Genomic DNA, 55,952 nt, shown 5'->3' on the forward strand with positions numbered 1-55,952 from the left:
GGCAAGCCGCTGGCCTCCACACCGAACCCGTTCACCACGTTGACCACACCGGCAGGCAGCAGATCACCGATCAGCGACATCAGGAACAGCACCGAAACCGGGGTCTGCTCAGCAGGTTTGAGCACCACGGCGTTGCCCGCGGCCAGCGCCGGGGCCAGCTTCCACACCGCCATCAGGATCGGGAAGTTCCACGGGATGATCTGGCCGACCACGCCGAGCGGCTCGTGGAAGTGGTAGGCGACGGTGTCCTCGTCGATCTGCGAGAGCGAGCCCTCCTGGGCGCGAAGCACACCGGCGAAGTACCGGAAATGGTCGATCGCCAGCGGGATGTCGGCATTCAGCGTCTCGCGGATCGGCTTGCCGTTGTCCCACGACTCGGCCAGCGCGACGGCCTCGAGGTTCTCCTCGATGCGGTCGGCGATCTTGTTGAGGATCACGGCGCGCTCGGCGGGCGAGGTCTTGCCCCACGCCGGCGCGGCCGCGTGCGCGGCATCGAGGGCCTTTTCGACGTCGGCCTCGGTGGAGCGGGCCACCTCGCAGAACACCTGGCCCGTGACCGGCGTCGGATTCTCGAAGTAGCGGCCCTCGGCCGGCGCGACCCACTGTCCGCCGATGAAGTTGTCGTAGCGGGATTCGAACGACATCACGGCGCCGTCGGCACCCGGACGTGCATAAACAGTCATGGCAATCTCCTGCATTCGGACACCGAAATGTGTCGGTAGTCACTAAAGGTAGTCAGCAGTAGGTTGCAGCACAGTTGCACACGTTGTAGGGCTTTCGAGGCCCCTGGATCAGCCCAGTTCGGAGTCGATACCGGCCAGGTGACCGCGCGCCTGCGCCCTGGCCAAGGGGTCGGCGTCGGCATGGTCGTGCAACACCCGCCAGCCCTGTCGATCGTCTCGGCCGTCGGGCAGTGCCAACCACCGCCGCAGCAGGCCCAGATCGCTCCCGGTCAGCACCGCTTCGCGCAGGCCGGCGCTCAGCTCGGTGCGCAGCCGCGCGATCGCCGGTGAGACCGACTGCGGCAGCAACGCGCCCGAGTACGCATCCAGGGCGGCCGAGACGTTCCCGGCCTGCAACGCGTCGTACACGTCACCCATGTCGCTGGCCACCGGCGCCAACAGCCGGTACGGCCGCGACTCGATGTAGCTGCTGCCGATGACCCGCCGCAGCCGCGACACCTCGGCGCGGACCGTGACCACGTCGAGGTCCTTGTCGTCGAGCAGCATGGCCAGATGATCGGCACTCAACCCCTCGGGGTGCCGGATCAGCAGGACCAGGATGTCGGCATGGCGGCCGGTGAGAACGCTGGACTGGGGCCGGCCCTCGGCGTCGGCCATCCGCCAGCGCGGGCGGTCGGCGCCCAGCACCGTCAGCCGCGCCGTCTCGGTTTCGGCCGGCTCGGCCGGTCCGGTGAGCCGCAGCAGGGCCAGCTGGTTCTCGACCGCCACAGCAGTGGCCCTGACCAGGGCCAATGTCTGAGGTGTGGCGACCGCGGACCCGCCGGTCAGGTCGATGGCGCCCAGCAGCACCCCGGTGGCCGGGTCGTGCACGGGCACGGCGGTGCAACTCCACGAGTGCACGGTTCGGGAGAAGTGCTCGGAGCCCAGGATCTGCAGTTCCCGGTCCAGCGCCAGAGCGGTGCCGGGCGCGTTCGTGCCCGCCGCCCGCTCACTCCAGTCCGACCCCGGGACGAAGTTCATCCCTTCGGCCTTGCGGCGCGCGCCGTGGTCTCCCTCGACCCACAGCAGCGTGCCGTCGGCCGCGGTGATCGCCACCAACACGCCGGCGCCGACGGCGTCGTCGACCAGCAACCGACGGATCAGCGGCAGGGTGGGCGCGAGCGGGTGCGTGTTGCGCAACTCGGTCAGCGAAGCGGCCGCGGCAGCCGCCCGGGCGCCCATGTCGGGGTCCACCCCGGTGGCCAGACTGCGTTGCCAGCTCTCCACGATGACGCGACGAACCGGGGTGGTGTCCAGAGAATCGGCGTCCACCCGGCCCGCGATGAAAAGGTCATGGATCGCACGCACCTTCGCGGGAAGTGCCCGGGGCGACATCCGGCCTCCCACGCTTCTCGATGCGGCCACCGCTATCACGCTCCCGGCGTCGGGCCATTGACATGGCATTCACGCGTGTCCGCCAGGATAGTTGACCTGCCCGGGCTGTGATGGATCCCACCCGCTGGTCAGGCGCCCGGAAATCGGGAAATCCGTCGATGACCGGTATAGTTGGGCCACGGCGGCTTGTCTGTTCTGCCTTTGCCGCCTTCTCGATCGTCAACCGAGCGCCGCGAGATGTCACTCGCGCCGGGCAGGACGACCGCCCTCTATTTTCGGAGCTTTCATTTTGTCTGTCCAAGAAACCCCTGGCACCGCCGTGCCTACTTTCGCCGAGCTCGGCCTGCCCGCCGAGATCGTCGCCACCCTCGCCGGTAACGGCGTGGAGTCTCCCTTCCCGATCCAGGCCGCGACGCTGCCTGATTCGCTCAAGGGCCGCGATGTCCTCGGCCGCGGCCGGACCGGGTCCGGCAAGACCTACGCGTTCCTGTTGCCCCTGGTGGCGCGCTTGGCGACCAGCGGCACCCGCCGCGCGCCGAACCGGCCCCGCGCACTGATCCTGGCGCCGACCCGTGAACTCGTCACCCAGATCGAGGCCTCGCTGGCGCCGCTGGCCAAGGCGACCGGCCTGCGGTCGGTCAACATTTTCGGTGGCGTGGGCCCCAACCCGCAGATCTCCGCCCTCAGAGGGGGCGTGGACATCGTGATCGCCTGCCCGGGCCGGCTCGAAGACCACATGCGGTCGGGTCACGCCGACCTGTCCGCGGTCGAGGTCACCGTGCTCGACGAAGCCGACCACATGGCCGACCTCGGCTTCCTGCCCGGCGTGAAGCGCCTGCTGGACCGCACGCCGAAAGACTGCCAGCGCCTGCTGTTCTCGGCCACGCTCGATGCCGGGGTCGACGTGCTGGTCAAGCGCTACCTGCACGACCCGGTGGTGCACAGTGTCGATTCGGCGCAGTCCCCGGTGACCGCGATGGTGCACCACGTGCTGCACGTGGACAACGCCTCCCGGGTCAACGTGGTTGCCGATCTGGCCGCCGCCCCCGGGCGCACCATCGTGTTCGCCCGCACCAAGCACGGTGCGAAAAACCTGACCCGTCAGCTCAATTCGCGTGGCGTCTCGGCAGTTGAGCTGCACGGCAACCTGTCCCAGAATGCCCGCACCCGCAACCTGACGGCGTTCTCCGACGGATCGGCCGGAGTGCTGGTGGCCACCGACATCGCCGCCCGCGGTATCCACGTCGACGACGTCAGCCTCGTCGTGCACGCCGACCCGCCCGTCGAGCACAAGGCCTACCTGCACCGGTCCGGCCGTACGGCACGCGCAGGCAACGAGGGCACCGTCGTGACGCTCATGCATGACGCACAGGTCTCCGATGTGCGCACCCTGACCAAGAAGGCCGGGGTCAAGCCCACGATCACCCGGGTGAACGGCATCGACCATCCGGTGCTTCGTGAGATCGCCCCCGGCGACCGGGTTTTCGGTGACCCGATTCGTCCCGAGCCGGCCACCCAGGCCGCTCCGGCACCGCGGCGCCAGGGCAACCGGTCCGGGCAGCCGGGCAAGTCGGGCCAGCAGCAGGGCCGCAACCGCCCGAACGGCTCCTCCCGCAACGGCGGCGGACCGTCGGCCCGCTCCGGGGCCGGTGCAGGCGGACAACAGCGCGGTGGCGGACACCGCCGTCCCCGCCGCGACTCCGGCTCTGCTCGCTAGCCCGAACCAGACGAAAGTGTGCGGTCCCGCCCGGTCCTCTCCACCGGACGGGACCGCACATGTCTTTCTGGGCTGAGCGGCCTCAGGCTCCCCACGCGTTGGCCGCACTGCGGTCGGTTGCGGCCACCTCGTCGGCGCCGTCGCGCACCGCATTGCCCAGGGAGAACAGGATCTCGTTGAGGGCCGCCGCGGCCTGGTTCCAGCGGGCCTGTTCGACGGCATAGGCCTGCGCGGCCTCACGGGTCCAGACCTGCTGCAAAGGCGCGATCTGCGAACGCAATTCATCGAGAGCAGCGTTGAACCGGCTCGACGTCGTGTGGATCTCCTGGCGAACCGAGTACTCGATCTCGCCGAAGTCGTAGGACAGCACATGATCCATGGCCGGCGCCGATCAGATGCCGTCGCCGACGGCGCCGAGCCGCTGCGCGTGAGTGTCGGTAGCAGCGCGCAGCGTGCGCTCGTTGGTCCGGATGGTCTCCGCGATACGGCCCAACGTGGTGTGCAGTGTCAGCGATTCACTGTTCCACCGGTCCACCACGTCACGGAATCGCGCCGCCGCCGCGCCGCCCCAAACCGACGATGGCACACTGCTCATCTTTCCGATGAAGCTCTGCAGCATGGCCCGGACGTCGTCGTTCAGCACGTCGATCCGGCCCGCCACACTCGTCATTACCTCGAAGTCGGTGCCCAACGGCCCCGTCGGCGCTCGTGACATGTCCTCTGGTCCTCCGGTCTTGTGTTGCGGGATATAACAATTCGACGCAGCGCGGCGCTGTTTGGTTCCACCCGATTTCAGAACACCGCGTGCGCGGACCGGGTGGCCGCCTCACACGCCCAGCGCACGGCCTCACCGTGTCCCGGTGCGCTCTGGCATCCGACCGCGATCCGCACCACACCGTCGACGAACACCGCCCAACGGATCTCCCGCCCGGTTCGGACTTCCCGGTAGCTGACCACCTGTCGGGCCGCGACGACCGCAGACGGATCGAAGTCCACGAACACCCCCGCGGGTTGCTCCCGCAGGGCGGCCTGCAGAGTGTCAGCGACTGTGCCGTCGCCGACACCGGACTGGGTCAGATGAATCATCAACTCTGGGTCGCTTGGCGAAACCACCTCGACCCGAGCCGATCCCGGCCCCTCGGTGATTCTTCGTACCGTCCAGCCCGCCGGAATCTGCACACCCACCCGGCCCTCGACCAGGACCGTCATCGACGGGTGGTCGGTGGGCGGACCGTGAGCGGCGACGGCGATCCCACCGAGTACCGCAGCCAAAGCCGCTGCGGCGCACATCGCGAACCTCCCGGTCCGGCTCCGCCTGCCAAGTTGCTCATCGGCCTCGGTATCCGGTGCCACGAGCGTGTTCCGCCAGGTCCGGGCGTCGGCCACGGTTGCCACCATGTCACGACGGCGCAGTCCTTCCACCACCTCGTTACCCAACGTCACAGCTCCCGACACCTCGACCGGAGCGTCGACAACCACCCCTGCCGATCTGCCGGCGATCGCCAGCACTGCGAGCACGACCGCTTCGGCATCCGGATCGTCCAGAGCATGGCGCGCCAGCGCGATGCCACCGGCATGGACGCCGGACACCATCACGACCTCGTCGGCGATCTCGACCACCACCGGGGACCCCGCGGATAGCGACGCACTCAGGGCCTGAACCCGCTGCATCACAACCACTTCAGAGCCCATCGCGGCATCCCGCACACGGTCGCACCGGTCGGCTGTCCACCACGTGGGACACACCAGGGTGAGCGTCCCTGCCCCGGCACCGGCCGCACCGAGTACCTCGACCCACAGATCTGACACTGCGACCGGCTCGTCCTCGATCAGCGCGATCTCGTCGTCGATGCCGGCCACCGCGACTGCGGCGAGGTCCGCCGCAACAGGGCCTGGTCCGCGCACGGTCACCGGACCCACCTCGATGACGGCTGACGTCACCGCGCCTCGCCTCCTCCAGGCAGGGCGATCTGAACCAGCTGATCGGGTGCCGTGCGGGTGATCAGCGTGCCGCGCCCCGGCGGAAGGCGAACCGGCCGTACCGTTCCCAGCAATACGCCGTCGTCGGGGCCGGCGCTCATCATCAGGCCCATACAGCCGAGGTCCCTGACCGCAGACAGCACCGGATCGAACATCGCACGCGCCGCACCGCCGGAACGGCGGGCCAGCAGCAGGTGCAGTCCGAGGTCACGGGCATGCGGCAGGTAACTCAACAGCGGTGACAGCGGATTCGGTCCGCCTCCGGCCACCAGATCGTAATCGTCGACCACGACGTAGAGTTCGGGTCCGGTCCACCACGTGCGGTCGCGAAGCTCCCGCTGGGTGACCTCGGGACCCGGCAACCGGTTCTTAAGTGTCTCAAGCAATCTCGGAAGTGCGGCGTCCAACGCCGCGACCGAAGTGGCGTATCCGGCCAGATGTCCCGATTCCACCGCGCCCAGCAAGGCGCGGCGGAAATCCACGATGAGCAGTTGCACGCTCGCCGGGTCGTTGCCCGCCGCCAGGTCGCAGCACAGGGCGCGCAGTGCGGTGGACTTGCCGCATCCGGTGTCACCGAAGATCACCAGATCGGGCTGAGCGCTGAAATCGACCAGCACCGGCATGAGTTCGCGTTCACCGAGTCCCAGCAGCACCTCGGCGGCGGGTCGGATCCGAGACACCGGGCGCAGCTCGTCTGCGTGCACACACGGCGGCAGGAGCCGGATCTCCGGCGCGCGAGCCTCCCCGCACTGCACCTGCAGTATGTCCCCGATCCGCCTTAGCGCCGCACCGATGCCGGCGTCAGACGGTGTGCCATCCAGCCGGGGCAACGCGATCAACAACTCACGACCGTCCTGCGTGAGCCCACGCCCCGGCGCGCACTGGGTCAACTGACGGGCGCGTTTGCGGTCCATCTCGGACTCGGCTGGATCACCCAGCCGCAACTCGATGCGGGTACCCAGCTGGTCCTTGAACGCGGGACGGAACTCGCCCCACCGCGACGCGGTCGCGACCACATGGATGCCGACCGAAAGCCCCTGCACGGCAAGCGCGGTGACCATCGGCTCAAGCGAGTCGAATTCGGCGCGGAACGTCGACCAGCCGTCGATGACAAGGAACACGTCACCTGAGGGATCAGCGATCTCCCCGGCATCACGACGGCTCCGGTATTCGGCCATGGAGCCGATGCCGAGCGCGGTGAACCGCGCCTCACGGGCGCTGACCAGGGCCTGCATCTCGGCGACGGTGCGCCGGACGAGGTCAGCGTCGGCGCGTCCGGCCACGGCGCCGACGTGCGGCAGGGCTTGCAGTGCACTCAGCGTTCCGCCACCGAAGTCCAGGCAGTAGATCGTCACGTCCCGGGGATGGTGGGTCGCGGCCAGTGCCACCGCCAGAGTCTTGGCCGCCGTCGATTTTCCGGATTGAGGACCGCCGACGATCGCCACGTTGCCCCGACCGCCGCCCAGCGACAGCATCAGCCGGTCCCGGCGCTGTTCGAACGGTCGGTCGACCAACCCGATCGCGACGTCGAGCGGGTCGGGATCCGACAGCAGGACGTCGCTGAGCGGCACGGCACCCGGCAGCGGGGGCAACCAAACCTGATGTGCCGGTGTGCCGTACCCGGCCAACCGATCGACGACCTGCTGCAGCACGGTCGTCGTGGCGGCAGCGGAGGCCCCGGGGCCGGCCGACATCCACGGTGCGGTGAACCGCCTAGGGCCCGGAGCCTCCAGGGGCCGTTGTTCGCGCACCGAACCGGCAGCGGAGACGAATGCGGTCTGAAACCTGAGGATCTCGCCAGCCGGTGTTTTCAGGTAAGCCGCTCCGGGTGTGTTCGGCAGCTCGTACGCATCGGCGATGCCGAGCACCGATCGGGACTCGTTGGGCGAGAATGTCTTCAGGCACACCCGGTACGAAAGATGGCTTTCCAGCCCACGCAGCCGGCCCTCGTCGAGGCGTTGGCTGGCCAACAGCAGATGCATGCCCAGCGACCGCCCGAGTCGACCGATCGCCACGAACAACTCGGCGAAATCGGGATGCTGCTGCAGCAGCTCGGAGAACTCGTCGACCACGATCAGCAGCGCCGGTAAGGCGGGCAGCTCGGTGCGGCGCCGGTATTCCGCGATATTGGCCAGGTCCCCGGCCGCCCGAAGCAGCTCCTGACGCCGGGTCATCTCTCCGGCGAGCGCGTCGGCCATCCGGGCCACGAGCTGCGCCTCCGCAGCCAGGTTGGTGATCAACGCGCTGACGTGGCGTGCCCGGTGCAAACCGAGAAAGGTTGCTCCGCCTTTGAAATCGATGAGGACGAGGTTGAGCGCCTCGGGGGAATGTGTGGTGATCAACCCCAGCACCAGCGTGCGCAGGAACTCCGATTTCCCCGAGCCGGTGGCACCGACACAGAGCCCGTGGGGGCCCATGCCGTCGTGCGCGGCCTCCTTGAGGTCGAGGTGCAGCGGGGCGCCGTCGGCCAACCGGCCAACGGGGACCCGGAGGAACCGCCGCGGATCCGATGTCGTCCACACACTCGGCGGATCGATGTCGGTCGGGTCGTCGACACCGATCAGCTCCGGCCAGTCGGCGGCCGCGGGCATCGGAGCACGACGCCATCGCGCCAGCCACCGGGCACAGGTCACGGCCTGCTCGCGGGTCATCCGGTCCGGGCGCGCCGAGACCGCGCCGAATCGCACCAGGTCAGCCTCGAGGTCCAGATGCAGGTCCGCCGTGGCGTTTCCGGCACGAGCCGCGACGGTCAGTACGGTGACGCCCGCACCGGGGCGCGACACCACAGGTCCGGTTGTGGCGGAATCGACGATGACGACGGTGTGTGCCGGCGGATCTGTGGCGGGCAGGTCGGTCAGTGTGCGCAGCCGCAGCGCGACCGGTCCACGGTGATCATCGGGATACCAGTGGTGACCAAGCCATTTCAACCATTCCCATTCGTCTGCTGTCGCTACGTCGACGACCCCGGCGATGCGCACGTACCGCGGACTGTGTGCCGTGGCCAGTTGGCAGATCACCGCGCGCAGCAAGGCCCGGGCCGCGTCGATCGGCCCCTCCACCGACACGTGCCCGAGGCCGCGCAGCTTCACCGTCACAGGGACGCCTGCCACCGTCGACCGATGCCGGATCAGTTGGGCGAGAGCCGATGCCGTCACCGGGTCGGCTTCACGCCCGGGGTCATCGCCACCGGCGACCAGCCTGGTGGACGACGGCGTGTCCCCCACGCCCACGCGCACCTCACAGAAACCAGGGTCATCGGGGACGCGTCGCCACATCTGTTCGCCACCGGCCAGCGTCCACAAGCACCCCGGATCGGGATGTGCGGCATGCAGGCCCAACCATTGCGCGCGGGCGGATTCACCGGCCACGGTGTCGATCCCGTCCAGGTAACGCAGGTACTCACCGCGGTCCCGGTGGAGCTGCGATCCGCGACCGCCGTTCTTCATGCTGTAGGCGGCCGTGCCGATCGTCGACATGGCCATCATGATCGGGAACATCATGGCGGCCGGACCACGTGTCGCGGGCGCGCCAGAGGTGACGTACACCGCGACCATGCCGCCCATCGCGACGACGACCAGCAGCGGCAGCAACCTGGTGAGCGGGCTGATCGGGTTGTGGCGCGGCAGCGCAGGCGGTGCATCGATCACAACCTCCGTCACCTGCGACTCCGGTACGGGGAGCTCGCGGGCGGCGTGCGGTGCGCGGATCGGTTCCATCGACATTTGGACGCACGCGGGGCCCGCCGGGTTCCCGCTGCGCACCGGAAAAATTGGTGTACGACGGGGTTCCTCGAGTCGGTTAGCGTGGCAGATGTCGGCGTCAACCGGGGGGTGATGCGATGCCGGATTCCTTGTGTCACGTATCGATTCACTTTGGCGCTGCTGACGCGGCCGGGCACGGCGCCACGGTCGACCTGTCCTTGCCGGGCGCGATGACAGTAGGCGAACTCCTGCCGTGGATCGTCGACGCGCTCGGCGCCGCCGACGGCACCGCGCTGCGCTGGCGGTTGGCACACCTGGGCGGAAACGATCTGAACGAGTCGGCGACCCTGTCGCAGAACGATGTTCGCGACGGCGATCTGCTGGTGCTTGCCGGAGCCCGCGAAGAGCCCACGCCAGAACGGTCGCTGACTGCCGTGTTGACCGGCGACTCCACGGAGGACGCCGTGTCCGACGGACTGCGGGTGGCCGCCTGCTTGTGGGCCTGCGCGCTTGGCGTCGTGGCGCTGGCGTGGACCGGGCTCGCCGGCAGCGGATTGGACCGCATTGCCGTGGCCGCGGTGGCGGCAGTGGCTGTCACTGTCGTGGCGCTGGCTGCCCGGCGTTTCGATCTGAGTTCGGCAAAGGTCGCGGCGCTCGACGTCGCAGCGCTCGCGCACGCGGCGGTCCTCGGTTTCCTCGTCGTTCCGGCCGGGCCGGCTCCGGCGAACTTCTTTCTGGCTGCGATCGCTGCGGGATCACTGGGCGCGATACTGATGCGGGTATCCGGTGGCGGCTCGGAGACTCTGCTCGCGGTCGTCACGGTCACCGGGGTGGTCGCCGCAGCGACCGGTTTCGTCTCGTGGTGGCCCTCGGCCACCCCGATACTGGGTTCGTTGGTGAGCGCACTCGGGGTGGGCCTGCTGCCGCTGACACCGCGGTTGTCCATTGCGTTGGCCGGCCTGACGCCGCCGGTACCCGGGTATGCCGGCGACGAGACGCCAGAGCCGGACGGATTCGACGTCGATGCACGAGCTCTCGTCGGGCACCGGTACCTGGCGAGCCTGGTGGCCGGTTGTTCGACCGCTGCCGCGCTGGGGACGGCAATCCTCACATTCGCCGGTCCGCAGCGGGTCACAGCCGTCGAGGTCACGTTCGCCGCGGCCGTCGGCGTGGCGCTACTGCTGCGCTCACGCAGCTACGTGTCGGGCCGTTGCCGCACCGTAGCCGGCGTCTGCGGATTCCTCTCGCTCACTGCAGCTTTCGTTCTTGTAGCGGCCTGGAATCCAGTACATGGCAGTTGGACCGGAGTGCTCGCCGTCGGCACTGGGATCGCCCTGATCTGGCCGGTCACGATCCACAGTCCGGCCGCAGCTCGGTTCGCAGATGCCCTGGAGTACGCCGCGCTGGCCGCGGTGGTGCCGCTGGCATGCTGGCTGGCCGGCGCTTTCGACATCGTTCGCGACCTGGCACTGAGGTGAACAGGCCGGTCCGGTTGGCTGCGGCGCTGATCGTCGGGGTTCCACTGCTGCCCATCGCACCGGCGGCAGCCGTCGTACCACCCGCAATCGATGCGACCTTGCTCCCTCGGCCTGCGCCACCGGGACCCGTCGAGCGCACCGAACAACGCCAACCCTGCTATCAGTCTCCGGCCGACGCCACCGCCGATGTGGCGGGGACTCCACCGGGCCTGGAGTCGGTGTGGCCGCTCACTCGCGGTGCGGGGCAGAAGATCGCGGTGATCGACACCGGGGTCGCCCGGCACCGTCTGTTGCCGCACCTTGTCGGCGGCGGTGACTATGTGTCACACGGCGACGGTACCGCCGATTGCGACGGCCACGGCACGATCGTTGCCGGAATCGCCGGTGCTGCACCTAGTCCCGGATTCAGCGGGGTCGCACCCGACTCCGTCATCTTGGCCATCCGTCAGTCGAGCAACAAGTTCAGCGCGGACGGCGGACCTACCGGTGTCGGCGACGTCACCACCCTCGCCATGGCGGTGCGTACCGCAGCCGACCTCGGCGCCACCGTCATCAACATCTCGTCGCCCGCGTGCGTAGCCGCCACCGCAGCACCCGACGACCGAGCCCTCGGCGCCGCACTGAGCTACGCCGTCGACGTCCGTAACGTCGTGGTGGTGGCCGCAGCCGGCAACGTCGGCGCGGGCTGTACGCAGCAGGAAGGTCCCACCGGTCCGGCCGGCGTACCCGACTGGGACAGTCTCCGCACGGTATCCAGCCCGGGCTGGTACGACGACCTGGTGTTGTGCGTGGGTTCGGTCGGATCCGACGGCACAGCATCGGTTTTCAGTCTGGCCGGTCCCTGGGTAGATGTGGCCGCGCCCGGCGAGAATCGCGTCTCGCTACACCCCGACGGCGAACGGTTGATCGACACGATCGGACGGGACGCCCCGATTTCGGGAACCAACTATGCCGCGCCCGTGGTGGCCGGGGTGGCTGCGCTGGTGCGTGCCCGGTTCCCGCAACTCAGCGCGCGAGAGGTGATGCGCCGCATCGAGGACACCGCGCGTACTCCGGCCGACGGCTGGAATCCGTTGGTCGGGCACGGGGTGGTCGACGCCCTGGCCGCCGTCAGCGGCGGCACTCCGTCGACTGTGTCCGCGCCGGCCGTCCCGGCCCTAGTAGTGCCGGGTACCCCGGCTTCGATCGACGCCCGACCCCAGCGCATCGCCTTCGGCGGCGCCGCCGTGTGCGTCGGCGCGACGCTCCTGATCGCACTGATGATGGCAGCCAAGCGGTTACGCCGGCACCGCCCGGGCGCCGGTCGTCACGTCCCGGCTGACTGAGGCGGCTTCGCGGTTCAGTTCGGGCCCCCGTGGCAGCATCGCGAGCATCGGCCACGGCGCGGGAACAGGGTCGGTACCCAGACCGAGCATTTCTGCGGTGGCCCCGTCGCGGATCCCGAACAGCACGCCCCGATCGTTCAACAGGTACAGCGGCCCACCGTCGATGCCGTCGCGGGTCACACCCGCGGCCTGCAGCAGCACGCTGCGGCCACCCGGAATCACCACCCGATCGACATTCGGGCCCATACCGTCTGCCTGCGCCAGTTGCACACTGTGATCGGGCAGCGAATCTGCCATGACCACACTGGTATTCGTTGCCGATCCGCGCTGCCGCGGATCCCAGTTGGCGCACACCACCGCAGGTGCCCGCGGCACAACCCGCTCCGGGAACCGGGCCACGGCGAGGTTGTCGGCCACCGGCACATCGGCCACCACGTCGGCCGGAACGACCGGCGGTTCGTCATGCGACTGTGCCACGCTGAATCGGATGACGTCGGCCGCCACCCGGCCGACGCGTTGGAGGCCGTCGGTCAGCACCACATAGAACTCGGCGGGGCCGGCGCGTACCACGCGCACCACGGTGCCCACCGCGAGTCCGCCCAGCGCGGCCGGTCCAGGGTTGCCCACGCCCGCGATCGGCGGTGCCCGTAACGCCGGCGCCTCGGGCACCGAGTCCAGCAGGGCTTGCGAAACCGCTTGTACCGGCAAACCTTCCAGATGAAGTGCTCGTACCACGGCGATGTCGCGGAGATCGACCCGCGCCCGCCACCCGTCGGCCAGCAGGTACGTCGCCCCTCCCATCGTGCGCGCCGACACGAGCAACGCCTGACCGCTACCCAACGCCACCATCCCGCGGTCGCCCCGCCCCGCCAGCAGCACTGTCTCGGCCGGCTCTGTGCCGTCGCAGACAGCCCAGTCCGATTCGTCGAGGCTCAGCGGTCGACCGAGCTCGGCCGGGGCGCCCGGGATGCCCACCAGTGGGCCGCGCCGGAACCTAGCGATGGCAGCGGCGTCGACCACCAGCGGATTCACCGGTGTACCGACGATGAGCCGGGCCGAAGCCAGATCAGACACCGGGTGCACGGTGTCATCGACGCGGACGTACAGGGCTCCGGTATCGCGCGCCAGCAGGATTGGCGCATCACCTGGCACCGATCCTGGACGGACCAGCGCCAGCACCGCACACACCGCGATCGCGACAGCCGTCAGGGCGCAGCCCGCGCCGTAGGCGACCGCCTGCGCGCGCAGCGGATCATCGAGCATCCGCGCGTCACCGCGAACCAACGCGTGTGCCATGCGCCGCAACAGGAATCGATGCCCGCTGAGCTGTAGCCGAGTAGCAGATCGCCGTGCCATATGTCCCCCGCGGGTCACCCTAACCCGGCCGGGGACAGCGTGATTACGCCAATTTACGCAGCGCGCTAGTCTTCGCGCTGACGCTGCCGGTAGGCCGCGACATGCTGGCGATTACCGCAGTTGCCGGTGTCGCAGAAGATGCGGGAGCGGTTTCGCGACAGGTCGGTCAGCACGGCCTCACAGTCCGGGGCGGCGCAGATCTTGAGCCGACGCAGTTCGCCGCCACGGATCAGGTCGGCCAGCGCCATCGCCATCTCGGCGCCCATCCGCTGCGCGAGCGGATCGTCGACCGACGCCAGGTGCAGGTGCCACTCCGGCATCTCCTTGTGCCGCGTCAGCCACGGCGCCGCCTTGGTGTCACTCAGCAGGGCGTTGACCCGACTGACCGCCTCCTCCTCGTCGTCGGCCACCGCCCAGACCTCCCCGATGCGCCCGCGCAGTGCGCGCACCGCGGCCAGCTCGGCCTCGTCTCGGTCGCGTCGTCCGGTCCAGCCGAAGTCATCGAGATAGGCACTCAGGTCGGCCTGGTCAGACAGTTGTTCGCCTTCTACCCGATCGGTGTTCACCAACACCATCGCAGCCCGAAGCGTGAGCTCCGTGTCATAGGTAAAAAGCATTTGACTCATGACCCCCTGTCGCCGTACCGTCAACCCTACTGTCATTACCAAAATCGATTTTACTCATGACACGTCCCAGGGGGGTGTACCGATGACTGCCGAAGCCCAGCTCGACCGCACGACCGCAGACAACCACTTCCGGCTCGGCCTGCTGTTCGCCGTCAGCTCCGCGCTGGCGTTCGGCTCATCGGGCCCGTTCGCCAAAGCCCTGATGGAGTCCGGCTGGAGCCCCACCGCCGCCGTCACGGCCCGGCTGGCCGGTGGTGCGCTGATGATGGCCGCGTTCGCCGGCGTCGTCCGGCCCGGCTGGATCCGCGAAGTGCTCGGGCACGCCAAGACAGTCATCGGCTACGGCCTGATCCCGATCGCCGGCGCGCAGCTCTGCTACTACAACGCCGTCGCACACCTGTCCGTCGGTGTGGCGCTGCTGCTGGAGTACACCGCCCCGATCCTGGTCGTCGGCTGGGTCTGGGCCACCACCCGGCACCGCCCCAGCGCGCTGACCTTCGGCGGCGTGGCCGTCGCCATCGCCGGCATCGTCCTGGTGCTCGACGTGTTCAGCGGCGCCCAGATCAACCTCGCCGGCGTGAGCTGGGGCCTGGCCGCTGCAGTGTGCGCCGCCTGCTACTTCATGATGTCCAACAAGGCCAGTACCGACGGCGACGGGCTCAGCCCGATCAGCCTGGCTGCCGGTGGTCTGATCATCGGGACCACGGCCGTGGCGCTCCTCGGCGTCGCCGGCGTCATGCCACTGATCTTCACCACCAACCCCGTCACCCTTGCCGGACACACCACTTCGTGGCTGGTGCCGGTGATCGCACTCGGCCTGATCCCCACCGCCCTGGCCTACACGCTCGGCATCGTCGGGATCGCCAAACTCAAGCCGCGCTTTGCCTCCCTGGTCGGGCTCTCCGAGGTGCTGTTCGCGGTCCTCATCGCCTGGGTCATGCTCGGCGAGGCGATGTCGGTGAGCCAGGCGATCGGCGGCGCCGTCGTACTGGTCGGTCTCGCAGTGGCCCGCCAGGGTGACCGCGGCGAGCAGGCGGACCCGGAAGCGCCCACCCAGGTCGAGCGGGCGACCTGGCCCGATATGGCCATGCAGGAGACGTCCGACGGGGCAAACGATTAGCCGCGGCTAACCATTTTGTGTGACTATGTTGCCCGTGAGTCTCCTCCGGAAGTCGGCCCGGGTGGCCGCGATCGTCTCAACCCTGGTCAGCGCAGCTTTTCCGCTGGTATTCGCCGCGCCCGCCACGGCCGAACCATGCTCCGACGTAGAGGTCATCTTCGCCCGCGGGACCAATGACTTGCCCGGACTGGGCCGGCCGGGCCAGGCATTCGCCGACGGGCTGAGCTCCCGACTCGGCGGCCGTACGGTCTCCACCTACGCGGTCAACTACCCGGCCAGCTACGACTTCCTGGCCGCCGCCGACGGCGCCAACGACGCTGCCAACCGTATTGCCACGCTGGCGTCCTCCTGCCCGTCCACCAAGGTCGTACTCGGCGGCTACTCGCAGGGCGCCGCGGTCGTGGACATGCTGGCCGGCATCCCCCCGCTCGGCAACAGGGTCGGAGAGATCGGATCTGCACCGCCGCTCGCAGGCGATCTTGTGCCCCAGGTCGCTGCCGTTGCCGTATTCGGCAACCCGTCGGCGAAATTCGGCATTCCGATCACCTCGTCGGTGTTCGGAGGCAAGGCGATCGACATCTGCAAGGACGGGGATCCCATCTGTTCGCGCGGCCGGAACCCGTTCGCGCACAGCGACTACGTCGGCATGGCAGATCAGGCCGTCAACTTCGTCGCAGGAATCGTCTAGTCAAAACAGACGTTAGGATTTGGTGTGGCCATTGATCTTGTTCGTCGCTGCGCCGTGTTTGCGGCAGCAGCGCTCACCGCTGCTGCTGCCGTCGCCGCACCGGTTCTGGTGCCGTCCTCCACACCCGGGCTCGGCGTAGGTCTGCCTTCGGCCAAAGCCGCGGACTGTCCCGACATCGAGGTGGTATTTGCCCGCGGCACCAACGACACCCCGGGTCTCGGGCGGATCGGCAACGCGTTCGTCAGTTCGCTGCGCAACAAGGTCGGCGGCCGTTCGGTCGGCGCCTACGCGGTGAGTTATCCGGCCAGCTTCGACTTCCTGGCCGCAGCCGGCGGCGCCAACGATGCCTCCGGCCACATCCAGTGGATGGTGGACAACTGCCCCAATACCCGGCTGGTGCTGGGGGGCTACTCCCAGGGCGCCGCGGTGATCGACGTGATCGCTGCCGTTCCGTTCCCGGCCGTCGGCTTCAACGCACCGCTGCCGCCGAACGTCCCGGAGCACGTCGCCGCGGTCGCCGTCTTCGGTAACCCGTCGGCGAAACTCGGTCTGCCGCTGACCTCCAGCCCGGTGTACGGGGGCCGCGCCATCGACCTGTGCAACCCCGGCGATCCGATCTGCGGTGACGGCGACAGCGTTCAGGCACACCGGGCGTATGAAGGCCCGGCCAACGATGCCGCCAACTTCGTCGCCGGACTGTTGTAGGCCGCGTCCGCTACCATCGCTGAGGTGGTCGAACTCCCTGCGACCAGCCACGTAGCCCGACGGCTTCGGCGCTGGATCGGTGTAGCTGTCATTTTCGCGGCGGCCGTTGTCGTCCTGCCCGCCACCGCGGCTGTCGTGCCTGGCTCCGTCGCCGTGGCCAACGCCGCCCCATGCCCTCCGGTCGAGGTCGTCTTCGCCCGTGGCCGTACCGAACCCGCCGGGGTCGGCACTCTCGGGAACGCGTTCGTGAGTGCCCTGCGGTCCAAGTCGAACAAGAACATCGGCGTCTATGCGGTCAAGTATCCGGCCGACAGCGAGGTCGACATCGGCGCCAACGACATGAGCCAGCACATCCAGTACATGATGAACAACTGCCCGGACACCCGATTGGTGATCGGCGGGTATTCGTTGGGCGCCGCAGTCGCCGACGTGGTGCTGGCCGTTCCGTTCACCGGCTTCGGCTTCAAGACTCCGCTGCCCGCAGGTGCCGACGGGCACATCGCCGCGGTCGCTCTGTTCGGCAACGGCGCCGCGTGGGTCGGTCCCATCACGCGCTTCAGCCCGGTCTATGCCGACCGGACCATCGAGTTGTGCCACGGTGCCGACCCGATCTGTAACCCGGCCGATCCCGACACCTGGAAGAACAACTGGCCCGATCACCTGGCGGGCGCCTACATCGACGGCGGGATGGTCAACCAGGCCGCGGATTTCGTGACCGGTCGCATCTGACCGACGTCGACCGTCGCCGGATCGTTGCCTGACTGGCACCTATTCTCGACGTCGTCGTCAATACCATCGAATGCGTGATTGTCCGCCGGATGTTCACCGCGCTCATCACCACCCTGGCCGCCGTCATGACGCCGATGACGGTAGCTCCCAGCATGATTGGCGTTGCCAATGGTGCCGTGTGTCCACCGGCGGAAGTGGTGTTCGCCCGCGGCCGGATGGAACCCCCGGGCCCCGGTCAGGTCGGCACCGCATTCATCAAGACTCTCCGAGCCCTCCGAGGCCCGAACATCAGCTTCTATCCGGTGAATTACCCGGCGGACACCCAGGTTGACGTGGGCGCCAACGACATGAGCCGGCACGTGCAGTGGATGACGCGCAATTGTCCGAGGACCAAGCTCGTGCTGGGCGGTTACTCGTTGGGCGCCGCCGCCACCGACCTGGTTCTGGCCATGCCGGTTTCGGCGTTCACCTTCAACAGTCCGCTGCCGCGTGGCACCGACCGGCACATCGCCGCAGTGGCGCTGTTCGGCAACGGTGCCAACTGGGCAGGCCCGATCACGTTGTTGAACCCCACATATCAGAGTCGGACCATCGACCTGTGCCACAGTGACGACCCGGTCTGCAATCCGAGCAGCCCGTACAACTGGCGGGCCGGCTGGCAGGACCATCTGGCACCCGGCTACATCCGCTCGGGAATGGTGGCGCAGGCAGCCAAGTTTGTCGCCGCCCGGCTCTGAGGCGCCTGAGGTTCTCAGAGCGTACGCAGGTCCCGGGTGACCGTGTTCCGGCCGGCCAGTTCATCATCGGGCGGATAGTCGACCTGAACGAGCGTGAGCCCACGCGCAGGTGCGGCGGCGAAATCGCTGGAGCGGCTCGACTCACCCAGGAGGCCGGCGGTCCAGCCAGCTGAACGCCTGCCCTCCCCGACCGCCAGAATCGCGCCGACCAACGAGCGAACCATGTTCCAGCAGAAGGCATCCGCGGTGACATACGCCGTCACATAGTGCCCGTCACGCATCCACTCCAGCCGCTGCAGGTCACGAATCGTGGTGGCTCCCGGGCGGGGACGGCAGAACGCCGCGAAATCGTTGAGCCCCAACAACTCCCGCGACGCGGCGGCCATCGCGTCTAGATCCAGGGACTTCGACCACGGGGTGACGAACCGCGCCTCGGAAGGCTCAACCCCGTAGGGGGCGAGACTCAACCGGTAGGTGTAGTGCCGGCGCAGTGCCGAGAATCTGGCATCGAAACCCGCAGGCGCCCGGACGATGTCGCGGATCCGGACATCGGTCGGCAACAATCGCGCCAATCGACGCACCAGCGGGGTGAATTCGGCGTCACCCAGGCGGGTGGTGCGCGGATAGGCATGCGCGACGGCATCGACGGGGATGTCGACATGGGCGACCTGACCGGTGGCATGCACCCCGGTGTCGGTACGGCCCGCGGTACGCGTCACCACCGGCGTGCGGAACACCGTCGAGAGTGCCTCGTCGATCACCCCGGCCACGGTGCGCTGACCGATCTGCACCGCCCAGCCCGCGAAATCGGTGCCGTCGTATGCGATATCGAGCCGCAGGCGGACAGAAGCGACATGCCCGCCACCGGAATCGATGGCGGGCATGTCGTTCAATGCCTGGTTAGGACTTGGCTTCATCCTCAGTGACTGCCTCATCGGCGGACGCCTCGTCGGCCGGAGCCTCCTCAGCGACAGTCTCTTCGGTCGCCTCTTCGGTCGCCTCTTCGGTCGCGGCCTCTTCGACAGCGTCCTCAGCGGGAGCCTCAGCCTCGGCAGCCTTGGCCTGCGCGGCGGCCGCACGACGAGCGCGGTCGGCCTCGGAGGTCACGGTCTTCTCCCGCACCAGCTCGATGACAGCCATGGGGGCGTTGTCGCCCTTGCGGTTCTCGACCTTGATGATGCGGGTGTAGCCACCCTCGCGATCGGCGAAGAAGGGGCCGATCTCGGCGAACAGAACGTGCACGACGTCCTTGTCGCGGATCTTCTTCATCACCTCGCGGCGGTTGTGCAGTTCACCCTTGCGGGCGTGGGTGATCAGCTTCTCGGCGTACGGACGCAGCGCCCGGGCCTTCGGTTCGGTCGTCTTGATGCGACCGTGCTCGAACAACGACGTAGCCAGGTTGGCCAGGATCGCCTTCTGGTGTGAGGACGACCCGCCGAGGCGAGCACCCTTGGTGGGCTTGGGCATTGCGACTATCTCCTAAATGGGGCCGGTCCCCGTATCAGGTAGGACCGGGACGGTAATTCTTTAGAGCTGCTCGGTCTCGGCGTAGTCCTGGGTGTCGTCCAGGTCGTAACCGCCGGCATCCGCGGTCCAGGTGCCGGTGGCGGCGTCGTAACCGGCGACCTCGGACGGATCGAACGTAGCCGGGCTGTCCTTGAGCGAGAGACCCAGCTGGTGCAGCTTGATCTTCACCTCGTCGATGGACTTCTGGCCGAAGTTACGGATGTCCAGCAGGTCGGACTCCGTGCGGGCGACGAGCTCGCCCACCGTGTGCACACCCTCGCGCTTGAGGCAGTTGTACGAACGGACGGTCAGGTCCAGATCGTCGATCGGCAGCGCGAAGCTGGCGATGTGGTCTGCCTCGGCCGGCGACGGGCCGATCTCGATGCCCTCGGCCTCGACGTTGAGTTCCCGTGCCAGACCGAACAGCTCGACCAGGGTCTTGCCGGCCGACGCCAGGGCGTCACGCGGGCTGATCGAGTTCTTGGTCTCGACATCGAGAATCAGCTTGTCGAAGTCGGTGCGCTGCTCGACACGCGTGGCCTCCACCTTGTAGGTGACCTTGAGGACCGGCGAGTAGATCGAATCGACCGGGATACGGCCGATCTCAGCGCCCGAGGCCTTGTTCTGCACGGCCGGGACGTAGCCGCGACCGCGCTCGACGACGAGCTCGACCTCCAGCTTGCCCTTGTCGTTGAGTGTGGCGATGTGCATGTCCGGGTTGTGAACCGTCACACCGGCCGGGGGCACGATGTCACCGGCGGTGACGGCACCCGGGCCCTGCTTGCGCAGGTACATGGTGACCGGCTCGTCCTCCTCGGAGGACACGACCAGGCCCTTGAGGTTCAGGATGATGTCGGTGACGTCTTCCTTGACCCCGGGGACGGTGGTGAACTCGTGCAGCACACCGTCGATGCGGATGCTCGTGACCGCTGCGCCCGGAATGGACGACAGCAGCGTGCGCCGCAGCGAGTTACCCAACGTGTAACCGAAACCGGGCTCCAGGGGCTCGATGACGAACTTGGAGCGGTTGTCGGCGAGGGTTTCCTCGGACAGTGTGGGTCGCTGAGAGATCAGCATGGTGTTTCTTCTCCTTCTCGGCACCCGCTATTTGATGCCGTCTGAGATTGACAGTCAGGTGACTGTCAACATTTCGCGGCCTCCGGCCGCGGAAAGGTCATTACTTCGAGTAGAACTCGACGATGAGCTGTTCGGCGAGCGGCACCTGGATCTGCGCGCGCTCGGGCAGCTGGTGGACGAGGATGCGCTGACGCTCCCCGACGACCTGCAGCCACGACGGGATCGGACGCTCACCCGCGGTCTGCCGAGAAAGCTCGAACGGCAGGGTGTTGAGCGACTTCTCCTTGATGTCGATGATGTCGTACTGCGACACCCGGTAGCTCGGGATGTTCACCTTGACACCGTTGACGGTGAAGTGGCCGTGGCTGACCAGCTGACGGGCCATCCGGCGGGTGCGCGCCAGGCCGGCGCGGTACACCACGTTGTCCAGGCGGCTCTCCAGGATCTGGAGCAGGTTCTCGCCGGTCTTACCCGACTGGCGGTTGGCCTCTTCGTAGTACTTGCGGAACTGCTTCTCCAGCACGCCGTAGGTGAAGCGAGCCTTCTGCTTCTCCTGCAGCTGGGTGCGGTATTCGCTCTCCTTGATCCGCGCGCGGCCGTGCTGGCCGGGCGGGTAGGGGCGCTTCTCGAACGACTGGTCTCCACCGATCAGGTCGACGCCGAGGCGGCGCGACTTGCGGGTGGCGGGTCCGGTATAACGAGCCATTTTTCAGATCCTCCCTAGACCCGGCGCCGCTTGGGCGGACGGCAGCCGTTGTGCGGCTGCGGAGTGACGTCGGAAATCGCACCCACCTCGAGGCCGGCGGCCTGCAGCGAGCGGATGGCGGTCTCACGGCCCGAACCCGGACCCTTGACGAACACGTCGACCTTCTTCACGCCGTGCTCCTGCGCCTTGCGGGCAGCGTTCTCGGCGGCCAGCTGTGCGGCGAACGGGGTCGACTTACGCGAACCCTTGAAGCCGACGTGACCCGACGACGCCCAGGCGATGACGTTGCCCTGGGGATCGGTGATCGAGACGATCGTGTTGTTGAACGTGCTCTTGATGTGAGCGGCGCCGTGCGGGACGTTCTTCTTTTCCCGGCGACGGGTGGTCTTACCGCGCTTGGCGCCGGCAGCCTTCTTCGGTGGTGCCATCGGGGTTACCTAGCCTTCTTCTTGCCGGCGATGGTGCGCTTGGGGCCCTTGCGGGTACGCGCGTTGGTCTTGGTGCGCTGCCCACGCACGGGCAGACCACGGCGGTGCCGCAGGCCCTGGTAGCAGCCGATCTCGATCTTGCGGCGAATGTCGGCCTGCACCTCGCGGCGCAGGTCACCCTCAACCTTGAGGTTGCCTTCGATGTAGTCACGCAGAACGGTCACCTGATCGTCGGTCAGGTCCTTCGTGCGCATGTTCTTGTCAATGCCCGTCGCGGCGAGGATCTCGTTCGAACGGGTACGGCCGATGCCGAAAATGTAGGTCAGCGCGATCTCCATGCGCTTGTCGCGCGGAAGATCGACGCCCACGAGGCGTGCCATGTGGCGGTGTTCCTTCTTTTCTGCGGAGGTCTGGTCCCAGCCCGTTCCCTTCAGCCCCTAAGGGCTCTCCGGGGTCCGGCCTCCGTACCGGACGTGGATGAGTGCTCATCTCGTATGAGCGGCGTATCCGCTCAGTGGTGCTGGGAGTTCATCATTCAGTTGTGTTGTGATCCAACGTGGTCGATCAAGGCTCCCGAAGGGAGTCCTGACTAACCCTGCCGCTGCTTGTGGCGGGGATCGCTGCAGATCACCATGACCCGCCCATGCCGGCGGATCACCCTGCACTTATCGCAGATGGGCTTGACGCTCGGGTTCACCTTCACGGCTGTTTCGATCCTTCTGGCTTGTTGGTGTCATGCGCATGCGCACGTCACCGTTCTCGTCGTTACTGGTCGGGCTTCTATCGGGTCACTTGTACCGGTACACGATGCGGCCCCGGGACAGGTCGTAGGGCGAGAGCTCCACCACTACGCGGTCCTCGGGCAGGATGCGGATGTAGTGCTGCCGCATCTTGCCGCTGATGTGGGCCAAGACCTTGTGTCCGTTCTCCAGCTCAATGCGGAACATCGCATTGGGCAGAGGCTCGACCACGCGACCCTCGACCTCGATGGCACCGTCTTTCTTGGCCATACTTTTCGGCGATCCTTGCTTTCGTTTCGTAGCTTCATCAGTCTCAATGCAGCCCGTCATGGTGCTGCAACCGACCAACTTCAAAACGTGAGCCGGATCGAGGCGAAGTTGCAGAAATTCAGCAGTTCCAAGACGGGGCACGCAAAAAGTCGGCGCGATAGTCGCACCGTTGGTCCACAATACCCGCTCGGCGGCCAGTACCAAAATCACGGCTGATCAGCTCCGGCGACCTCGATCTGCCCCGAATATTGGTGCGCCGAGAAGCCACGAATCAAGCGAGAATGGTACGGACTGATCCGCGCACCCGGCGAATGGAGACACGAGCACGTGATGGCTGTGTACCTGGCCGCGTTCGTCGTCGGCGGCATCGCCGTACTGGCCGCCCTGCTGCTCGCCGATGTCGGACACGGCGACGGCATGCCCTTCCTGAGCCTGACCGGCCTGTCGGTCGCCCTACTCGGCGCCGGCACCGGCGGCCTGATCGGCACCTGGCTGGGCCTGGGCACCATCTGGTCCGCGGCCCTGGCCGCGGCCTGCGCGGTCGTGCTGGTGTTCACCCTCAACGGCCTGCTGTTGCCCTACATGCGCCGCCAGCAGTCCAACTCGCACAAGGGCCGGTCCTCTTATGTCGGCCTGCTCGGCACGGTCACCCTCGAAGTCCCGCCGGGCGGCTGGGGCGAGATCTCCTTCGTCGACGCCGACGGCAACCGGGTGTTCTCCCGCGCCAAGAGCGACGAGGCCGACGCCCTGCCCAAGGCGACGCGCGTCTACATCGCGGACATCGATCCGGATTTCGTCCACATCGTCGCAGTTCCAGAAACCTGAGCAGTTCCAGAAACCTGAGCTGCACCCGAGCGCTGCCCCACCGAGAAAGGCACCACAGTGTCCCTGCTGCTCATCGTCGTCCTCGCCGCCATCGCCGCGATCCTCATCCTGGTGGTGCTGCCGTTGATCTACGTCAAGAACTACATCAAGGTGCCGCCCAACGAGGTGGCCGTGTTCACCGGACGCGGCACCCCCAAGGTGGTCCGCGGTGGTGCCCGGTTCCGGATGCCCGGCATCGAGCGGGTGGACATCATGAGCCTCGAACCGTTCAACGTCAGCATCAACCTGCAGAACGCGCTGTCCAACAACGGTGTGCCGGTCAACGTCGAAGCCGTCGGGCTGGTGCGTATCGGCTCGGCCGACGAGGCCGTGCAGACCGCCGTGCAACGCTTCCTGACCTCCGACCTCAACGAGCTGCAGCGCCAGATCAACGAGATCCTGGCCGGCAGCCTGCGCGGCATCACCGCGACCATGACCGTCGAGGACCTCAACTCCAACCGCGACACCCTGGCTCGCAGCGTGGTCGAGGAGGCCGGCGGCGACCTGGCGCGCATCGGCATGGAGGTCGACGTCCTCAAGATCGCCGGCATCTCCGACGCCAACGACTACCTCAAGTCACTGGGCCAGCGGCGGATCGCCGAGGTCAAGCGTGACGCCACCGTCGGTACCGCGGAGGCCGAGCGCGACGCGCAGATCCAGTCGGCAAAGGCCCGCCAAGAGGGCGCCGTCGCCCAGGCCGAGGCCGACACCGCAATCGCGACGGCGACGCAGAAGCGCGACGTCGAGCTGGCCCGGCTGCGCGCGTTGACCGAAGCCGAGAACGCCCAGGCGGACCAGGCGGGCCCGCTGGCGAACGCCCGCGCGCAGAAGGACGTCGGCATCGCGACCGAGCAGGCCGAGGCGGCCCGGGTCCAGGCCCGCATCGAGGTGGAGCAGCGTCGTGCCGAGCAGGCCCAGGCTGCGCTGCAGGCCGACGTGATCGCACCTGCCGAGGCGAAGCGACAGGCCGACATCGCGATCGCCGAAGGCCAGCGCCAGTCCACGATCCTGGCCGCCGAGGCCGCAGCCGAGACCGAGCGGCGCAAGGGTCAGGCCGAGGCCGACGCCCGCAAGGCGGCCGCCGACGCCCTTCGGGTGGAGAAGCAGGCCGAGGCCGACAGCCTGCAGGCCAAGCTCGTCGCCGAGGCCGCCGGTAAGAAGGAGCTGGCCGACGCCCTTCGGGTCGAGCAACAGGCCGAGGCCGCCGGTATCGAAGCCAAATTGCTGGCCGAGGCCAACGGTAAGAAGGAAATCGCCGCGGCGCTCAACGGCTACTCGGCCGAGGCCGCGCGCCTGCTGATGCTTCCCGACGTGCTCGCCTCGGTGGTCAAGGCGACCGAGGCGGCGGCCGCACCCCTGGCCGAGATCGACCGGCTGTCGATCATCGGCGGGTCTGGCGACACCCAGGGCGCGGTCGGGAGCCTGCTCGGCATCAGCCCGCTCGCGGTGGCCAACATCCTGGAGTCGCTCAAGGCCTCGGGCATCGACGTGGCGTCCATGCTCCAGGGGTCCAATGCCACCAATGGGGACAGCGCACACCCGAGCTGAGAAAACTGCTGGCGGCGGGGCGCATAATTGGCAGCGATGACCGGCCCCGCCTCCCAGCCCCGTAAACCCGTAATCCTGACCGTCGACGACGATCCTGCGGTCTCGCGTGCCGTCGCCCGCGATCTGCGCCGCCACTACGGCGAGCGCTACCGGATCGTGCGTGCCGAATCCGGCCCGGACGCCCTGGAGACCCTCAACGAGCTGAAGCTGCGCGGCGACACCGTCGCGGTGTTCGTCGCTGACTACCGGATGCCGCAGATGAGCGGCATCGAATTCCTCGAATCCGCGATGGACCTCTACCCGATGGCCCGGCGGGTGCTGTTGACGGCATATGCCGACACCACCGCCGCGATCGACGCCATCAACGTCGTCGACCTCGACCACTACCTGCTCAAGCCGTGGGATCCGCCCGAGGAGAAGCTGTACCCGGTGATCGACGGCCTGCTGGAGCAGTGGCACACCGTCGGCGACCGGGCCATCCCGCACACCAAGGTGATCGGCCACCAGTGGAGTTCGCGGTCCTGGGAGGTGCGCCAGTTCCTGGCCCGCAACCAGCACACCTTCCGTGCATTCACCACCGACGAGCCGATGGGCCGCCAGCTCCTGGAGGCCGCGGGGCTCGACGGCCTGCAACTTCCCGTGGTGATCACCGAGGGCGGCGAGACGCTGGTCGAACCGAGTGACGGTGAGCTCGCCGACATGCTGGGTCTGTCGACCACCCCATCACTGACCATGTATGACCTCGCGGTGATCGGCGGTGGCCCGGCAGGCCTTGCCGCCGCGGTGTACGGCGCCTCCGAGGGCCTGCGGACGGTGCTGATCGAGGGCACCACCACCGGTGGGCAGGCCGGCCGCAGCTCGCGGATCGAGAACTATCTGGGCTTCCCGACCGGGGTGTCGGGAGCCGAACTGGCCACCTCGGCCCGCAGACAGGCCGAGCGCTTCGGCGCCGAGGTGATCACCACCCGCGAAGCCGTCGCGCTCGACATCGCGGGCGCCGCCCGCACCATCACCTTCGCCGACGGGGAGACCATCGGCGCCCGCGCGGTCATCCTGGCCACCGGCGTCGAGTACCGCCAGCTCCCGGTGCCCGGCTGTTGGACCGATCCCGACAACCCGAACAACTACGTCGGCCGCGGGGTCTACTACGGGGCCTCGGTGTCCGACGCCTCCGAGTGCAAGGGAGAGGACGTCTACATCGTCGGCGGCGCCAACTCCGCCGGGCAGGCCGCGATGTTCATGTCGCGCGAGGCCAAGTCGGTCACGCTGCTGGTGCGCGGACCGTCGCTGGAGGCGTCGATGTCGTTCTACCTGATCCAGCAGATCGAGCAGACGCCGAACATCCACGTCCGCACCTGCACCGAGGTGGTCGGCGCCATCGGTGAGGACGATCATCTGGTGGGGCTTGAGCTGGTGAACAGACAGACCGGCGAGCACGAGGAGGTGCCTGCGACGCGCCTGTGCTGCTTCATCGGCGCGACCCCGCGCACCGACTGGCTCGACGGCGTGGTGGCCCGCGACGACCACGGGTTCATCCTGGCCGGCCCCGACCTGCGCGACGTGTGCGGCTGGGGACTGGAACGTCCGCCACATCACCTGGAAACAAGTGTGCCCGGTGTGTTTGTTGCAGGAGATGTGCGTGCCGAGTCCGCCAAGCGGGTGGCCGCCGCCGTCGGCGAAGGGTCGATGGCGGTCATGCTGGTGCACCGCTACCTGGCAGAAGCGTGATGGCCGGCGAGGCCTGAGGAGTTGAGGACGGATATGGGCGAGACCTGCGTGCGGGACGAACTGAGAACACTGTTCCTGTTCGAGCATTTGTCCGACGGGCAGCTCGACACGTTGTGCCAGGCCGGCAGCATCGAGACGTTCCCGGCAGGCCCGATCGTCACCGAGGGTGATCCGGCGACGTGCTTCTACGTGATGCTCGACGGTGAGTTGGTGATGTCGAAGCGCTCCGGCGGCGTCGACATCCAGACCAACCGCACCTCGATGCGCGGCGTGTACTTCGGCGCCTGGTCGGCCTACATCCCCGGCGAGGAACACGTCTATGAGGCGTCGGTACGCCTGACGAAGCCGTCGCGGGTGTTCGTGCTGGATGCCAATGCCTTCGCGGGGTTCATGCAGTCCCAGTTCCCGATGGCGGTGCACCTGCTGGAGGGACACAAGGTCGGTGGCCGACGGCAGAGCCAGATCATCGGTCAGCGCGAGAAGCTGCTGGCGCTCGGCAACATCACCGCGGGCCTGACTCATCAGCTGAACAACCCGGCGGCGGCCACCGCCCGTGCCGTGGCCGACCTGCGCGAGGGCGTCGGCAAGATGCGGCACAAGCTGGCGATGCTGGCCGACGGCAAGTTCACCCCGCAGGCGCTGCGGATGCTGGTGACCATCCAGGACGAGGTCGCCGAGCAGGTCGCCAAGCACAAGGGGCTGGAGCTCACGGCGCTGGAGACCTCCGATCGCGAGGACGAGATGGGCGACTGGCTCGAGGACCACGACATCGTGGGCGCCTGGGACTATGCCCCGACCTTCGTCGAAGCCGGTCTCGACATCGACTGGCTGGAACGCATCTCGGCGTCCGTCGACGATGCGCTCAAGGACGGGGAGGCGTCGGCGACGCTGCAGGCGGCCCTGGGTTGGCTGAAGTACACCATCGACACCGAACTGCGGATGAACGAGATCGCCGAGGCGAGCAAGCGGATCTCGGCGCTGTTGGCCGGCGCCAAGCAGTATTCGCAGATGGACCGCGGCGACTATCAGAGCGCCGACGTCCACGAACTGCTGCGCAGCACGCTGATGATGTTCGGCGACAAGATCGGCAAGGACAAGCCCGTCAGCCTGTGCAAGGACCTTGACAAGTCGCTGCCCGAATTGCATTGCTACCCAGGCGATCTCAATCAGGTGTGGACAAACATCATCGACAACGCCATCCAGGCGATGGACGGTCACGGAACGCTGACGCTGCGCACGAGCCGGGAGACCGACGAGATGATCCGGGTGGAGATCTGCGACGACGGGCCGGGCATTCCGGCCGAGGACATCAACCGGATCTTCACGCCGTTCTTCACCACCAAGCCGTTCGGCGAGGGCACCGGCCTGGGCTTGGACCTGGCCTGGCGCATCGTGGTGGAAAAGCACCACGGGGATCTGCGGGTGCAGTCCGAGCCGGGTGACACCCGGTTCATCGTGCTGTTGCCGCTGCAGGCGCCGGCGCCCGAGGGCCAGGCCGCGGAGACGCCGGCGTCGGAGTGATGCCGGGCAGATCTGCCGTGCCGGTTCGCCTGTGATTGTCACGCTGGAGTGGCGCTCGCCGTCGAGCGTCACGCTGGTGTGACCAAGGCGGGCGGCGCCGGCCCGGCCAGATCCAGAATCAGCGTGATTCGCCCGGAATAGCCCCCACCCACACACCGGTTGAGACGTTCATGACCCAGACCACGGTGGGCGCCAAGCCCGATCTCGGCACGTTCGGCGCGTTCGGCCACTACCTGCAGTTCCAACAACTGTCGCCCGAGCAGTTACGCGACATCGAGGCCCTGGGTTACGGCGCGATCTGGGCCGGCGGATCACCGCCTGCCGAGCTGGAGTGGATCGACCCGATCCTGGCCGCCACCGACACTTTGCAGCTGGCCACCGGCATCGTGAACATCTGGTCAGCCGACGCCGAGGCAGTGGCAGGATCGTTCCACCGCATCGAGGCGGCCTATCCGGGCCGGTTCCTGCTCGGCATCGGCGTCGGGCACCGTGAGGCGATCGGCGAATACCGCAAACCGCTCGATGCGCTCACCGATTATCTGGACAGGCTCGATGAGTACGGCGTGCCGCGGCACCGCCGCGTGGTGGCCGCGCTCGGACCCAAGGTGCTGCAACTGTCGGCGGCCCGCTCCGCCGGCGCGCACCCGTACCTGACCACCCCGGAACACACCGCGACGGCCCGCGAGTTGATCGGGCCCGCAGCGTTTCTGGCCCCCGAGCACAAGGTGGTGCTGACCACCGATCAGGACAAGGCACGCGCCGTCGGCCGCAAGGCGCTCGACATCTATCTCGGTCTGTCCAACTACCTCAACAACTTCAAACGGCTCGGGTTCACCGACGAGGACCTGGCCAAGCCGGGCAGCGACCGGTTCATCGACGCGGTCGTCGCGCATGGCACGGTGGAGGACGTGGCGGCCCGGCTGCGGCAGCACCGTGATGCGGGCGCCGACCACGTACCTGTGCAAGTGTTGACGTCACCGGACAAACTGGTACCGGCACTGGCCGAACTCGCCGGGCCGCTCGGCCTGGCCTAGAGGACCAGAGAAAAGGACGCTCAGATGACCGAATCGCTCTCACTCAAGCCGGATCTGGGCCGCTACGGCGTGTGGACGTTCGGGGCGGTGCAGCCCGAGCAGGCCGCCGAGGTCGAGAAGCTCGGGTACGGCGCGCTGTGGGTCGGCGGTTCGCCGGCCGCCGATCTGTCTTTCGCCGAACCCATCCTGGAACGCACGCAGACGCTGCAGTTGGCCACCGGCATCGTCAACATCTGGACGGCCGACGCCGCAGCGGTCGCCGAATCGTTCCACCGCATCGAGGCCGCGTATCCGGGCCGGTTCCTGCTCGGGGTCGGGGTCGGGCATCCCGAGCACACCGACGAATACCGCAAGCCCTACGACGCGTTGGTGGAGTACCTCGACGCACTGGACGCGGCCAAGGTGCCGACCAGTCGGCTGGTGATCGCCGCGCTGGGTGACAAAGTGCTGAAGCTGTCGGCACGGCGCAGCGCGGGCGCCCACCCGTACCTCACGACGCCCGAGCACACCGCGCACGCCCGCGACGTGCTGGGCGAGTCGGTGTTCCTGGCGCCTGAGCACAAGGTGGTGCTGAGCACCGACAGCGCGGCAGCCCGTGCGATCGGACGCAAGACCGTCGACTTCTATCTGAACCTGAGCAATTACCTCAACAACTGGCGCCGGTTGGGTTTCACCGAGGACGACATCGCCAAGCCGGGTAGCGACAAGCTGATCGACGCGGTCGTCGCGCACGGAACCGCCGGTGACATTGCCGCGCGCCTGCAGCAACACGTCGCCAACGGTGCCGATCATGTCGCGATCCAGGTTCTCGGCGGTCCGGACAAGCTGATCCCGACGTTGACCGAATTGGCCGGGCCGCTCGGCCTGAAGGGGTAGCCGCACAGTCAGGGCCGACGATCGTGCGGATATGACGACACCGCCCGATAGGGTTGGCGCATGCGGCTACTGGTCACCGGCGGCGCCGGGTTCATCGGCGCGAACTTCGTGCGCCGCGCTGTCGGCGAGGCGCTGACCACGTCGGTCACGGTGCTCGATGCGATGACCTACGCGGGCAGCCGGGAGTCCCTGGCGGGGGTCGCCGACCAGGTCCGGTTGGTGCAGGGCGACATCGCCGACGCGGCCCTGGTGAACCAGTTGGTGGCCGAGGCCGACGCCGTCGTGCACTTCGCCGCGGAAACGCACGTCGACAATGCCTTGGCGAACCCGCAACCGTTCCTGCACAGCAACGTCGTCGGCACGTTCACGGTGTTGGAGGCGGTCCGGGCCCACGGGGTCCGGTTGCACCACATCTCCACCGACGAGGTGTACGGCGATCTCGAGCTCGACGATCCGGCGCGGTTCACCGAAACCACGCCGTACAACCCGTCGAGCCCGTACTCGTCGACCAAGGCCGCCGCCGATCTGCTGGTGCGGGCCTGGGTGCGGTCGTATCGCGTGCCGGCGACGATCTCGAACTGCTCCAACAACTACGGGCCATACCAGCATGTGGAGAAGTTCATCCCGCGCCAGATCACCAACGTGCTCACCGGCAGGCGCCCCAAGCTCTACGGCACCGGCGCCAACGTGCGCGACTGGATCCACGTGGACGACCACAACCGGGCGGTCTGGCAGATCCTGACCGACGGCCGCGTCGGGCAGACGTACCTGATCGGGGCGGAGTGCGAGCGCAGCAACCTCACGGTGATGCGCACGCTGCTGCGCTTGATGGGCCGTGATCCCGACGACTTCGACCATGTGACCGATCGGGAGGGCCACGACCTGCGCTACGCCATCGACCCGTCGACGCTGCACGACGAACTGGGCTGGGCGCCCAAGCACACCGATTTCGAAGAAGGACTCGCAGACACCATCGACTGGTATCGCAACAACGAATCCTGGTGGGGTCCATTGAAAACGGGCGTGGAGGACGCGTACTCGGGGCGCGGCCAGTGACCACGCGCGAGCTGACCATCCCCGGCGCTTGGGAGATCACACCGAAGCTGCACGGCGATGCACGCGGGCTGTTCTTCGAGTGGTTCACCGAGGCCGGGTTCGCCGAGATGACCGGACACCGTTTCGATCTGCGGCAGGCCAACTGCTCGGTGTCGGCGGCCGGGGTGCTGCGCGGGGTGCATTTCTCCGAGCTGCCGCCCAGTCAGGCCAAGTATGTGACGTGTGTGCGCGGCGCGGTGCTCGACGTCGTGGTCGACATCCGCGTGGGTTCCCCGACTTTCGGGCAATGGGATTCGGTGCTGCTCGACGAGCACAGCCGGCGATCGGTCTACCTGTCGGAGGGCCTCGGCCACGCGTTCCTGTCGATGGAGGATTCCTCGACGGTGATGTATCTGTGTTCGGCGCCGTACAGCCCCGAGCGGGAACACACCATCCTGGCCACCGATCTCGGGATCGACTGGCCGATCGACGAGCCGGTCCTTTCCGAACGCGACGCTGCCGCCCCGACGCTGGAGCAGGTGCGCGCGGCCGGCCTGTTGCCGACGTGGGACGAGGCCCGTTCCTTCGTCGAACAGCTGCGTGCCCGCGTCCGGGGCTGAATTGAGGTAGTCCGCTACTGCATACGGGACAGCCCGGTGGGGCGACGATGGGCGCATCAGCGCAGGCGTGCCCGACGAAACGAGACCACCATGAACCGAGCTTCCCAGTTGACGGCGACTTTGCTGGTGTCCGGTGGCCTGGCCCTGACCAGCTTGGTGTGCGCGGCGACCGCCCTGGCCGGCGGCCCGTACCAGTGGTGCCCCGGCGATGAGCCGGGCGGTTACGGCGGTGGGTTCAACACGCCTGCGGATGCGAGGCCGAGCTGGGACTGGAACGTCTGCCACAGCTACCACTACGTCAACCAAGGTCAGGGCAACGTCTCGTCCACTGTGTGGGAAGGCGACAACCCGCCGCCTCCGTATCCGTGGCAGCCGCCGAACATGTGCTGGTCGCTGTTCCTCCCCCGGCCGTGCGGCCCCGCCGACCTAGGTCAATGACCTTCCAGCACCAGTGCGGAGTGCAGCAGCTTGTGGTCGAGTGCGTGCGCGGTCAACCCACCCCGGCCCGTCATGGTCTCGGCCGCCACCAACGCGTTGACGATGGCCTCCTCCGTGGCTTCGATGGCCAGGTCGAACAACCGGGTCATCAGCTGCGGTGCCACCATGCGCACCCCGATTTCGGGCCGGTTGGCGTCGGGGTTCTCGTCCCATCCGTAGGGCGGGATTCCCCGGTTGCCGGTCGAGAACGCCAGCATCATGTCGCCGCTGTACTGCTCACCTGTTCCGCCCACCCGGCCGATCGCCAAGGCGGAGCGTTGGGCAAGTCGGGTGCATTGATGCGGCAGCATCGGCGCATCAGTGGCGACGACGACGATGATCGAGCCGGATCCGGCCGGGTAAGGGATCGGCAGATCCGGTGTCGGCACCAGTTCGGGCCCCACCATCTCCCCGACCGGCACACCGTTGACCCGAAGCCGTTCCCGCCGACCATGATTCGCCTGCACCAGTACGCCGACGGTGTACTGGCCACCCACGGTGTCGGTGACCCGCGATGCGGTGCCGATACCACCTTTGAAGCCGTGGCAGATCATCCCGGTGCCGCCACCGACATTGCCTTCACCGACCGGCCCGTCCGAGGCATCGGCGAGTGCGGCGAACACGTGCTCGGCCTGGACGTGGTGGCCGTTGCAGTCGTTCAGCAGCCCGTCGTAGGTCTCGCCGACCACCGGCAGAGACCAGTACAACCCGTCGCCGCGGGCCTGCACCTGTGCCGTGACCAGCGCATCGCGGACGACACCGACGCTGTGGGTGTTGGTCAGCGCGATGGGCGTGGTGAGCTCGCCGGATTCGCGGATCCATTCCAGACCGGTGAGCTCGCCGTTGCCGTTGAGCCGGTGGGCCCCGGCGAACACCGGCTCGGTGAAGATCCCCGGGTGCGGCACCACGACGGTGACGCCGGTGTTCACCGGGTTGGGGCCGGAGCGCTGGACCGTGTGATGCCCGACGGACACTCCCGCCACATCGGTGATGGCGTTGTTCGGACCGGTCGGGTGTTCGCCGATGACGACGCCGATGTCGCGGGCGCGTGGACGTGAGGAGCATTCAGACATGCATCCCCCGGAAGGTAGTGGCGAAATTTTTTTCAAGATTGGCAAATAATGGCTGTGGACACCGCTCGATGCAACCTGATCGGCGAAAACCGGTAAGGATGTGACCTGTGGGACGGCCGAATCGACAAGCGCAACGGCGCGAGGAGATCCTCGACGCAACGATCGCACTGATCGAGCGCAACGATTTGAACACCGTGCGGATCGCCGACGTGGCAGCTGAGCTCAACCTGACCCCCAATGCCGTGCGCTACTACTTCCGCGAGATGGACCAGCTGTTGTCGGCGCTCGCGCAGCGCTCGGACCGCAAGTTCTACGACGACCGCCTCGCGGTGGTGGAACGCACCGAGGATGTGCGAGATCAGATCGCGTTCATGATCGCCGCCGGTCTGCCATCGGGACCGGAGGACGCCGAGTGGCGGGCAATCTGGCGGGCGGTGTTGGCCGCCGGGTTCGTGCTCGACCAACGGCGCGACATCCAGCACATCTATCACCGACAGGTCGACCTCTACGCCCAGATACTCGAAACAGGCTCCACCGCAGGCATCTTCACACTCGCCTCGGCCACCCGTGACATCGCGATGACCCTCATGTCGATGGAGGACTATCTCGGGTACCGGATCGTGGCACGAGATCCCGACCTCGACCGCGCGACCGCGCTGCGGCTGATGCGCGGCTATGCCGAACTGGCGACGGGGGCTCGGCTTCCGGTGACGGCGTGACCGCACGCGCCCCGCTCGGGGCTGCGCTGCTGGTGGTGATCGCCGCGGTCAGCCAGGAGGTGGGGGCGGCGTTCGCGGTCGGACTCTTCGCTGCGGTCGGCACCGTAGGAGCGTTGTTCGCCCGCTTTGCGGTGGCCGGCGTGATCCTGTGCGCGGCCGTACGCCCGACCGTGCGGGGCCTGACGCGTCAGGCCTGGGGTGCGGCGCTCGCGCTGGCCGCGACGCTCGGCGCGATGAATTTCTGCTTCTATCTGGCCATCGCGCGGATCCCACTGGGCGTCGCGGTGACCATCGAAGCCCTTGGTCCGCTGATCCTTTCGGTGGTGACCGGCAAGAGCCGGGCCGCTTGGCTGTGGGCGTTGCTGGCCTTCGCCGGCGTCGCAGCACTGGGTCTGCCGCACGGGGGCGGCGGGCATTTCGAGGCGACCGGATTCGGGTTCGCGGCCGCCGCGGGGGTGGCCTGGGCCGGCTACATCCTGGTGTCTGCTCGTACCGCCGTGGAGTTCCGTCGCGTCGACGGCCTGGCTCTTGCCACCGCCATGGGCGCACTCGGCGTCGCCCCGTTCGCAGTCGCCTCGGTCCACCTGAACGCACTGGACTGGCGCGTACTCGGGGTGGGCGCCGCAGTCGGCGTGCTGTCGTCGGTCATCCCGTACTCGCTCGAGTTGATCTCTCTGCGCCGTCTTCCACCTGCCACGTTCGCGGTGCTGACGTGCCTGTCACCGGTCACCGCGGCGCTCGCCGGCCTGGTGGTGCTCGGTCAGCAGATCGGGGTGCTCGGCTACCTGGGCGTAGCCCTGGTGACGGTCGCCAGTATCGGCGCGGTGCGGTCGGCACACGCACGCCCCGCCGAACCGCTCGGCTAGCGGCGAGCTTTTCAGTGCGGGAAAGTGTCAGCGGTTCTTCGCGAGGAAGCGACGGAACAGCGGCCAGGCAATCGCGAGGTTGTATGCCACGCCGCCCAGCAGATACGGCCACCACGTGCCGTGCGCACTGGCGACCCAGAACGCCTTGGCCGCCCAGTACGGCGGCAGCACACCGAAGGCCAGGTTCCACGATGAGTCGATGAACCAGGGCAGGCACGGCAGCCCCGCGATCAGCATGCCCAGTGCACGCAGCATCGCAATGCCCTGAATCTTGTTGCCGGCCATGGTGACAATGAGAAGTAGCGTCACCACCGCCGACAAGCCAGCGACCAACCCGATCGGAACGAGCGCTCCGGTCAGCCCCGGCTCCAGGAGACCGCTGAACGACAGCGTCGCGATCACGTAGACGGTGGTGACCACCATGACGGTTCCCGCGCGATACCCGAAGAACGTCGTCATCGGGACCGGCGTCACCCGCAGTGCGGTCATCGTGCCGGCATCGACCTCGTCGAGCATCAGGAACGCGCCCAGACCCCCGGCGATGATGATGCTGGTCAACAGCAGAAACGCGGTCAGCACCAACGGGTAGTACGGCACGAGGTCGAAGCCGTAACGCTGCGCCAGCATCTCAGTGACCTCGGGCGTCAGGACCGCCACCAGCGAAGTCCAGATCACCGGCGCAAACACCACCATGACCAGCAGCGGATCTCGGTAGGTGCCCCGGATATCGTTGCGGCCGAATGCGGCCACGGCCCGGCCCGTCGCGGAACTCGATATCGCGGTCACAGCACACCCGACCTTTCGACGACGTAGCGGCCGAACAGCACGTGAGCGGTCCGCCACAGGACCACGAGCGACAGCACGGGATACAGCACCGAATAGAGCATCTGCCAGCTCGTCAACGCCACCTGGTCGAACGCCGCGCCCAGGAGCAACACCGGCCCCTGGGTGGGCACGAGGTACAGCACCGGGTTGGGCCAGAGCCCCGAGTAGTAGATCAGCGGGGGTACCAGCATGACCGCCAGCGGGATGGTGGCCGCCAGGAACCAGTCGGTGACCGAGGCGAACGGTAGCGACGTGATGAACCCGACCAGCAGCATCAGCAGGGTGCCGAGGACAACCCCGAGGACCAGCAGCACCGGATGGTAGGTGAAGCCGTCGGCGATGGTTGACACCACGATCGCCACGAACAACGAGATAGCCAGCAGCACAGATAGTTTGGCTGTCAGATACTCCCAGAAGCGCAACGGGGTGGAGATGATCGCGCCGAGCGTGCGTTCCTGCTTCTCGAAGAACACCGAGCCGCCGATGAAGAAGAAGCCGATGATCGCGGTGTCGCCGGCGAGCACGTAGGGCTCCATGACCGGGCGCAGGTCGCGCGGCATCGGCAACAGCACCGCCAACCAGATGAGGCCCGAGAACACACCCGCGTGCAGGAACCTCTGCCGGTTGGCCACCGTCAGTTCCAGCCGGATCGCGCTGAGCAACCGGGTCATGACAACCGCCGCCCGGTGACCTCGACGAAGACGTCGTTGAGACTGCCTTCGCGACTGTGGATCGTCTCGACGTGATGCTCGCGCAGAATCGTATGGAATGCCGGATCGTCGGCCAGACCGTCCATCCCGTACTCGGCGGTGGCCAGTCCGCCGGGAGTGCGGTACTGCACCCGGACGCGCCGTTGACTGCGGGCGATCTTCAGTTCGGCGGGGGTGTCGAGCGCGACGATGGCGCCGTCGACGACGAAGGCCACCCGGTCACACAGTTCATCGGCCGTGGACATGTCGTGGGTCGTGAGGAAGATCGTGCGGCCGCGCGCTTTGAGGTCCAAGATGATGTCCTTGACCTTGCGGGCGGTGACCGGGTCGAGCCCCGAGGTGGGCTCGTCGAGGAACAGCAGCTCGGGGTTGTTGATCAGGGAACGTGCGAACGTCAGCCGCATCTGCATCCCCTTGGAGTACTTGGCAACCCGGGTGTTGGCGGCATCACCGAGACCGACCGCGTCCAGTAATTCCATCGGATCCGCCGTCGGCCCGTCATAGAGGGAGCCGAAGAACCTGAGGTTCTCCAGCCCGGTGAGCTTGTGATAGTGGTTGGGCAGTTCGAAGGACACACCCACGCGCTGGTAGTAGTTCGGCCCCCAGTCCAGCGGGTCCCGGCCCCACACCGTGGCCTGGCCGCCATGCCCGCGCAGCAGCCCGATGAGCAGCTTCTGGGTGGTGGATTTTCCGGCGCCGCTGGGCCCCAGAAACCCGAAGATCTCCCCCGGCGCGACGCTGAAGTCCATGCCGCGTACGGCCGGCTCGGTTGCTTTGGGATAAGTGAAAGTCAAGCCCCGAACGTCGATGACATCGGTCGCTGTGTGCATCAGTGCCCTTCCGCGCAGACGAAAATCACATCTCCGACCAGACTTCCCGGAACACCGGACATGACTGTACTAAACTTTCAGTAATTATTGAAGCCTTTTCTTGGCGAGGAGGATTCGGCGGTGTCAAAGTCCACAGATCTGCAGCAGTCGGCTGAGCAACTCGCCTTGGTGCTCAGCAGTCACGGCATGCAGAAGATGACCGCCCGCGTGCTCGCCACCCTGCTGTTCAGCGAACAACCCAGCGTCACGATGGCCGAACTGGCCGAGACCCTGCAGGCCAGCGCCGGGGCGATCTCGGGTTCACTCAAGATGCTCACGTCCGTCGGCCTTGCCGAGCGGGTTCCCGCCCCGGCAAGCCGGCGTGAGCACTTCCGCTTACGCGACGACGCTTGGGCGGTCCTGTTCACCAGCCAGAACGAGACGATCGCGGCAATGCAGGCCGCCGCGGACACCGGCATCGCCGCCGCTGACCGCACCAGCCCGGCCCATCACCGACTGACGCAGATGCGCGATTTCTACACGTTCCTGATGGCCGAACTTCCCGCTGTCCTCGACCGCTGGCAGCACCAGAACGATCAGGGAAGCAAGCCGACCTGACGGTAGACGGCCCGCAGATAGCGGCGCATCTCCTCGGTGTCGGGCGGGTCGGGTTGCAGCACGCGGTAGGTTATCGCACCGACCATCATGTCGATCGACACGTCGAAATCGGTTTCGGCAGGCACAGTTCCACACTCGCGTGCGCGCTCAAGTAAGCGAGCGGCGAGCTTGCGGCGCGGCGCGATGTAGCGGTCCCAGTACACCGCCATGAGCGCCGGATGGCTGACCGCCGATCCGAGAACTCGGGCGACCAGCGCCCGGTAGTGCGGCGTGGTCGTCGTGACGGCGGCGCTTTCTATGGCCGCCTCGACGAGTTCGTAGGGCGACTCGACATCGATCTCCTCCGGTGAGGCCCAGCCCACCTCTTCGGCGATCAACGTCTCCATGGCCGCAGCGATCAACTCTTCCTTGGTCGACCACCGCCGGTAGATGGTCGGCTTGCCGACACCGGCGCGCTTGGCGATCTGCTCGATGCTGGAACCCTCGACACCACGCTCGATGAACAGGTCCAGCGCTGCCTGCAGGATCGCGCGATCGGCGCCCGCATCGCGCGGCCGGCCCCGGCCGGGCGGCGTGGTCATCGTACCGACCCTGAGCTCAAAGCTGTTGCCAGCCAACGGTCGAGGCCGGCCTTGTCGGCGGGACTCCCCCGCCAGGCCAGGTGGGCGTCGGGCCTGATCAGCATGGCCTCTGTGCCGCCGTGGTGCAGCGCCACGACGAATTCGCCTAGGTGAACCCGCAGGAGTTCGAGGTCATGGGGCACGCCGTCGGGCAACAGTAGCGCCCAACGGCCGCCGAGCTCACTGTGCAACCGGGTGGCGGTGCCGTCCGCGCGCGTGCACTGCCGATCGGCAATGCGATCCCCTGGTCGCGGTTTGTGGCCACCACCGCCGAGCGGACCTTTCCGATAACTCACCCACAGCTGCGATGTGGTGTACGTCGTCCACCGCTGGATGAACGACAGGCCGAACAGTCGAATGGCCACCTGGTCGCGCAGGAAGCGGCCCACCCGGTTGCTGGCCACGTTCATCCGGGTCACCGCGCTGGTCCCGCGCAGCACTTCGGTGGCCAGAGGCCTGCGCTCGGCCGCGTACGTGTCGATCAGTTTGTCGGAGGCGAGCTTTCGTATCACGAGGGCCAGTTTGAACGCCAGATTCTCGGCATCGCCTATACCGGTCAACATGCCCTGCCCGCCGAACGGCGCATGGGCGTGCGCGGCGTCCCCGGCGATGAGGATCCGCCCGTTGCGGTATCTGTCGGCGAGTCTGCGGTGAACGGTGAACACCGACAGCCACTCGGCGTCTCCGACGCTGACACTGCGCCCGGTCCGCTGCGGCACAACGTATTCGATGCGTGCGCGGATCTCGTTGTCGCTCGGCTTTTGGTCCGAGATGGGGTCGTAGACGAACAAACGCCACAGATCGTCACGACCGCTCGGGTCCGGCATCGGCATCGCGCCCACCAACCCGTCGGGGTGGATCCACCCGGTCGTCCCGCTGCGGTCCACGTCCCAATCCAGGTGCACGTCGGCCAGCAGGAAACGCTCGGAGAGCTTGACGCCGGGAAACCCGATGGCCGCCTGTTGCCTCGTCACGCTGGAGGTGCCGTCGCATCCGACGAGCCACTTCGCGCGGACGCGTTCACCATCTGACAGTTCGGCGACGACGGCGTCGCCGTCCTCTCGCGCGGCGATCAAACCCCGGCCCCATTCCGGTTCGACGCCGAGCTCGGCCAGTCGGGCCCGCAGCGCCGCTTCGACCTTGGCCTGCGACACCACCATGGGCGGTGCGGCGGTCCGCATGCCGGGGTCGCCGAACTCCAGGGTCATCACGGGACGGTCGCCGAGATAGGTGGTGATGCGCATCGCGCGTAACGACTCGCTGGGCAGCGTTCCCAGCGCGCCGATGCGGCCCAGCACTTCCGAGCCGCGCGCGTGCAGGAAGTTGGCCCGCGATGTGATCGCCGGCCCCTGCGCGCGGTCGACGACGCGGACTGAGATGCCATGTAGGCGCAACGAGCAGGCCAACGTCAGCCCCGTAGGGCCGGCGCCGACCACGATCACATCGGGGTTCTCATCCGAGAAGGACACAAGAATATAGTAACGATACCGTTCCGTAATTTAAAGAGCAGCCCGCCATGCCGCTCGGCCCGGCTATCTTCGGTCCATGAGCGCCGATGCAGCTGAGCACATGCGGGTCGAGAGCCTGTACCGGTATCCGATCAAGTCAATGCTCGGGGAGAGCGTGGAAACGTTGTCCGTCAACGCCGGCGGAGCAGAGGGTGACCGAAAGTTCGCACTCATCGACGAATCCAGCGGCCGGGTGGCGAGCGCGAAGCAGGCCCGGCTATGGCGGACCCTCCTGTCGTGCGGCGCTGTCACCGAACAGCGGCGCGTACGCATCCACCTACCGGACGGCAGCACGACGACGACCGACGAGGACGGTGTCGACGACGTGTTGTCACAGTTCGTGGGGCGGTCGGTCCGACTGATCGACAGCAGGCCCGCCGGCGCTTCCATCGAGCGCGCAGACCCCGATCAAGTGCTCGACAAAGGCGTCGACGCAGAGGTCGACGCTCCGATCCTGGAGCTGGGTCTGGCAACCCCGGGAGACTCCTTCACCGATCTGGCTCCTGTGCATGCCGTCACCACCGCGACCCTCGAGCGCATCGGCGTCGAGGCCGCGCGCTACCGGCCCAATCTGGTGATCGCCACGCCACCCGGTTTTCCCGCATACGCCGAGAACGAGTGGACCGATCAGATCCTCACCGTGGGCGGAGTGCGGCTACGGGCCATGGGACCAACTCCCCGCTGCGTCATTCCGACCCTCGAGCACGGTGCTCTGCCCCGGGCGCCACACGCGCTCCGGACTCCCGCAGCCGAGAATCGGGTCGACGCCTTCGGCCTCGGCCTTCTGCCGTGCGCCGGCACGTACCTTCAGGTGCTCACCGCAGGCACCCTGCAGATCGGCGACCCGGTCTCACTCGACTGACCCACCTCCCACGGTGATGCGTGTGGTTCCGTGCCGAGACCGCACAGCAGACCACCAGCACCCTTGCCAAAGGTTCCGACCAATTACTAGGATATCCAAGTATCTCGGGTGAGCCCCGAGTTGCCACCACTGCGCACAATCCTGGACGGAATGTCATGACTACACAGATTCCCCACTTCATCAACGGCCAGCGCACCACCGCCGGGTCGACCCGTACCGCCGATGTGCTCAATCCCAGCACCGGCGAGGTGCAGGCACAGGTGGTCCTGGCGTCGGCCGCCGATGTCGACGCCGCCGTCGCCGGTGCCGTCGAGGCCCAGAAAGAATGGGCCGCCTACAACCCGCAGCGCCGCGCCCGGGTGTTGATGAAGTTCATCGAACTGGTGCACCAGAATGCCGACGAGTTGGCCGAGATGCTGTCCCTGGAGCACGGCAAGACCGTCGCGGACTCACACGGCGACATCCAGCGCGGCCTTGAGGTCATCGAGTTCTCGGTCGGCATCCCCCACCTGCTCAAGGGCGAGTTCACCGAGGGCGCGGGCACCGGCATCGATGTGTACTCGATCCGCCAGCCCCTGGGCGTGGTCGCGGGCATCACCCCGTTCAACTTCCCGGCGATGATCCCGCTGTGGAAGGCCGGCCCGGCGCTGGCATGCGGAAATGCGTTCGTGCTCAAGCCTTCCGAGCGTGACCCCTCGGTGCCGCTGCGGCTGGCCGAGCTGTTCATCGAGGCGGGTCTGCCCGCCGGTGTGTTCCAGGTGGTGCAGGGCGACAAGGAAGCCGTCGACGCCATCCTCGAGCACCCCGAGATCAAGGCCGTCGGCTTCGTCGGCAGCTCTGACATCGCGCAGTACATCTATTCGGGCGCGGCCGCCCACGGCAAGCGGGCCCAGTGCTTCGGCGGTGCGAAGAACCACATGATCGTGATGCCCGACGCCGATCTGGACCAGGCCGTCGACGCATTGATCGGCGCCGGTTACGGCAGCGCCGGCGAGCGCTGCATGGCCATCAGCGTCGCAGTGCCGGTCGGTGAAGAGACCGCGAACCGCCTGCGCGCCAGGCTCGTCGAGCGGGTCAACCAGCTACGGGTCGGGCACAGCCTCGATCCCAAGGCCGACTACGGGCCACTGGTCACCGGCGCCGCGCTGGAGCGGGTGCGCGACTACATCGGCCAGGGCGTCGAGGCCGGTGCCGAACTCGTGGTCGACGGCCGCGAACGGGCCAGCAGCGAGCTGACTTTCGGTGACGCGAGCCTGGAGAAGGGCTACTTCATCGGCCCCACCCTGTTCGACAACGTCACCACCGACATGTCGATCTACACCGACGAGATCTTCGGCCCGGTGTTGTGCATCGTCCGGGCGCATGACTACGAAGAGGCGCTGAAGCTGCCGTCGGAGCACGAGTACGGCAACGGCGTGGCGATCTTCACCCGCGACGGCGATGCCGCCCGCGATTTCGTCTCACGCGTGCAGGTCGGCATGGTGGGCGTCAACGTGCCGATCCCGGTTCCGGTGGCCTACCACACCTTCGGCGGCTGGAAGCGTTCCGGTTTCGGCGATCTCAACCAGCACGGGCCGCATTCGATCCTGTTCTACACCAAGACCAAGACCGTCACCGAGCGGTGGCCGTCGGGCATCAAGGATGGCGCCGAGTTCGTCATCCCGACCATGAAGTAGCCAACCCGTGAATCTGAACGACCCGTACAGCCTGAGCGAGGACGACCGTGTCATCACCGACACGGCGGCCGCGTTCGCCGAAAAGCGCATCGCGCCATACGCGTTGGAATGGGATGAGACCCATCACTTCCCCACCGACGTATTGCGCGAGGCGGCCGAACTCGGCATGGGCGCCATCTACTGCGGCGAGGACGCCGGCGGCAGCGGGCTGCGTCGCCTGGATGCGGTACGCATCTTCGAGCAGCTCGCAGTCGCCGACCCCACCCTGGCGGCGTTCCTGTCCATCCACAACATGTGCGCGTGGATGGTCGACAGTTTCGGCACCGAGGAGCAACGCAAGACCTGGGTGCCCAGGCTGGCGTCGATGGAGGCCATCGCCAGTTACTGCCTGACCGAACCGGGTGCCGGCTCGGACGCGGCCGCGCTGCGGACGCGGGCCGTGCGCGACGGTGACGACTATGTGCTGGACGGGGTCAAGCAGTTCATCTCGGGGGCCGGCAGCTCGGATGTATATGTGGTGATGGCCCGGACGGGAGCGGACGGCCCGAAGGGCATCTCCGCGTTCGTCGTCGAAAAGGACGCGCCCGGGCTGAGCTTCGGCGCACAGGAACAGAAGATGGGCTGGAACGCCCAGCCCACCGCACAGGTGATCTTCGAGGGGGTCCGGGTTCCGGCCGACGCATTGCTCGGCGGCACCGAGGGCACCGGGTTCGGCATCGCGATGAACGGGCTCAACGGCGGGCGGATCAACATCGCCGCCTGCTCACTGGGCGGAGCACAGGCCGCCTACGACAAGGCGCTGAGCTACCTGGCCGACCGGCAGGCGTTCGGCGGGGCCCTGCTCGACGAGCCGACCATCCGGTTCACCCTCGCCGACATGGCCATGGGTTTGGAAACATCACGAAACATGTTGTGGCGGGCTGCGTCTGCCCTGGATGCAAACCACCCCGACAAGGTGACGTTGTGCGCCATGGCCAAGCTGTATGTCACCGACACCTGCTACGAGGTGGCGGATCAGGCGCTGCAGTTGCACGGCGGCTACGGCTATCTGCGTGAGTACGGTCTGGAGAAAATCGTCCGGGATCTGCGGGTGCACCGCATCCTTGAGGGCACCAACGAAATCATGCGCGTGGTCATCGGTCGCTCGGAATCGAGCCGCGCCCGCAACTCTGCATAGGAGACGTACGTGAGCACGATCGCGTTCTTGGGGCTGGGCAACATGGGCGGGCCGATGGCCGCCAACCTGGTCACCGCCGGGCACACCGTGCACGGTTTCGACCCGGTGCCTGCCGCGCAGGAGTCGGCAAAGACCAACGGCGTCAACGTGTTCGCCACCGGCGCCGAGGCAGTGAGCGGTGCAGACGTGGTGATCACCATGCTGCCCAACGGGGCGTTGGTGAAGAGCTGCTACGCCGAGGTGCTGCCCGCCGCCGCCGACGGAGCCCTGTTCATCGACAGCTCCACGATCTCCGTCGACGACGCCCGCGAGGTGCACAAGGTTGCCCTCGAGCACGGCTTCGCCCAGCTCGACGCCCCGGTCTCCGGCGGGGTCAAGGGCGCGGTGGCGGGCACGCTCGCGTTCATGGTCGGCGGTACCGATGAAGCAGTTCATGCCGCGCGGCCTGTGCTGGAACCCATGGCGGGCAAGATCATCCATTGCGGTGCCGCCGGCGCCGGCCAGGCCGCCAAGGTGTGCAACAACATGGTGCTGGCGGTGCAGCAGATCGCCGTCGGAGAGGCATTCGTCCTGGCCGAGAAGCTCGGTCTGGACAAACAGGCACTGTTCGACGTGATCACCGGTGCGACCGGCAACTGCTGGGCCGTTCACACGAATTGCCCGGTGCCCGGGCCGGTTCCGACCTCCCCGGCCAACAATGATTTCAAGCCGGGGTTCGCGACGGCACTGATGAACAAGGATCTCGGACTGGCGATGGCGGCCGTGGAATCCACGGGGTCATCGGCACCGCTGGGCACGCATGCGGCGGAGATCTACGCGAAATTCGCTGAGTCGAATGCCGACAAGGACTTCAGCGCCGTGATCGAGACGCTCCGCACCTGATTCGTAGCCCGCGTTCGTAACGCGGTGGCGGTGAAATTCGCGTTTCGCCGCCATCCGGTTACGAACGTGAGGCCCACGCCTTGGCAAGCTTGCCGAGAAGATTGGCCTCGCCGTCGCGGCACGTGACTCGAATGACGATCCAACCCATTTCGATCATTGCGTCGAAGCGGGCGACGTCCCTCCGGAGGACATCGGGATCGGTGTGGTGCTGCCCCTCATATTCCATGGCGATCTTCAGCTCGGGCCAGGCCATGTCTACCTCTCCGATCAACGCGCCGTACTCGTTGTAGATCGGGTGCTGTGTCTGCGGTGGCGGATACCCTGCCCGAACGACCAACAGCCGCAGCCAGGTTTCCTGCGGAGACTCCGAGCCGGGATCGACCAGGGCGATGCTCGCGCGCGCCTGTTTCATGCCCTTGCGGCCGGCGTGCCGCTGCGCGGCTGTTTCGATTTCGGCGACGTTCAGGCGGGCAGCACGAGCCAGCGCGTCGATCGCTGCCACCGCGGTGTCCTCGGGCAGCCGGCGGGCCAGATCGACTGCGGTGCGAGCGGGAGTGGTCAGCCCTATGTCGCCGATCTGACAGATTTCGTCGTCGTCGATCGTGTCGGCCCACGCGACGACACCCGGGGACCGTCTCCGATTGGTGTCGATGATGTTGGCGGGTAACGCCGGATCAATCCAGCGCGCGCCGAGTAACGCCGACGCGGAGTAGCCGGCCAGCACACCGTGCCCCCGCGACCGGAGCCAGCAGGCTTTGGCTCGCAGGACTGCGGTGGGCCGGGTTCCGCGCGGGACATAGATGTCCTTGTGTACCGCGACGAACCGGGCACGGAGATCGTGGCGTGTCAGCCTGCCGGCCGCGACGGCCTCGCTGCCGATGAACGGCTCCACCATGCGGGAGAAGTGTGCCCGCAGCCACCGACAGCCTCGCGCTTGTAACCGGGTGGCGGTGAAATTCGTGTTTGGCCGCCACCCGGTTACGAACGCGGACGGCGCGAAAACCTATGCAGCAGTCGGGCTGCGCTGAACCCACCACTGGGTGTGCAGGCGCTGGCAGGCCGGCAGCCGCAGCGGATCGGAGCCGGCGAAGTCCGGCCGCACCGCAACCGCGCCGGGTGAAACCGGACTGGCGTCGGGGTCGATCACGACGCCCGCCATCCCTGCGGCGTTGGCCGACCGCAGGCCCGCGACCGAGCCCACCATGGCCAATGCGTCGTGGCCTGCCACGCCCAGCTCGGCCAGTGCGTGCCGGTAGAGCTCGGCGCCGGGTCCACTCACGTCGTCGATGGTGACGACGGTTTCCACCAGACCGTCCCCGACGAGCTGGCGCACCAGGGGTTCGGCCCAGCGCCGACGGCCTGCGGCCACCACCCCGACCGGCAGCCCGGCCAGGAACGCGTCGTTCATCAGGTCCTCCAGACCCGGCCGAGGCGTCAGGCCGGCGTCGAGGATCATCTCGTCGAACATCATGTCTTTGGTCATGCAGATCTCGTCGGCGAGCACCTCGGTCAGCACATCGCAGTCCGGGCCCACGCACCGCTTGCGCAACTCGGCGGTGACCCGCTGGCGCTCGTCGTGCAGCGCGAGAAGCTGCTGGTAACGCGCGACACCCCATTGAATGGGCAGACCGTGCGCGGCGAAGGCGGCGTTGAAGACGACGCGATGCCCGTCGACGTCCACATCCGACAACGCATCGAGGTCCAGGATCACCGCACGCAGTGGATGGGCACTCGGATCAGGCTGCGAACAGTCCCACCAGAACCGTCCGGCCCGCCATGACTTCTCTTGTGTTGACGACACCACATGAGAGTGGCCCACGTCACATCTGTCGCGCGTCCCCCCTACGGGGGATTGGGCCGGTCAAGTTGATCTACCGACTGCGGTGCCACCCTTAGGGTGATGCCATGGCGCCCTCCAATCCAGTGCGCCTTGTGCTGGTCGACGACCACGAAATGGTCATCGAGGGTCTCAAGGCCATGCTTGCTGTGTTCAACGACCGAGTCGAGGTGGTCGGTCAGGCCGTCGGCGCGGAGCGGGCGCTGAGTGTGATCGAGACGCTGGACCCCGACATCGTGTTGTGCGACGTCCGCATGGAGGGTTCCAGCGGACTGGATCTGTGCCGCGTGCTGCGCGAGCGCGACCCGGACCGCAAGGTGGTCATGCTGTCGGTCTACGACGACGAGCAATACCTGTTCCAGGCGCTGCGGGTGGGTGCGTCGGGATATCTGCTCAAGAGCATCAGCAGCGACGAGCTGGTCCGCCAGCTCGAATTCGCCCACAGCGGGCAGACCGCGATCGATCCGGGGATGGCGGCGCGGGCGGCCGGTACCGCGGCCCGCCTGCAACGCGACGAGTTCTGGCCCGGTGTCCGGCAGGGACTGACCCAGCGCGAGAGCGAGATCCTGTCCTTCGTGGTCGCGGGCCTGTCCAACCGCGGGATCGCCAACAAGCTGGTGATCGGCGAGGAAACCGTGAAGACCCACCTGCGGTCCATCTACCGCAAGCTCGGGGTCAGCGACCGGGCGGGCGCGGTGGCCACTGCACTGCGGGAGGGGATCTACCAGTGAACGCCGAGCCAGAGAAGCCGGGACGCGACGCGAGCTCCGAACCGGGCCCCATCGAGCTGACCGCCGAGGGGGAACTGGCGCTGCTGCGTGAGCTCATCCGGGCCGCATCGAGTGGTCCGGGAGTGGAGCCGCTGGCCGCCGCGGCCGCCAGGATGATCACCGCGTCGACCGCCACCGACGTGTGCTTCGTGCACGTGCTCGACGATTCCGACCGCGCCCTGACGCTGGCTGGGGCCACGCCGCCGTTCGACGCCGAGATCGGCAAGATCCGACTGCCGCTCGGGCAAGGCATCTCGGGGTGGGTTGCCAGCCACCGGCAGCCCGTGGTGATCAGCCACGACAAGGAGTCCGATCCCCGCTACATGCCCTTCGAATCGCTGCGCGGGCGTGACTTCACCTCGATGGTGTCGGTCCCGATGGAGACCGGGCCGGGTGGGCTGGTCGGGGTGCTGAACGTGCACACCGTCGACCGCCGGGAGTTCACCCCGCGCGACGTGGAGTTGTTGTTGGTGATCGGCCGGCTCATCGCAGGCGCGTTGCACCAGGCCCGACTGCACCGCCAGCTGGTGGCGCGCGAGCGCGCACACGAGAATTTCGTCGAGCAGGTGATCGAGGCGCAGGAACTCGAGCGGCGCCGGCTGGCCGGCGATATTCACGACGGCATCTCCCAGCGGTTGGTGACGCTGTCGTACCGGCTCGACGCCGCGGCCCGAGCGGTCGACCCGGACACGGTGGCCGAACAGCTGGCGGCTGCGCGCGAGCTGGTGGCGCTGACACTGCAGGAGGCCAGGGCCGCGATCAGCGGGCTGCGCCCGCCGGTGCTCGACGATCTGGGTCTGTCGGGCGGACTGGCCAGCCTGGCCCGTTCGATCCCGCGGATCCCCATCGACGTCGACCTCGCCGAGACCCGGGTGCCCGACCATATCGAGCTGGCGCTGTACCGCATCGCCCAGGAATGCCTGCAGAACGTGATCAAACACGCCGAGGCGGATCGGGCCCGACTCACCTTCTCGGTCGACGACGGGGTGGCCCGGCTCGAAATCGTCGACGACGGAAAAGGATTCGATACCTTCGAGCACCCGCTGGGAAGTGACGAGATGGGCGGCTACGGATTGTTGTCGATGGCCGAGCGGGCTGAGATCGTCGGCGGCCGGCTGCACATCCGGTCGAGGCCGGGCGCGGGCACCACCGTGACCGCCTCCATCCCGCTGCCGTCCCCGATCACGTAAGTGCCGTCAGCTCTCCTGGAGGTGTGCCCGCACCGCGGGCACTGCGCGGGCGATCAACTCCTCGGTCGATTGCGACGCGATCGGCTCGATACGCAGGATGTGGCGCAGATAGGCGATGCCCAGCAGCTGGCCCATGGCCAGATCCACCCGTAGTTCGGCCTCCGGGCCGGGCAACGCGCTGGCGATCTGCGGGTAGAGCCGCTGCTCGATGAACTGACGGACCAGGGCTGCCGATTCCTCGTGGGTGGCCGCGCCGCGCAGGATCGCCAACAGGGGCGCGCGGGTGTCGGCATGTTCCCAGAGTTCGAAGAAGGCCTCGGTCAGCCGTTCGGCGAGGCCGTCGGGGCCCTCGTCGAGGATGCGTCCGCTGAATTGTTCTGGGTCGAACGGCCAGCCGACGGTGGCCCGGAACAGGTCGGCCTTGCTGCCGAAGTAGTGCCGGATCAGGGCCGGGTCCACCTGTGCGGCCGCCGCGATATCGCGTAGTGAGGTCTTGTCGTAGCCACCCTCGGCGAACATCCGCCGGGCAGTGGCCACCAGCTCGTCACGGGTTCCGGGCTGTCCCGGTCGTCGTCCACGTGGCGGCATAGTCCCGAAATTCTACAGTCGTTGACTTCTTGCTCGGGCCCGGATTACGCTCGGATCATTAATTCCACAATTGAGGAGTTATCTGATGCCCGCTCCGCGATGGGTCGCACAAGCCAACAAGATCGGCCTGAACAGGCTCACCCGGTTCATCGCGCCATGGGCGCCGGGGTGGGCGGTGGTCATCCACCGGGGACGCAAGTCCGGCCGCACCTTCCGGACGCCACTGTGGGCGTTCCGCCGCGAGCACGGCTACGTCATCGCGCTGACCTACGGCCCGCAGGCCGACTGGGTGCGCAATGTACTGGCCGCAGGCGGGTGCGAACTGGAGTCGCGCCGCCACACCTACCGGCTGACCGCACCCGAGGTGTACACCGACGACAAGGCCACCGACATGCCCGCGTTCATCCGCTTCATGCTGCGCCGGGTGATCAAGGCCCCGGAGTTTCTCAGCCTGAAGGTCGCCGATTAACCGCCCAGTTTCCCGGCGAGTTCGGGGCACTCGTACTTGAGCGCCACGTTCACGATTGTCATGAGCGCGTCGGGCGGGAGCTTGCTGCCCATCTGTGTCAGCACGTTGACGACATCCTGCTTGGTCTTGTTGAAGCTGCCGCCGGCCATGATGCAGGCCATCATCAGCTGATCACCGATGGCGTTGTCGGAACCCTGGATGCCGGCGGCGCGGACCTCGGCGAACGCTTCCGGCGGCAACCCCGCGGAACCGCGCGGCGAGCCGGTGGTCGGCCTGGGGACCTGAGTCAGAGTTCGCTTGGGCGCCGTCGATGTCGCCGTGAACGGCGTGACGTCGTCGGGGGCGGTGGCCGTCCCGGAAGTCGTGGTACTACAGGCCGCCATCAATACCACAGCGGCGGCGCCGAGCGCCGCACCCACCCGCTTGGCGTTCATCGACACTCCCCTCCACTGCGTTCAACGCTAGTGGGGTAGCCACAAAGCCGACTCAGAAATCACCGGAGTGTCGGCGCAGGGTCTCGATCGAGGCGACCAGCGCACGTGACTGCTCGTCCGACATCCCGACATCGGCGAACACCTGCTCGTTCAAGGTCACCGTGGCGTCCTCGACCGTCGATCGCCCGAGTTCGGTGATGCGGACCAGCGTGGTGCGCCCATCGGTCGGGTGCGGGACCCGTTCCACCAGACCATTGGCCTCCAGGCGCCGGATCGCGTGCGTGACGCTGGTGACGTGCACCTGAAGGCGATCGGAGGCCTTCGTGATCGGCAGCGCGCCGGCCCGGCTGAAGGCCAACAGACGCAGCAGTTCGAACCGCGAGAAGCTCAGATCGTATGGCCGTAGCGCGGTCTCCACCCGGGCCAGCAGGATCTGGTGGGCCCGCATCACCGAGGTCACCGCGACCATTCCGCCGGCCACCTCGCCCCAACCGGCCGCCTCCCAGTTGGCGCGGGCCTGCGCGATCGGGTCACGCTTGTCTGGTGGCGAGGTCACGCCTCTTCTTACCGCATCGTCCCGCGGGTACCGCGCATTCTGCGCGCATCGGGTCCGGCCGGCCGGTCCTCAACTGGCAGCGGTCACCGCGCTCAGCACCGCCCGGGTGGACTGCCGCGATCCGACGGTGATCCGCACCCCGCCGTCGGCGTAGTGACGCAATTGCAGTCCGCTGCCGTCGAACACCTCCGGCCACGGCGTGGGTCGGCCCGGCAGGAACAGGAAGTTGGCCTGCCCGTCGGTGCTGTAGACGCCGAGCGCCCGTAACCGCATCTGCAGATAGCGCCGTTCCGCGGCGATCATCCGGATACGTTGACGCAGTTGACTTTCCGCAGAATAGGACGCCGCGACCGCGACCTGGGCACTGATCCCGATCCCGAACGGCAACTGCATCCGCCACAGCTCGCGGGCGAGGTCCGGTGCGCAGAACCCATAGCCGATCCGAAGCCCGGCCAGACCGTAGGCCTTTGAAAAGGTGCGCACCACTACGACATTGCCGAACCTGGCGACCAGGGTCGGTCCGTCGATGCGGTGCTCGGCGGCCAGGAACTCCACGTATGCCTCGTCCAACAGGACGACGGTGTCCGCGGGTAGCCGGGTCAGGAAGCGCTCGATCTCAGCGGCCGGTTCGATCGTGCCGGTCGGATTGTGCGGCCGGCAGACCGCCACCACCCTGGCCTGCCGGGCCCCCTCGGCCATCGCGTCGAGGTCGTGCCTGCCGTGTTCATCGAGTGGAACGGTGACGGTCCGCAACCGGGCCATCTGGGCGAAGATCGGATAGCCGTCGAAGGTGGGAGTCGCCATCACCATGGTGTCACCGGGGCTGGTCACCGCATGCAGCACCTGCATGATGACCCCGGTCGCGCCGGCTCCGACGATCACCTGCTCCTCGGCTATCCCGTCATGACGGGCGATCAGCGAGCGCAACCGCTGTGGCAGGAACTCCGGATACCGGTTGGCGGCCTCATCGCATGCCCGCAATGCCGAACGCACTGCGGGCAACGGCGGAAAAGGGCATTCGTTGAGCGACAGTGCCAGCGGGTTGACCGCCTGCGGCAGCGCCCCGACAGCGTCGAGCAGTGCCGAGCGGGGAGCCACCATCACGCGTCCCCAGCGTCGTCGCGGCCGCCCCAGCGCACGGCGGCGGCGCCGGCGAAGTCACCGGCGTGGGCGAAGGCGGCCATCAGCACGGTATCGCCGGCCTTCACCCGACCGCCGGTGACGGCCCGGTCGAAGTTGACGGGAATTCCTGCGGCGAACAGGTTTCCGCACTCATCAAACGTGTCGACGTGTCGTTCGGGCGGCAACTCCAACGCGTCGCGCCAGTTCCGCAGGAACACGCGGTTGGGCTGGTTGGTGACGAACAGATCGATATCCTTGGGCTGCACACCGATTCGATCGCAGACCGTATAGGACACCTCGGGCACTTGCCGGTTGCCCCGTGCCAGCACCTTGGTGATCTTGCTCTCGGTGAACCCGATGCAGGCCTCCCCCGGGCCGGCCTGCCACCATTTGCGCGGAGGGTCCATGACGACGGTCATATCGCCCGCGTACTCCCCGTAGGTACGGCATTCGACGTCGAGGATGGGTGACGCATCGGACAGCGTCACCAACCCGACCGCGGCCCCGTCGCCGGGAACCGCCGCCTGCGCCTTACGCCGGATGGTCTCCTGATCGAACACCTGGCCCGCCGAGTTCTGGGCGATCGCGATCACCGCGGTCCGGCCCTCACCCGAACGCAACAGGGTGCGCGCCACTTTCAGCCCCAGAACGAACGCAGCACAGCCACCGTTGTGTAGGTCGATCACCCAGTTGGGCTTCATGCCCAGCCGGTGGGCCATGGCGCCGCCACCACCGTAGAACGGCATGTCGGGCAGTTGGGTGTGAGTGATCAACACGTCGGCCCCGGCGATGACATCTGCGCCGTGCCGCTCGATCAATCCGGCGGCCGCCCGCTCCACCATGTCGATCGCGGTTTCGTCGGGCCCGACGTGATGACGGAACCGCGGCGCCCGGAACATCACGTTCTCGGCCAGCTCGTCGGTTTCGGCGAACCCGGCGTAGTAGTCGGCACTGACCGGGTCACCGGGCAGGTAGGTGGACACGTCGATGAGGCTGACGGGTGTCTGCTCAGTCATGGCTGAACCTCACTTCATCCAGGCCGGGGTGACCGACAGGCCGTTGCGGTGCCGGTATTCGGCAATTGCCTTGAGGTTTCGCAACTCCAGCAGGTGGCCGGGGCCGAACATGTCCCAGAAATCCCCCACCCACACCGGTCGCGCTGGGGGCGCGGTCTCCGGGTACGGGTTCTCGTCGTAGAAGGGATGATGGCAATTCGTCCACAGCACAACCGAACCCGGCTTGTCGAAGACCACCTGCGCGTCGACGATGCGCATCAGGTAGATCATCCACAGGTGCTTGCCCTGATCCCAGGCGCAGTGGTAGTCGACGGTCAGCGCGTCGCGGTGGGCCACCGTGCGGGTGTAGATCGCGCTGCCGGGCCCCGACGGGCCGGCGCCGAGCCGGTCGTGGGCCAGCCACAGCCCGGGCTCCTCGGTCGGGGTGAAACCGCGCAGGCTGTAGGTCCACTCCTCCAGGCATCGGGTGTCGGACAGGTAGTCGAACAACTCGTCGGGTGGGCACTCGATGTAGTCGTTGACCGTGCAGTATTGACCGAACACCTGGTCGTGCGGGTAGACCGACCGCATCATGTCCATGATGATCGGGGTGGCCTGCTCCTTCGGTGAGGTCTCGATCCGGATGAGGCCATCCAGCGGGGTGTGGGTACCCCGATGGACCGTGATGTCTTCAAGCGCGGGCAGTGACATGGGTCCTGTTCTCCTCTGGATTGGAAGGGATGCTGTCGGCGGCGAGAAATGCTGCGAACGGCGGGATTTCGTCGGCTGAACATTCGATGCTGAGCACCGACGGACCGTCGGTGTCCAGCGCCATACCCAATGCCCGGGGTAGGTGGCCGACGTCGGCGACGTCGTAGGCGGGCAGACCGGGGAACATCGCGGCCAGTCCGGCACCGAGCCGGCTCGGGCCGAACCTGTTGTATGAGTAGTGGTCCTCATAGAACAGCTGCTCGCGGGTGACGCACATGGCGTGCGCGTGGTTGTCGAACAATACGAAGGTGATCGGCAGCCGGTACTGCATCGCGGTGTGAATCTCCATGCCGTGCATGAAGAATGAGCCGTCACCGGCGATAACGACGGTGCGCCTTGCGGTGCCGGTGGTGGCTGTGTCAGAGGCGCGGTGAAACGTCATCCCGATCCCCGCACCGAAGCTGTAGCCCATGCCGCCCATGCCGAGTGCCACCATGAAGCGGCCGTCACGTCGGGCTGGCAGGTAGTGGATGGCCGAGGCCCCCACGTTGCCCGCGTCGACGACGATGTCGGTGCCATCGGCCAGGTCTGCGTCGAGCACTGCCATCGCGTCGCGGTACCGGATACCGGGACCGTCGTGGTCCGGTGGGCGCAGTTCGGTGCGCGGCAGGTGGTCGGGCACCCGGACCTGGGTCGGACGGTCAGTCCCGGACAACGCGCGGGCCAGCTGTGTCAACGATTCCCGCAGGTCGCCCGAGTGGACATGGGTGCACGACGGAAAGGGCACCTGGGCGCCGATCGAGTAGGTCGGCACCGAGCCCAGCACGCTGTCCAGACCGGCCCGAGCCGTCACCGTCATGCGGGTCCCCACCAGCAGGCACAAAGCACTCTGACCAGCGGCGACAGGGACCCCGGGGTGTCCCATCACACCGGCCACCCCCAGTGCGGAGGAGGAGCCGAGTCCCGGGGTGCCGGCCACGTCTTTGGCATCGGGGACGGTGGCCACCCGTGCGCGCAGTGTCGCCCGAAGTAGTTCGAGTTCGGCGCGAGCGTCGTCGCGGGCCACCTGCTCGCCGGCGATGATCGTGATCGGCCCGTCGGCCCGGCGCAACGCCTGTTCGAGCACCTGCGGATCGCCGAAGTGGATGCCCGCTCCGGCCAGGTAGACGCTCCCGTTGGCTCGTCCGTTGACGCCGCCTCCATCCACGCAAGCCACATCGGCCTGCTGAACATCCTTGGGCAGCAACAGGACTGCTGGCCCGCCGGTTCGGGCGGCTGCCAGCGCCTCGGGCAGCGCAGTGAGGATGTCGGCGGGCCTCAGAACCCTGCGGCAGTAGACCGAGACCGCCGAGAACAGGGCGTACGCGTCCAGGCTCCCGTTGTCGCCGCTGGTGTCCTGGAAGGCCCCGCGGCCGTCGAGTGTCGTCGGTGCCTGCCCGATCAGGGCCAGCACCGGAACCCGGCTGGCCAGGGACTCCCCGAGGCCGGGCACGGTGTTGAGGCAGCCGCCACCGGAGGTCGCCGCCACCACGCCGATCCCGGCACCGCTGCGGCTGTAACCGTCTGCCATTGTGGCAGCGGAGAATTCGTGTTTGGCCAGCACCGCGGTGATGTCGTCACGAAAGTAGGCCGCGTCGTAGAGGTCCTCGATGTTGGCACCGTCCACCCCGAAGAGGTGCGAGATCCCATTTGCGGCCAGGTACCCGACGATGTGGTCCACCACCCTGTGCGCCTTGACCATGTGTCACCTACTTCCGTGCTCTGCCAGTGACACGACCAGTGGGCGGCGGCGGTTCACCGTGGGGACCGATTCGTCCGAACTCCCGGCGACACCGCAGGAAATGCTCAGGACATCATCAAGATCAGCCGGAACCGAGGGGGATAGTGGAGGACGGGGGTTGTTGTTACCGGGGACCGCAGGACCCCGTGATCGGAGGCATCGGATGGCACAGCCGGGTATCGATTGGGAAGACGCCTATCGTCAGGAAACGCCGCCGCCGTGGAGCATCGGTGCCCCACAGCCGGAGCTTGCGCGATTGATCGAGCAGGGCAAGGTGCGCGGCGAGGTGCTCGACTCCGGATGCGGCCATGCCGCACTCTCGCTGGCCCTGGCCGAGCGGGGTTTCACCGTGGTCGGACTGGATTCCAGCCCGACGGCGATCGCAGCTGCGGCCGCGGCCGCAGCCGAACGTGGCTTGACCACAGCCAGTTTCGCGCAAGCCGACATGACCACCTTCACCGGTTACGACGGCAGGTTCAACACCGTGATCGACAGCGGCCTTCTGC

59 protein-coding genes (1 of these 59 running past the window's edge) are annotated in these 55,952 nt (G+C 67.4%); 28 read left to right on the forward strand and 31 right to left on the reverse strand.

Annotation, left to right across the window (positions count from 1 at the left end; genetic code table 11):
• Both A5779_RS14975 and A5779_RS14980 read right to left on the reverse strand, forming a co-directional pair.
• A partial coding sequence (locus tag A5779_RS14975; RefSeq protein ID WP_131811650.1) for an aldehyde dehydrogenase family protein occupies window positions 1–683 on the reverse strand: 683 nt, incomplete at its 3' end.
• A 108-nt stretch (window positions 684–791) separates the two neighbouring features.
• Window positions 792–2,057, reverse strand: a complete 1,266-nt coding sequence (locus A5779_RS14980) for a GAF domain-containing protein (protein WP_064883157.1) — start codon at window positions 2,055–2,057, stop codon at window positions 792–794.
• Between the two features lie 319 nt (window positions 2,058–2,376).
• On the opposite strand from A5779_RS14980, the gene A5779_RS14985 reads away from it, so the two are divergent.
• On the forward strand, window positions 2,377–3,774 hold the full coding sequence (locus A5779_RS14985; RefSeq protein ID WP_064883159.1) for a DEAD/DEAH box helicase: 1,398 nt from the start codon (window positions 2,377–2,379) through the stop codon (window positions 3,772–3,774).
• Window positions 3,775–3,856: 82 nt separating this feature from the next.
• On the opposite strand, the gene A5779_RS14990 is transcribed toward A5779_RS14985, so the two are convergent.
• From A5779_RS14990 to eccCa, 4 genes are all read right to left on the reverse strand, one after another.
• Window positions 3,857–4,153, reverse strand: a complete 297-nt coding sequence (locus A5779_RS14990; protein WP_064883162.1) for a WXG100 family type VII secretion target — start codon at window positions 4,151–4,153, stop codon at window positions 3,857–3,859.
• Window positions 4,154–4,165: 12 nt separating this feature from the next.
• Window positions 4,166–4,489: a WXG100 family type VII secretion target gene (locus A5779_RS14995; RefSeq protein WP_064883163.1), complete on the reverse strand. Its 324-nt coding sequence runs from the start codon at window positions 4,487–4,489 to the stop codon at window positions 4,166–4,168.
• A 77-nt stretch (window positions 4,490–4,566) separates the two neighbouring features.
• Window positions 4,567–5,715 carry a type VII secretion-associated protein gene (locus A5779_RS15000; RefSeq protein WP_064883165.1) on the reverse strand — a complete coding sequence of 383 codons (1,149 nt, stop codon included), beginning with the start codon at window positions 5,713–5,715 and terminating at the stop codon, window positions 4,567–4,569.
• A complete protein-coding gene (gene eccCa, locus A5779_RS15005; protein ID WP_082941695.1) occupies window positions 5,712–9,470 on the reverse strand; it encodes a type VII secretion protein EccCa in 3,759 nt (1,252 codons plus the stop codon). The genes A5779_RS15000 and eccCa overlap by 4 nt, the downstream gene beginning before the upstream one ends.
• 122 nt (window positions 9,471–9,592) lie before the next feature.
• Here eccCa and eccD point away from each other — a divergent pair, with 122 nt between their 5' ends.
• Both eccD and mycP read left to right on the forward strand, forming a co-directional pair.
• Window positions 9,593–10,933 (forward strand): type VII secretion integral membrane protein EccD, encoded by a 1,341-nt coding sequence (gene eccD / locus A5779_RS15010; RefSeq protein WP_064883167.1) that lies wholly within the window; start codon window positions 9,593–9,595, stop codon window positions 10,931–10,933.
• The gene (gene mycP / locus A5779_RS15015; protein WP_064883169.1) at window positions 10,930–12,258 is read left to right on the forward strand and encodes a type VII secretion-associated serine protease mycosin; all 1,329 of its coding nucleotides are present in this window, start codon (window positions 10,930–10,932) and stop codon (window positions 12,256–12,258) included. The genes eccD and mycP overlap by 4 nt, the downstream gene beginning before the upstream one ends.
• Here the strand turns inward: mycP and eccB are convergent.
• Both eccB and A5779_RS15025 read right to left on the reverse strand, forming a co-directional pair.
• Window positions 12,211–13,614: a type VII secretion protein EccB gene (gene eccB / locus A5779_RS15020; protein WP_064883171.1), complete on the reverse strand. Its 1,404-nt coding sequence runs from the start codon at window positions 13,612–13,614 to the stop codon at window positions 12,211–12,213. The two genes, mycP and eccB, sit on opposite strands and share 48 nt — an antisense overlap.
• Before the next feature lie 65 nt (window positions 13,615–13,679).
• The gene (locus tag A5779_RS15025; RefSeq protein WP_064883172.1) at window positions 13,680–14,231 is read right to left on the reverse strand and encodes a CGNR zinc finger domain-containing protein; all 552 of its coding nucleotides are present in this window, start codon (window positions 14,229–14,231) and stop codon (window positions 13,680–13,682) included.
• Between the two features lie 91 nt (window positions 14,232–14,322).
• On the opposite strand from A5779_RS15025, the gene A5779_RS15030 reads away from it, so the two are divergent.
• From A5779_RS15030 to A5779_RS15050, 5 genes are all read left to right on the forward strand, one after another.
• Window positions 14,323–15,360 carry an EamA family transporter gene (locus tag A5779_RS15030; protein WP_064883173.1) on the forward strand — a complete coding sequence of 346 codons (1,038 nt, stop codon included), beginning with the start codon at window positions 14,323–14,325 and terminating at the stop codon, window positions 15,358–15,360.
• A gap of 25 nt (window positions 15,361–15,385) precedes the next feature.
• Complete coding sequence (locus A5779_RS15035) at window positions 15,386–16,048, forward strand: cutinase family protein (protein ID WP_174554289.1); 663 nt, start codon at window positions 15,386–15,388, stop codon at window positions 16,046–16,048.
• Between the two features lie 24 nt (window positions 16,049–16,072).
• The gene (locus A5779_RS15040; RefSeq protein WP_064883174.1) at window positions 16,073–16,753 is read left to right on the forward strand and encodes a cutinase family protein; all 681 of its coding nucleotides are present in this window, start codon (window positions 16,073–16,075) and stop codon (window positions 16,751–16,753) included.
• 75 nt (window positions 16,754–16,828) lie between these two features.
• Window positions 16,829–17,482, forward strand: a complete 654-nt coding sequence (locus tag A5779_RS15045) for a cutinase family protein (RefSeq protein WP_236734777.1) — start codon at window positions 16,829–16,831, stop codon at window positions 17,480–17,482.
• A 65-nt stretch (window positions 17,483–17,547) separates the two neighbouring features.
• A complete protein-coding gene (locus tag A5779_RS15050; RefSeq protein ID WP_413784920.1) occupies window positions 17,548–18,219 on the forward strand; it encodes a cutinase family protein in 672 nt (223 codons plus the stop codon).
• Between the two features lie 14 nt (window positions 18,220–18,233).
• Here the strand turns inward: A5779_RS15050 and truA are convergent, their stop codons facing one another.
• The 8 genes from truA to infA all read right to left on the reverse strand — a co-directional run bounded on the left by truA (window position 18,234) and on the right by infA (window position 22,946).
• Complete coding sequence (gene truA, locus A5779_RS15055) at window positions 18,234–19,103, reverse strand: tRNA pseudouridine(38-40) synthase TruA (protein WP_064883178.1); 870 nt, start codon at window positions 19,101–19,103, stop codon at window positions 18,234–18,236.
• Between the two features lie 16 nt (window positions 19,104–19,119).
• Window positions 19,120–19,686 carry a 50S ribosomal protein L17 gene (gene rplQ / locus A5779_RS15060; RefSeq protein WP_064883180.1) on the reverse strand — a complete coding sequence of 189 codons (567 nt, stop codon included), beginning with the start codon at window positions 19,684–19,686 and terminating at the stop codon, window positions 19,120–19,122.
• Window positions 19,687–19,746: 60 nt separating this feature from the next.
• Window positions 19,747–20,802 (reverse strand): DNA-directed RNA polymerase subunit alpha, encoded by a 1,056-nt coding sequence (locus A5779_RS15065; RefSeq protein WP_019347690.1) that lies wholly within the window; start codon window positions 20,800–20,802, stop codon window positions 19,747–19,749.
• Window positions 20,803–20,902: 100 nt separating this feature from the next.
• Complete coding sequence (gene rpsD / locus A5779_RS15070) at window positions 20,903–21,508, reverse strand: 30S ribosomal protein S4 (RefSeq protein WP_055109864.1); 606 nt, start codon at window positions 21,506–21,508, stop codon at window positions 20,903–20,905.
• 14 nt (window positions 21,509–21,522) lie between these two features.
• Window positions 21,523–21,936, reverse strand: coding sequence for a 30S ribosomal protein S11 (gene rpsK / locus A5779_RS15075; protein WP_004571524.1), 414 nt, complete (start codon window positions 21,934–21,936; stop codon window positions 21,523–21,525).
• 5 nt (window positions 21,937–21,941) lie between these two features.
• Complete coding sequence (gene rpsM / locus A5779_RS15080; RefSeq protein ID WP_044519236.1) at window positions 21,942–22,316, reverse strand: 30S ribosomal protein S13; 375 nt, start codon at window positions 22,314–22,316, stop codon at window positions 21,942–21,944.
• 209 nt (window positions 22,317–22,525) lie between these two features.
• Window positions 22,526–22,639: a 50S ribosomal protein L36 gene (gene rpmJ, locus A5779_RS33005; protein ID WP_003879483.1), complete on the reverse strand. Its 114-nt coding sequence runs from the start codon at window positions 22,637–22,639 to the stop codon at window positions 22,526–22,528.
• 85 nt (window positions 22,640–22,724) lie between these two features.
• Window positions 22,725–22,946, reverse strand: a complete 222-nt coding sequence (gene infA, locus A5779_RS15085) for a translation initiation factor IF-1 (RefSeq protein WP_003418601.1) — start codon at window positions 22,944–22,946, stop codon at window positions 22,725–22,727.
• A gap of 330 nt (window positions 22,947–23,276) precedes the next feature.
• Here infA and A5779_RS15090 point away from each other — a divergent pair, with 330 nt between their 5' ends.
• From A5779_RS15090 to A5779_RS15130, 9 genes are all read left to right on the forward strand, one after another.
• Window positions 23,277–23,771 (forward strand): NfeD family membrane protein, encoded by a 495-nt coding sequence (locus A5779_RS15090; RefSeq protein ID WP_003885407.1) that lies wholly within the window; start codon window positions 23,277–23,279, stop codon window positions 23,769–23,771.
• A 57-nt stretch (window positions 23,772–23,828) separates the two neighbouring features.
• Window positions 23,829–25,358, forward strand: a complete 1,530-nt coding sequence (locus tag A5779_RS15095; RefSeq protein ID WP_064883182.1) for a flotillin family protein — start codon at window positions 23,829–23,831, stop codon at window positions 25,356–25,358.
• Window positions 25,359–25,394: 36 nt separating this feature from the next.
• Entirely contained in the window at window positions 25,395–27,086 is a 1,692-nt protein-coding gene (locus A5779_RS15100; protein ID WP_064883185.1) for an NAD(P)/FAD-dependent oxidoreductase, read from the forward strand.
• Between the two features lie 33 nt (window positions 27,087–27,119).
• Window positions 27,120–28,607, forward strand: coding sequence for an ATP-binding protein (locus A5779_RS15105; protein ID WP_064883187.1), 1,488 nt, complete (start codon window positions 27,120–27,122; stop codon window positions 28,605–28,607).
• A gap of 170 nt (window positions 28,608–28,777) precedes the next feature.
• A complete protein-coding gene (locus A5779_RS15110; protein WP_064883189.1) occupies window positions 28,778–29,641 on the forward strand; it encodes an LLM class F420-dependent oxidoreductase in 864 nt (287 codons plus the stop codon).
• 24 nt (window positions 29,642–29,665) lie between these two features.
• Complete coding sequence (locus A5779_RS15115; RefSeq protein ID WP_064883191.1) at window positions 29,666–30,517, forward strand: LLM class F420-dependent oxidoreductase; 852 nt, start codon at window positions 29,666–29,668, stop codon at window positions 30,515–30,517.
• Window positions 30,518–30,577: 60 nt separating this feature from the next.
• Window positions 30,578–31,573, forward strand: coding sequence for a dTDP-glucose 4,6-dehydratase (gene rfbB / locus A5779_RS15120; RefSeq protein ID WP_064883193.1), 996 nt, complete (start codon window positions 30,578–30,580; stop codon window positions 31,571–31,573).
• Window positions 31,570–32,172 carry a dTDP-4-dehydrorhamnose 3,5-epimerase family protein gene (locus A5779_RS15125; RefSeq protein WP_064883195.1) on the forward strand — a complete coding sequence of 201 codons (603 nt, stop codon included), beginning with the start codon at window positions 31,570–31,572 and terminating at the stop codon, window positions 32,170–32,172. The genes rfbB and A5779_RS15125 overlap by 4 nt, the downstream gene beginning before the upstream one ends.
• A 90-nt stretch (window positions 32,173–32,262) precedes the next feature.
• Window positions 32,263–32,610, forward strand: a complete 348-nt coding sequence (locus A5779_RS15130) for a hypothetical protein (RefSeq protein ID WP_064959359.1) — start codon at window positions 32,263–32,265, stop codon at window positions 32,608–32,610.
• Here the strand turns inward: A5779_RS15130 and A5779_RS15135 are convergent.
• On the reverse strand, window positions 32,604–33,722 hold the full coding sequence (locus A5779_RS15135) for a DmpA family aminopeptidase (RefSeq protein WP_064883199.1): 1,119 nt from the start codon (window positions 33,720–33,722) through the stop codon (window positions 32,604–32,606). The genes A5779_RS15130 and A5779_RS15135 overlap by 7 nt on opposite strands.
• Before the next feature lie 107 nt (window positions 33,723–33,829).
• On the opposite strand from A5779_RS15135, the gene A5779_RS15140 reads away from it, so the two are divergent.
• Window positions 33,830–34,441, forward strand: coding sequence for a TetR/AcrR family transcriptional regulator (locus tag A5779_RS15140; protein WP_064883201.1), 612 nt, complete (start codon window positions 33,830–33,832; stop codon window positions 34,439–34,441).
• Window positions 34,438–35,307, forward strand: coding sequence for an EamA family transporter (locus tag A5779_RS15145; RefSeq protein ID WP_064883203.1), 870 nt, complete (start codon window positions 34,438–34,440; stop codon window positions 35,305–35,307). The genes A5779_RS15140 and A5779_RS15145 overlap by 4 nt, the downstream gene beginning before the upstream one ends.
• A 27-nt stretch (window positions 35,308–35,334) precedes the next feature.
• Here the strand turns inward: A5779_RS15145 and A5779_RS15150 are convergent, their stop codons facing one another.
• The 3 genes from A5779_RS15150 to A5779_RS15160 are packed head-to-tail and all read right to left on the reverse strand — an operon-like array spanning window position 35,335 to window position 37,672.
• Entirely contained in the window at window positions 35,335–36,093 is a 759-nt protein-coding gene (locus A5779_RS15150; protein WP_064883205.1) for an Rv2686c family ABC transporter permease subunit, read from the reverse strand.
• Window positions 36,090–36,803, reverse strand: a complete 714-nt coding sequence (locus tag A5779_RS15155; protein WP_064883207.1) for a fluoroquinolone export ABC transporter permease subunit — start codon at window positions 36,801–36,803, stop codon at window positions 36,090–36,092. Before A5779_RS15155 ends, A5779_RS15150 begins: the two co-directional genes overlap by 4 nt.
• Window positions 36,800–37,672, reverse strand: coding sequence for an ABC transporter ATP-binding protein (locus tag A5779_RS15160; RefSeq protein ID WP_110777354.1), 873 nt, complete (start codon window positions 37,670–37,672; stop codon window positions 36,800–36,802). Before A5779_RS15160 ends, A5779_RS15155 begins: the two co-directional genes overlap by 4 nt.
• 138 nt (window positions 37,673–37,810) lie before the next feature.
• On the opposite strand from A5779_RS15160, the gene A5779_RS15165 reads away from it, so the two are divergent.
• Complete coding sequence (locus A5779_RS15165; RefSeq protein WP_064883282.1) at window positions 37,811–38,269, forward strand: GbsR/MarR family transcriptional regulator; 459 nt, start codon at window positions 37,811–37,813, stop codon at window positions 38,267–38,269.
• Here the strand turns inward: A5779_RS15165 and A5779_RS15170 are convergent.
• The gene (locus tag A5779_RS15170; RefSeq protein WP_064883211.1) at window positions 38,248–38,850 is read right to left on the reverse strand and encodes a TetR/AcrR family transcriptional regulator; all 603 of its coding nucleotides are present in this window, start codon (window positions 38,848–38,850) and stop codon (window positions 38,248–38,250) included. The two genes, A5779_RS15165 and A5779_RS15170, sit on opposite strands and share 22 nt — an antisense overlap.
• Window positions 38,847–40,358: an FAD-dependent monooxygenase gene (locus A5779_RS15175; protein ID WP_064883213.1), complete on the reverse strand. Its 1,512-nt coding sequence runs from the start codon at window positions 40,356–40,358 to the stop codon at window positions 38,847–38,849. Before A5779_RS15175 ends, A5779_RS15170 begins: the two co-directional genes overlap by 4 nt.
• Window positions 40,359–40,434: 76 nt before the next feature.
• On the opposite strand from A5779_RS15175, the gene A5779_RS15180 reads away from it, so the two are divergent.
• The 4 genes from A5779_RS15180 to mmsB all read left to right on the forward strand — a co-directional run bounded on the left by A5779_RS15180 (window position 40,435) and on the right by mmsB (window position 44,994).
• The gene (locus A5779_RS15180; RefSeq protein ID WP_064883215.1) at window positions 40,435–41,259 is read left to right on the forward strand and encodes an MOSC domain-containing protein; all 825 of its coding nucleotides are present in this window, start codon (window positions 40,435–40,437) and stop codon (window positions 41,257–41,259) included.
• A gap of 155 nt (window positions 41,260–41,414) precedes the next feature.
• Entirely contained in the window at window positions 41,415–42,935 is a 1,521-nt protein-coding gene (locus A5779_RS15185) for a CoA-acylating methylmalonate-semialdehyde dehydrogenase (RefSeq protein WP_064883217.1), read from the forward strand.
• Window positions 42,936–42,948: 13 nt separating this feature from the next.
• Window positions 42,949–44,112 (forward strand): isobutyryl-CoA dehydrogenase, encoded by a 1,164-nt coding sequence (locus tag A5779_RS15190; RefSeq protein ID WP_413784921.1) that lies wholly within the window; start codon window positions 42,949–42,951, stop codon window positions 44,110–44,112.
• Between the two features lie 9 nt (window positions 44,113–44,121).
• On the forward strand, window positions 44,122–44,994 hold the full coding sequence (gene mmsB, locus A5779_RS15195; protein WP_064883222.1) for a 3-hydroxyisobutyrate dehydrogenase: 873 nt from the start codon (window positions 44,122–44,124) through the stop codon (window positions 44,992–44,994).
• A gap of 58 nt (window positions 44,995–45,052) precedes the next feature.
• On the opposite strand, the gene A5779_RS15200 is transcribed toward mmsB, so the two are convergent.
• Window positions 45,053–45,889 carry an endonuclease domain-containing protein gene (locus A5779_RS15200; protein ID WP_064883224.1) on the reverse strand — a complete coding sequence of 279 codons (837 nt, stop codon included), beginning with the start codon at window positions 45,887–45,889 and terminating at the stop codon, window positions 45,053–45,055.
• Between the two features lie 108 nt (window positions 45,890–45,997).
• Window positions 45,998–46,795, reverse strand: coding sequence for an HAD family hydrolase (locus A5779_RS15205; protein ID WP_064883284.1), 798 nt, complete (start codon window positions 46,793–46,795; stop codon window positions 45,998–46,000).
• Between the two features lie 104 nt (window positions 46,796–46,899).
• Between A5779_RS15205 and A5779_RS15210 the strand changes: the two genes are divergently transcribed.
• A complete protein-coding gene (locus A5779_RS15210; RefSeq protein WP_064883226.1) occupies window positions 46,900–47,562 on the forward strand; it encodes a response regulator in 663 nt (220 codons plus the stop codon).
• 50 nt (window positions 47,563–47,612) lie between these two features.
• Window positions 47,613–48,791, forward strand: coding sequence for a GAF domain-containing sensor histidine kinase (locus A5779_RS15215; RefSeq protein WP_064883286.1), 1,179 nt, complete (start codon window positions 47,613–47,615; stop codon window positions 48,789–48,791).
• 6 nt (window positions 48,792–48,797) lie between these two features.
• Here A5779_RS15215 and A5779_RS15220 read toward each other — a convergent pair whose 3' ends face one another.
• Window positions 48,798–49,379, reverse strand: a complete 582-nt coding sequence (locus A5779_RS15220) for a TetR/AcrR family transcriptional regulator (RefSeq protein WP_064883228.1) — start codon at window positions 49,377–49,379, stop codon at window positions 48,798–48,800.
• Between the two features lie 85 nt (window positions 49,380–49,464).
• On the opposite strand from A5779_RS15220, the gene A5779_RS15225 reads away from it, so the two are divergent.
• Window positions 49,465–49,848 carry a nitroreductase family deazaflavin-dependent oxidoreductase gene (locus A5779_RS15225; RefSeq protein ID WP_064883230.1) on the forward strand — a complete coding sequence of 128 codons (384 nt, stop codon included), beginning with the start codon at window positions 49,465–49,467 and terminating at the stop codon, window positions 49,846–49,848.
• Here A5779_RS15225 and A5779_RS15230 read toward each other — a convergent pair.
• The 6 genes from A5779_RS15230 to A5779_RS15255 form a co-directional block, all read right to left on the reverse strand.
• Entirely contained in the window at window positions 49,845–50,282 is a 438-nt protein-coding gene (locus tag A5779_RS15230; RefSeq protein WP_064883231.1) for a hypothetical protein, read from the reverse strand. The genes A5779_RS15225 and A5779_RS15230 overlap by 4 nt on opposite strands.
• A 52-nt stretch (window positions 50,283–50,334) precedes the next feature.
• Entirely contained in the window at window positions 50,335–50,838 is a 504-nt protein-coding gene (locus tag A5779_RS15235; RefSeq protein WP_055109908.1) for a MarR family winged helix-turn-helix transcriptional regulator, read from the reverse strand.
• Window positions 50,839–50,907: 69 nt separating this feature from the next.
• Entirely contained in the window at window positions 50,908–51,939 is a 1,032-nt protein-coding gene (locus A5779_RS15240; RefSeq protein WP_064883233.1) for a pyridoxal phosphate-dependent aminotransferase, read from the reverse strand.
• Window positions 51,939–52,976, reverse strand: coding sequence for a 3-oxoacyl-ACP synthase III family protein (locus A5779_RS15245; protein WP_064883235.1), 1,038 nt, complete (start codon window positions 52,974–52,976; stop codon window positions 51,939–51,941). Before A5779_RS15245 ends, A5779_RS15240 begins: the two co-directional genes overlap by 1 nt.
• 9 nt (window positions 52,977–52,985) lie before the next feature.
• Window positions 52,986–53,666, reverse strand: coding sequence for a hypothetical protein (locus tag A5779_RS15250; protein WP_064883237.1), 681 nt, complete (start codon window positions 53,664–53,666; stop codon window positions 52,986–52,988).
• Window positions 53,647–55,407 (reverse strand): thiamine pyrophosphate-binding protein, encoded by a 1,761-nt coding sequence (locus A5779_RS15255; RefSeq protein ID WP_064883239.1) that lies wholly within the window; start codon window positions 55,405–55,407, stop codon window positions 53,647–53,649. The genes A5779_RS15250 and A5779_RS15255 overlap by 20 nt, the downstream gene beginning before the upstream one ends.
• Window positions 55,408–55,609: 202 nt before the next feature.
• Between A5779_RS15255 and A5779_RS15260 the strand changes: the two genes are divergently transcribed.
• Window positions 55,610–55,952: the 5' portion of a class I SAM-dependent methyltransferase gene (locus A5779_RS15260; RefSeq protein ID WP_064883241.1), read on the forward strand. 344 nt of this gene lie beyond the right edge of the window; the window shows 343 of its 687 coding nt (coding positions 1–343); the start codon lies at window positions 55,610–55,612; its stop codon lies off the right edge, out of view.

The organism is Mycolicibacterium peregrinum (genome assembly GCF_001665625.1).
Lineage (GTDB): Bacteria > Actinomycetota > Actinomycetes > Mycobacteriales > Mycobacteriaceae > Mycobacterium > Mycobacterium peregrinum_B.

Bases quoted from the DNA above. Each gene is read 5' to 3' on its own strand.
- A5779_RS14980 (WP_064883157.1), bottom strand. From the start codon at position 2,057: ATGTCGCCCCGGGCACTTCCCGCGAAGGTGCGTGCGATCCATGACCTT.
- A5779_RS14990 (WP_064883162.1), bottom strand. From the start codon at position 4,153: ATGGATCATGTGCTGTCCTACGACTTCGGCGAGATCGAGTACTCGGTT.
- A5779_RS14995 (WP_064883163.1), bottom strand. From the start codon at position 4,489: ATGTCACGAGCGCCGACGGGGCCGTTGGGCACCGACTTCGAGGTAATG.
- eccCa (WP_082941695.1), bottom strand. From the start codon at position 9,470: ATGGAACCGATCCGCGCACCGCACGCCGCCCGCGAGCTCCCCGTACCG.
- eccD (WP_064883167.1), top strand. From the start codon at position 9,593: ATGCCGGATTCCTTGTGTCACGTATCGATTCACTTTGGCGCTGCTGAC.
- eccB (WP_064883171.1), bottom strand. From the start codon at position 13,614: ATGGCACGGCGATCTGCTACTCGGCTACAGCTCAGCGGGCATCGATTC.
- A5779_RS15025 (WP_064883172.1), bottom strand. From the start codon at position 14,231: ATGCTTTTTACCTATGACACGGAGCTCACGCTTCGGGCTGCGATGGTG.
- A5779_RS15030 (WP_064883173.1), top strand. From the start codon at position 14,323: ATGACTGCCGAAGCCCAGCTCGACCGCACGACCGCAGACAACCACTTC.
- A5779_RS15035 (WP_174554289.1), top strand. From the start codon at position 15,386: ATGTTGCCCGTGAGTCTCCTCCGGAAGTCGGCCCGGGTGGCCGCGATC.
- truA (WP_064883178.1), bottom strand. From the start codon at position 19,103: ATGCCCGCCATCGATTCCGGTGGCGGGCATGTCGCTTCTGTCCGCCTG.
- rplQ (WP_064883180.1), bottom strand. From the start codon at position 19,686: ATGCCCAAGCCCACCAAGGGTGCTCGCCTCGGCGGGTCGTCCTCACAC.
- A5779_RS15065 (WP_019347690.1), bottom strand. From the start codon at position 20,802: ATGCTGATCTCTCAGCGACCCACACTGTCCGAGGAAACCCTCGCCGAC.
- rpsD (WP_055109864.1), bottom strand. From the start codon at position 21,508: ATGGCTCGTTATACCGGACCCGCCACCCGCAAGTCGCGCCGCCTCGGC.
- rpsK (WP_004571524.1), bottom strand. From the start codon at position 21,936: ATGGCACCACCGAAGAAGGCTGCCGGCGCCAAGCGCGGTAAGACCACC.
- rpsM (WP_044519236.1), bottom strand. From the start codon at position 22,316: ATGGCACGCCTCGTGGGCGTCGATCTTCCGCGCGACAAGCGCATGGAG.
- infA (WP_003418601.1), bottom strand. From the start codon at position 22,946: ATGGCCAAGAAAGACGGTGCCATCGAGGTCGAGGGTCGCGTGGTCGAG.
- A5779_RS15090 (WP_003885407.1), top strand. From the start codon at position 23,277: ATGGCTGTGTACCTGGCCGCGTTCGTCGTCGGCGGCATCGCCGTACTG.
- A5779_RS15100 (WP_064883185.1), top strand. From the start codon at position 25,395: ATGACCGGCCCCGCCTCCCAGCCCCGTAAACCCGTAATCCTGACCGTC.
- A5779_RS15105 (WP_064883187.1), top strand. From the start codon at position 27,120: ATGGGCGAGACCTGCGTGCGGGACGAACTGAGAACACTGTTCCTGTTC.
- A5779_RS15110 (WP_064883189.1), top strand. From the start codon at position 28,778: ATGACCCAGACCACGGTGGGCGCCAAGCCCGATCTCGGCACGTTCGGC.
- A5779_RS15115 (WP_064883191.1), top strand. From the start codon at position 29,666: ATGACCGAATCGCTCTCACTCAAGCCGGATCTGGGCCGCTACGGCGTG.
- rfbB (WP_064883193.1), top strand. From the start codon at position 30,578: ATGCGGCTACTGGTCACCGGCGGCGCCGGGTTCATCGGCGCGAACTTC.
- A5779_RS15130 (WP_064959359.1), top strand. From the start codon at position 32,263: ATGAACCGAGCTTCCCAGTTGACGGCGACTTTGCTGGTGTCCGGTGGC.
- A5779_RS15135 (WP_064883199.1), bottom strand. From the start codon at position 33,722: ATGTCTGAATGCTCCTCACGTCCACGCGCCCGCGACATCGGCGTCGTC.
- A5779_RS15155 (WP_064883207.1), bottom strand. From the start codon at position 36,803: ATGACCCGGTTGCTCAGCGCGATCCGGCTGGAACTGACGGTGGCCAAC.
- A5779_RS15160 (WP_110777354.1), bottom strand. From the start codon at position 37,672: ATGCACACAGCGACCGATGTCATCGACGTTCGGGGCTTGACTTTCACT.
- A5779_RS15170 (WP_064883211.1), bottom strand. From the start codon at position 38,850: ATGACCACGCCGCCCGGCCGGGGCCGGCCGCGCGATGCGGGCGCCGAT.
- A5779_RS15180 (WP_064883215.1), top strand. From the start codon at position 40,435: ATGAGCGCCGATGCAGCTGAGCACATGCGGGTCGAGAGCCTGTACCGG.
- A5779_RS15185 (WP_064883217.1), top strand. From the start codon at position 41,415: ATGACTACACAGATTCCCCACTTCATCAACGGCCAGCGCACCACCGCC.
- A5779_RS15200 (WP_064883224.1), bottom strand. From the start codon at position 45,889: ATGGTGGAGCCGTTCATCGGCAGCGAGGCCGTCGCGGCCGGCAGGCTG.
- A5779_RS15210 (WP_064883226.1), top strand. From the start codon at position 46,900: ATGGCGCCCTCCAATCCAGTGCGCCTTGTGCTGGTCGACGACCACGAA.
- A5779_RS15220 (WP_064883228.1), bottom strand. From the start codon at position 49,379: ATGCCGCCACGTGGACGACGACCGGGACAGCCCGGAACCCGTGACGAG.
- A5779_RS15225 (WP_064883230.1), top strand. From the start codon at position 49,465: ATGCCCGCTCCGCGATGGGTCGCACAAGCCAACAAGATCGGCCTGAAC.
- A5779_RS15230 (WP_064883231.1), bottom strand. From the start codon at position 50,282: ATGAACGCCAAGCGGGTGGGTGCGGCGCTCGGCGCCGCCGCTGTGGTA.
- A5779_RS15240 (WP_064883233.1), bottom strand. From the start codon at position 51,939: ATGGTGGCTCCCCGCTCGGCACTGCTCGACGCTGTCGGGGCGCTGCCG.
- A5779_RS15245 (WP_064883235.1), bottom strand. From the start codon at position 52,976: ATGACTGAGCAGACACCCGTCAGCCTCATCGACGTGTCCACCTACCTG.
- A5779_RS15250 (WP_064883237.1), bottom strand. From the start codon at position 53,666: ATGTCACTGCCCGCGCTTGAAGACATCACGGTCCATCGGGGTACCCAC.
- A5779_RS15255 (WP_064883239.1), bottom strand. From the start codon at position 55,407: ATGGTCAAGGCGCACAGGGTGGTGGACCACATCGTCGGGTACCTGGCC.